Genomic DNA, 56,956 nt, shown 5'->3' on the forward strand with positions numbered 1-56,956 from the left:
GAAAAGGCCGGGGTGCACGTGGTCTACGGCCTCGTCGGGTTGAAGACTCACTGCAAGACCTGCCTGGTCGTCCGCCGAGAAGGATCGGTCATCCGCCGGTACTGCCATATCGGCACGGGCAACTACAACCCGAAGACGGCGCGTATCTACGAGGACGTCGGGTTGCTCACGTCGTCGCCCGAAATCGGTGCGGACCTCACCGACCTGTTCAACTCGCTCACCGGATACTCGCGAAAGTCCAAGTACCGCAATCTCCTCGTGGCCCCGTACGGCGTGCGACGCGGCATCGTCGAGCGCATCGAAGCGGAAGTCGAGCACCTCAAGGCGGGCCGCACAGCCGGAATTCGCCTCAAGGCCAACGCTCTTGTCGACGAGCAGGTGATCGACGCTCTGTACCGCGCATCGGTCGCCGGGGTCCCCGTCAAGGTGGTCGTACGCGGGATCTGCGCGCTCAAGCCGGGCGTACCGGGCCTGTCGGAGAACATCGAAGTTCGGTCCATTCTCGGCAGGTTCCTCGAACACTCACGGGTTCTGCATTTCCAGGGTGCCGACGAATTCTGGATCGGCAGCGCCGACATGATGCACCGGAACCTCGACCGGCGAGTGGAAGTGATGGCCCAGGTCAAGGATCCGAAGCTGACCAAGCAACTCGGTGACATCTTCGACTCGGCTCTCGACCCCACCACCCGCTGCTGGGAACTGGGGCCGGACGGTGGCTGGGTCGCGTCGCCTGCGCAAGGCGAAAGTGTCCGAGAACACCAGGTGGAATTGATGCGCAGCCGGAGGAATCAGGCGTCCTGATGGGCACTTCCGATGGCTCCCCCCGCGCCAACATCTTCGCGGCCGGATCGATTCTGTGGCGACGATCGCCGGAGAACGACTCGGTGGTGGAAGTAGCTCTGGTACACAGGCCGAAGTACGACGACTGGTCTTTTCCCAAGGGAAAGCTCGATCCCGGGGAGACAGCGGTCGACGCGGCTGTCCGAGAAGTCAAGGAGGAGACGGGTTTCGACTCGACTCTCGGACGGTCGCTGTCCTACGTCACCTACCCGATTCCCGGCCACCGTCGCATGAAGAAGGTGCTCTACTGGGCTGCCGAGGCAACCGGCGGAGAATTCGTCCCGAACGACGAAGTGGACGAACTCCGTTGGATCGCACCCGACAAGATCGGCGGCGAACTCTCGTATCCCATGGACCACAAGATTCTTCGACGATTCGTCGCCAAGCCGGCCGCTACGTCCACCGTGCTGCTGGTCCGGCACGGCAGTGCCGGCTCGCGGTCGCGATACAAGGGCAACGACGCCGATCGCCCCCTCGACAAGACCGGTAGACGTCAGGCCGAGGCACTGGTCTCACTGCTGGGCGCGTTCGGCGGCGACTCGGTGTATGCGGCCGACCGCGTCCGGTGCGAACAGACGGTCGCGCCGTTTGCCGAATCGCTGGGCGTACAGGTCGAACCGGAGCATCTGCTGTCCGAGGAGGGGTACGCCGAGGACCCCCGAAAGGGCCGCCACCGGGCTCGCGACATCGCCGAGACCATGAGCACACCGGTGATCTGCAGCCAAGGCAAGGTGATCCCCGACCTCATGCGATGGTGGGCCGACAAGGACGGCATCACGTTGCCTGCCAACAGAAATCGAAAAGGGAGCGTGTGGGTGCTCTCGCGCCACGAGGGTCGGCTCGTCGCGGCCGACCACATCGCCAGCCCACTACCGAACCTGGTCGCCGACGACTGAGTTGCATCCGAGGATCCTCGGATCACGAACACAGCAGAAGGCCCCGACCGAAATTTCGGTCGGGGCCTTCTGTGGAGTGCGAGAACGCCCCGGTCCTGGATGACCGGTGCCGGTCGAGCGCTACTTCTTTGCAGCGCGCTTCGCGGGTGCCTTCTTGGCCGGAGCTTTCTTGGCGGGGGCCTTCTTGGCGACGGTCTTCTTGGCCGCTGTCTTGGCCGGAGCCTTCTTGGCAGGGGCCGTAGTGGTTGCGGCCTTGCGTGCGGTCGTCTTGGCCGGAGCCTTCTTGGCAGCAGCCGTCGTGGTCTTGCGTGCGGTTGTCTTTGCGGGAGCTGCCTTCTTGGCGGCGGTCTTTGCGGGAGCTGCCTTCTTGGCGGCAGTCTTCGCCGGAGCCGCCTTCTTGGCTGCCGCGGTGGTGGCCTTGCGGGCGGTCGTCTTCACCGCTGCCTTCTTGGCGGCGGTCTTCTTCGCTGCCGCAGTCTTCTTGGCCGGAGCTGCTGCCGAACCGCGCTTGACGGCAGGTCCGGTTGCGGGCAGCTTCTGTCCACCGGCGATGACGGCCTTGAACTGCGCGCCCGGACGGAATGCCGGTACGTTGGTCGGCTTGACGCGAACGGTCTCACCGGTGCGGGGGTTACGGGCGACACGCGCCGCGCGACGACGCTGCTCGAACACGCCGAAGCCCGTGATCGTGACACTTTCGCCGCGGTGGACCGCGCGCACGATGGTGTCGACGATGTTCTCGACAGCCTCTGTGGCGCTCCGCCTGTCAGACCCCAACTTCTCGGTCAGGGCGTCAATCAGCTCTGCCTTGTTCATGGATTTCCTCCGCTATATTGTGGCCCATCGTCGGACCGACTACTACAACGGTAAACCCCAAGTCGTCAAGAGTCTATGCGCCACGCCAATTTTCATTTCGGTGTCGCGGAATGCTTCACGGCCGCAAAGCGTGTCGGACCCCCCGTCCGTCAGCTTTTCGAAGGCTCCTCGATCCTTGCCGGAAGGGTGAGGGGTTTGTATGAAGGCCTTGACTTTTCGTACTCCGTAATGGCCTCTACCTGGCGTAATGTCAGTCCGATGTCGTCCAGACCCTCCAGCAGACGCCACCGCGTGTAGTCGTCAATCGCGAAGCGCACCACCAAGGTTCCAGCCGCGACCGTCTTGTCGACGAGGTCCACGACGAGCTCCAGACCGGGCTGTTCTTCTAAGGCTTTCCACAGCAATTCGACGTCCGATTGCTCCACCTCGGCCGCCACCAAGCCGGCCTTGCCCATGTTTCCGCGGAAGATATCGGCGAATCTGGATGCGATGACGACCCTGAAACCGAAGTCCGACAGCGCCCAGACAGCGTGCTCGCGTGACGATCCCGTGCCGAAGTCCGGCCCCGCCACGAGAACCGATCCGCGGTCGTAGGGCGCGAGGTTCAAGATGAAGTTCGGATCGGATCGCCAACCGGCGAACAATCCGTCCTCGAATCCGGTGCGGGTCACTCGCTTGAGATAGACCGCCGGAATGATCTGGTCGGTGTCGACATTGGACCGCCGGAGCGGAACGCCGATGCCTTTGTGTCGAGTGAAAGCTTCCATCGAAATTTCTCCTGTGAGTTCGATCGATCCGGTCGGAGGGCTCGCTGCTACGCGAGATCCGCCGGAGAGGACAGGGTTCCGCGAACTGCAGTGGCCGCCGCAACCAGAGGCGACACGAGGTGAGTGCGACCACCCTTGCCCTGACGCCCCTCGAAATTGCGGTTGGACGTGGATGCCGAACGCTCTCCCGAGGTGAGCTGATCGGGGTTCATTCCCAGGCACATCGAGCAGCCGGCCTGCCGCCACTCGGCCCCTGCTGCGGTGAAGATCTCACCGAGCCCTTCCTCTTCGGCCTGCGCGCGCACCCGCATCGACCCGGGTACCACCAGCATTCGCACGCCGTCTGCGACGCGGCGGCCCTCGAGGACGGACGCCACCGCACGCAGATCCTCGATGCGGCCGTTCGTGCACGAGCCGACGAACACGGTGTCGACGGAGATCTCGCGGATCGGTGTACCGGCTTCGAGACCCATGTACTGCAAGGCCTTCTGGGCCGATACGCGCTCGCCCTCGTCGAGCATTGCCTCGGGATCGGGCACGGCATCTCCCAACGGAGCACCTTGACCCGGGTTCGTTCCCCAGGTGACGAACGGCGTCAGAGTGCTCGCATCGATGTGTACCTCGTTGTCGAACACTGCATCCGGGTCGGTTGCCAGTTCGTTCCAGGCGGCCACCGCCGCATCCCACTCCGCCCCCTGGGGCGCATGGGGCCGTCCCTTCAGGTATTCGTACGTGATCTCGTCGGGTGCGATCATGCCCGCGCGCGCCCCGGCCTCGATCGACATGTTGCAGATGGTCATTCGGGCTTCCATCGACAACTTGCGGATGGCCTCACCGCGATATTCGAGCACGTATCCCTGACCGCCGCCGGTACCGATCTTGGCGATCACCGCGAGAATCAGATCCTTGCTCGTCACACCGGGAGCCAGTTCTCCGTCGACGGTGATGGCCATGGTCTTGAACGGTCGCAGAGACAGAGTCTGGGTGGCCATCACATGCTCGACCTCGCTGGTGCCGATTCCCATTGCGATCGAACCGAATGCACCGTGCGTCGAGGTGTGGCTGTCTCCGCACACGATGGTCATACCCGGCTGGGTCAGACCGAGCTGCGGGCCGATGATGTGGACGATGCCCTGATCGAGATCTCCCATCGGGTACAACCGAACTCCGAATTCCTCGCAGTTGCGGCGCAGAGTATCGACCTGGGTGCGTGAGACGAGATCTGCGATCGGCGCGAAGATGTCGGCCGTCGGGACGTTGTGGTCCTCCGTTGCGATCGTCAGGTCCGGGCGACGAAGCTCGCGGCCGGCCAAACGCAGACCGTCGAATGCCTGGGGGCTGGTGACCTCGTGTACGAGGTGCAGATCGATGTAGATCAGATCCGGCTCACGTGCACCGCCTTCTCCCCCACCGGGGACGACCACATGTTGGTCCCACACCTTCTCCGCCAGCGTCTTCGGCGCTTGTGCTACGGACGCATCGGATTTCGTCGTTTCGGACATCGCTGTCGCAGACCTCGTCTTCCCTGTCGTCGCGCCGGCGGACGGGCTGGTCCACCTCGCGTGATCGTCTCGACATCGTCCCCCGCGGCACGCTGGACTTCTCGCGGTTGTGCAATCTCAGCATTCGGGAGGCTAATATCGTTCTATGAGACAGCATAGCCTGAGCGGCGCCGTCGACAAATCGAGCGGTATCGGTGTCCTCGACAAGGCCATGGCCGTGTTGCATGCAGTGGCCGAGACACCCTGCACTCTCAACGACCTGTGTGCCCGCACAGCGCTCCCCCGCGCCACTGCGCATCGGCTCGCGGTCGGACTCGAAACCCACCGCCTCCTCGTGCGCGATTCCGACGGATTGTGGCGCACCGGTCCGGGGCTGGGGGAATTGGCGGCGAGCGCGTCGGATGCTCTGCTCGACGCCGCAGCATCGGTACTGCCTCGGCTTCGCGAAATCACCGGAGAGAGCGTGCAGATCTACCGCCGCGAGGGGACCGTTCGCGTCTGTGTCGCATCCATGGAGCCCCCGACCGGTCTCCGAGATACCGTGCTCGTCGGGGCCCGGCTACCCATGACAGCCGGCTCCGGGGCGAAAGTTCTTCTGGCGTGGGCAGATTCGCAGACTCAACGCACAGTGCTGCCGGACGCCGAATTCGGCGAACGGGTGCTGCTGGAGATCCGCAGGCGAGGGTGGGCGCAGAGCGCAGGTGAACGTGAGCCGGGGGTCGCGAGCGTCTCGGCTCCCGTTCGCGACAGCAACGACACTGTCGTGGCGGCGATCTCGGTGTCCGGCCCGATCGACCGCATCGGACGCAAGCCGGGCGCGCGCTGGGCGGCAGACCTGCTCGCCGCCGCCGACGCGCTGCACAAGCGCCTCTGAGCGCCGAACCGAGGCCGATCGAGCGCACCGCGAAAAACCGGCTGAAGTGGCCGCAGAAGTGGAGTACGTTCGTCTCGAACGGCCCACCCGGCCGGTCGCCGACTGCAAGGAGTGCCCCATGTCAGAATCCGGCAGCGAAGAGTTGAAGAAGAAGTTCCGCGAGGTTCTCGAACAGAAGAACAGCAAGTCGCACAATTCCGTCGACCACAAGGACGGTGGCCCCAAGGTGAACAATGTCCACGGTCCGGCCGATCACCAGAAGATGTTCCGCCGCAAGAGCGTCTGACGCGAAGCGACACCACCGCACGACAGCAACGACGGTCACACCGAAACGACAGCACCCCCTCGATCCGGAGATCGAGGGGGTGCTGTCTTCGTAGCCCCGACGGGATTCGAACCCGCGCTACCGCCTTGAGAGGGCGGCGTCCTAGGCCGCTAGACGACGGGGCCAGGAACTTCACCTGCATTGTTGACGCTGTATCGAACACGTGATGCTGAGGTAGCTTAACTGCCTCGGCATCGGCGGCAAAATCGCCGCTCACCTGCTCGCTGGGGTACCAGGACTCGAACCTAGAATGGCGGTACCAGAAACCGCTGTGTTGCCAATTACACCATACCCCAATGGACTTGAATCGAAGTACGCATCCGATCGATGTGCACTGCGTTTCGAGCCGGGATAGAGACTATCAAAGGTCACTACCCATTCTCCAAATCGGCTGCTCAGAGCCCTGATAACCGCCCTCGACCGCCCTCGAGGCCCGCTCGGACACCATCGCGTGACCGCAGAACCCGCGCATCGTCGGCCGCAGAGCATGCAGCAGACTCCTGTTTCGTGAGCGTTCTCGAACTTCGCAGACGCCGATGAAGGTGCTGCTCGTTCCCCAGGGCAACCGGGCCGTGCTGATCCGCCTCGACGAGGACGGTTCCCCGTCCGGCGGCAGTTCCCCTGCCGAGGAGGTCACCGACGATCTGGTGGGCTCCGTGGCCGCTGTCGAGCGAGAGCACGCTCCCCGTTGGGTGTGGGAGGACACGAGCCGCATCTACCCGCGACTGCTCGACGGAGGGGTGCGGGTCCGGCGCTGCCACGATCTCGCCCTTGTCGGTGCCATTCTGGCGATGCGAACGGGGCGCACCACGACACCGTCCACACCCGCAGACCTTCGACCCGGATTGTTCGACGCCGACCCGCATGCGGATCCGGTGGCAGTGCTCGCCGACTACCGCCGTCAGAGCGAGGAGATCGGTGACGATCGGGCGCTGCAGCTGTTGGCGGCCGCCGAGTCGGCCGGAGGTCTGGCCGCGGCGGAGATGACCTTCGACGGATTGCCGTTCTCGGCCGCTGCGCATCGGCGGCACCTCGACGCGGCGCTCGGTGCGAGGCCGGTCGACGGATCGACTCCTCCTGCGTTGGTGAAGCTCGAGAACGAGATCTCGTCGGCGTTCGGGCGCCGCGTGAACCCCGGTTCACCCGCGGAGGTGGTCGCCGCGTTCGCGCGCGCCGGTATCGAGCTCACATCCACTCGAGCACACGTGATCCGAGACATCGACCATCCTGCGGTGCCGCTGTTGCTTCGCCACCGAGATCTGTCGAAACTGCACAGCACCAACGGGTGGACGTGGCTGGACGCGTGGGTTCGCGGAGATCGTTTCCGGCCGGTCTACGTGCCAGGGGCCGTCGTCTCCGGCCGCTGGGCGAGCCGGGGCGGTGGGGGTCTGCAGATCCCGAAACCGCTGCGCGCCAGCGTGATCGCCGACTCGGGGTACACCTTCGTCGCCGCCGACGCCGGCCAGCTCGAGCCCCGCATTCTTGCCGCGATGTCGGGTGACCCACGCATGGTCGCCGCTGCGGGAACAGCGGATCTCTACGCCCCCGTCGCGGCCGAGTCGTTCGACGGTGATCGTGCGCACGCCAAGGTCGCTGTTCTCGGAGTGCTGTACGGCGCGACGTCGGGTGAGGCTCGTGCGTTGCTGACCCGCCTACGCGCCAGATTCCCCGACGCGGTGGCGGTCGTGGAAGAGGCGGCGCGGGCCGGTGAGCGGGGCGAGGTGGTCCGGTCGTGGCTGGGCCGAGCGTGCCCTCCCCCTACGCCGCAATGGTGGTCCACCGGTGACGCCCATGCGCGTGGCCGGTTCACCCGCAACTTCGTGGTGCAGGCGACCGCAGCCGAGTGGGCCTTGTGCCTGTTGGCGGATCTGCGCGGGCGATTGCGGTCGAGCAGAAGTGAGTTGGTGTTCTTTCAGCACGACGAAGTAGTCGTGCATTGTCCACTCGGAGACGCACCGTGGGTGTCCGAGGCCGTTGCGGCGGCGGCAGACTCGGCTACGCGTCTGATGTTCGGCGACACGGCGTTGCTCTTCCCGATGGAGACCAGGATCGACCGCTTCTACGGTGCCCCGGTTGCCGAGCCGGAGTTCGGGCCGGAGTCCGACTGAGCGCTCGGTGGGTCCTCGAACGTCACGTCTATTTCCTCGAACGCGGTACTGCGCTGTGCTTCTGCCTGTCCGGTGTAGGTGAGTTTGTCCCCTTCGGTCAGGTCGACGTCGTCGGTGAACGGGGCCAGAAGGGCCCGCGGAAACAGCCTGTCGACACGAACCACGTTGATCTCGATGCAGATCACGATCGATACCGAGGTCACGTACAGAAAGGCCAACAGCCCGAGCACGACCGCAAAGACACCGTTCGTCACCGTCGCACTCGCGGCGACGTACTTCACGTACACACCGCCGAAGGTCTGCAGCAGCTGCCACGTCAGACCGGCCGCTATGGCTCCCGGGAGTACCTGTCCGATCGACACCGCTCGCACTGTGGCGAGCCGAAACGCAACGACGAACACCCCGACGTACAGCAGCGTTCCGATCACGAACACGACGAGACCGGATTCCGGGCCGAAATATCCTGCAGCACTGAGCACATTGAGTGCGGTGATCGCCAGTACCGCCAGACCCACGGTGCTCAGCAAACCCAATCCCCGCACTCGGGCTCGAATGGGATCGGGCCGAAGATTCTTCGGTACGGCCCATGCGGTGTTCATCGCGTTCTGCAACGCAACGGACACGCCGAGTCCGCCGTAGAGCGACCCGAGGATACCCACCGTCAGACCGACCGTGCCGCCACCTATCCGTTCGGGACGCCCCAGTTCTTCCCCGATCGCCGGGATCTGACCGAGTGCCGAGTTCAGGATCTGTTGTTGCAGCTCCGGGTTGCCCATCAACACGATGCCCAGAATCACGGAGAAGAGCAGCAGCGCAGGAAAGAGCGAGACGAATGCGTAGTACGTGATCAGCGCGGCCAGGTAACCACCCTGATCGTCGACGAACTTGTAGACCACCGCAATCGGAAATCCGAGAACCGGACGCCTGCGCTGCAGTCGATCCAGTCGGTCGGCGACGCTCATGTGCGAAAGTCTCCGACCGACCTCGACGGCCGACGTCGCACCGCCGTCACGCGATAAGGGTACGTGCGGCGGTCAAACGAGCGAGGGTCCTCTCGCGGCCGAGGAGTTCCATGGACTCGTACAGCGGCGGGCTGATGTGGGAGCCGGTGACTCCCACCCGAACCGGCGCGAAGGCCTTGCGGGGCTTGAGTTCCATCTTCTCGATGAGCGCGTCCTTGAGGGCGACTTCCAGCTCGGCCGTCGACCAATCCGTCACTGCGGTCAGTGCTTCGATGGCGGCGTCGAGTACCGGTGCCGCGTCTGCGCCGAGATTCTTGGCCGCCGCTGCAGGATCGATCTCGAACTCCGCGTCGTCGACGAAGAGGAACTTCAGCAGGCCCCACGCATCCGACAGCACGACGATGCGCGTCTGCACCAGATCCGCCGCGACAGCGAACATCTTCTCGTCGACCGGCTCGGTGAGATGCCCTCGAGCAACGAGGAATTCGCGTAACCGTGCCGCGAAGTCGTCTGCAGCCAACATCCTGATGTGCTCGGCGTTGATCGCGTCGGCCTTCTTCTGGTCGAAGCGCGCAGGGTTGGAATTGACCGACGAGATCTCGAACGCCGCCACCATCTCGTCGAGCGAGAACACGTCGTGATCGTCGGAGATGCCCCACCCGAGAAGCGCCAGGTAGTTCAGCAGCCCCTCCGGGACGAAGCCTCGGTCGCGGTGGATGAAGAGGTTCGATTCGGGGTCACGCTTGGACAGCTTCTTGTTGCCCTGGCCCATCACGAACGGCAGATGTCCGAACTCCGGGGTGCGGTCGGCCACACCGATTCGGATCAGGGCCTCGTACAGTGCGAGCTGTCGAGGCGTCGACGACAACAGGTCTTCGCCGCGCAGCACGTGCGTGATCTTCATCAGTGCGTCGTCGACCGGATTGACCAACGTGTACAGCGGAACTCCGTTGCCGCGAGTCAAGGCGAAGTCCGGTACGGTCCCCGCCTTGAACGTGGTCTCGCCGCGTACGAGGTCGTTCCACGTCAGATCGTGATCGGGCATGCGCAGCCGCACGACGGCCCCGCGTCCCTCGTCGAGGAATCCCTGCCGCTGCTCCGGCGTCAGGTCGCGGTCGAAGTTGTCGTAGCCGAGCTTGGGGTCACGCCCGGCGGCCTTGTGCCTCGCTTCGACTTCCTCGGGCGTCGAGAACGACTCGTAGGCTTCGCCGGCATCGAGCAGTTGCTGTACGACAGCCACATGCTGGTCGCGTCGCTGCGACTGGCGGTAGGGCTCGTAGGGACCGCCCACCTCGGGGCCCTCGTCCCAATCCAGACCGAGCCATCGCAGCGCGTCGAGCAACGCTGCGTAGGACTCCTCGGAATCGCGAGCGGCGTCGGTGTCCTCGATCCGAAAGACGAAGGTGCCGCCGTGATGTCGCGCGAACGCCCAGTTGAACAGGGCGGTGCGGACCAGACCGACGTGCGGTGTGCCGGTGGGCGACGGGCAGAACCGAACGCGGACATCTGCTGCTGTGGTCATCGTTGTCCTACTTCTTCGCTGCGACTGGGTTGGTCAAGGTTCCGATTCCCTCGACGGTGATCGACACACTGTCTCCGTCGGTGATGGGGCCGACACCCTCGGGCGTTCCGGTCAGAATGACGTCTCCGGGCAGCAGGGTCATCACTGCGGACACCCACTCGATGATCTTCGGAATATCGTGCAGTAGAAGCGAAGTACGACTCTGCTGCTTGACGACGCCGTCGACCTCGGTCTTGATCTCCAGGTCGGAAGGATCGAGGGATGTCTCGATCCACGGCCCGAGGGGGCAGAACGTGTCGTGCCCCTTCGCCCGGGTCCATTGCCCGTCGTGCTTCTGATGGTCGCGTGCCGAGACGTCGTTGGCGACGGTGTATCCGAGCACCACGTCGTACGCCTTGGAGGCGGGCACGTCCTTGCACGGACGACCGATCACGATGGCGAGTTCGCCTTCGTAGTGCACCTCGTTCGACGACGGAGGCAGCACGATGGCCGCACCCGGACCGACGATGGAGGTGTTCGGCTTGATGAAAATGACGGGAGTCTCCGGTGCTTCACCACCCATCTCGGCGGCGTGCGCGGCGTAGTTCTTACCGATGGCGATCACCTTACTGGCGAGGATCGGTGCGAGCAGTCGCACGTCGGCCAGTGGCCACGATCGACCCGTGAACGTCGGTGTGCCGAAAGGATGTTCGGCAATTTCCTTCGCCGTCCGGGCATCCCCCTCACCTTCGATACTCACGAATGCCACACCATCAGGACTTGCAATTCGACCGAGACGCATGTCGAAAGTCTATCGACCGCCATTCTCCGCACGCCGATGCCGTCCGGTCCGTCGATCTTTCGCCGGTGTAATGTTTCGATCTGTATCCAGATAGCAAGATTGTGTGTTCACATAGTGAGACGAGAGGCCGGAATGAGCGCCACGAAGCAGCTGTCCAGTATCGGCGAGACGCGACGGTGGTTCATGCTCGTGCTCGGGATGCTCGCGCAGACTGCCGGTGCCGTCTTCATCAACGGTGCTGCATTTCTCATTCCCGCCCTGCACGACGACCGGGGACTCGGACTTGCGACCGCAGGATTCGTGGTTGCGATGCCGACCGTGGGCATCATGCTGACCCTCATCGCATGGGGCGTGCTCGTCGACCGCATCGGCGAACGTCTCGTTCTCGTGATCGGGCTCGGGCTCACCGCTGCCGCGAGCCTGGCTGCGGTGGTCAGCACGTCCATTCCGGCGCTCGCCGCCCTGCTGTTGATCGGCGGTATGTCTGCGGCCAGCGCGAACAGCGCGAGCGGACGCGTCGTGGTGGGCTGGTTTCCGCCGCACCGTCGTGGGCTGGCCATGGGCATCAGACAGATGTCGGTTCCCCTCGGCGTGGCCGTCGCGGCACTGACCATCCCGCCTGTCGCACGTGACCACGGCGTCGGCGCGGCCCTGCTCGTGCCCGCTGCCGTCTGCGCTGCGAGCGCTCTGCTGTGCCTGGCCGTGGTCGACCCTCCCCGTCCGAACCGCACCGATGCGGCGGCGCAGGGTCTGCTCGACAATCCGTACCGCAACAGCAGCCAACTGTGGCGCATTCACGCCACGTCCATCCTGTTGGTGGTGCCGCAGTACGTGGTGTGGACGTATGCGCTCGTGTGGCTGATGACCGACCGAGGGTGGACGGCCGCGGCCGCGGGTGTCCTCGTCACGCTGACCCAGATTCTCGGCGCACTGGGTCGGATGAGCGTGGGCGCGCTGTCCGATCGTGTCGGTAGCCGCATGCGGCCTTTGCGGTGGGTGGCCGTGACGGCCGCTGCCAGCATGCTCGGGCTCGGCATCGCCGACTGGTTCGACTCCCCCGCCGCCATCGTCCTGCTCGTCGTCGCGTCCGTCGCCACCGTTGCCCCGAACGGCCTCGCGTTCACTGCTGTCGCGGAAATCTCGGGACCGTATTGGAGCGGACGAGCTCTCGGGGTACAGAACACGAGTCAGTACGTGTTCGCCTCGGCTGTGCCGCCGGTGTTCGGGGCGATCGCGGCCATCAGCTTCCCCGTGGCGTTCCTGGTGTCGGCGGTCTTTCCCGCGCTCTCCGTACCGATCGTGCCCGACGATCCGGCACCCGAGCCCACGGACGAGACGTCCGACGCCGGTGCAGACCGCGCCGGCTGACGTGCCCAAGGGGTGACCTGCCCGTGATACACGACATGCCACGGTGGGCTGTCGGCCCACCGTGGCATGTCGTGGCGTGAGAGTTACAGGCGAGCGGCGATCCGAGCGCCGATCTCTTTCGTCGACGCGGTCGTGGTTCCCCGCTCGGCGAGATCCGCTGCGACAGCGGCTTCTACTCGCGCGGCCCCCGCCGCGTCGCCGAGATGATCGAGTAGCAAGGACACCGACAGGATGGCAGCGGTCGGATCGGCCTTCTGCTGTCCCGCGATGTCGGGCGCACTACCGTGCACCGGCTCGAACATGCTGGGGTTGGTACCGGTGGCGTCGATGTTTCCACTTGCGGCCAAACCGATTCCGCCGGTGACGGCAGCCGAGAGGTCGGTCACGATGTCGCCGAACAGATTGTCGGTCACGATCACGTCGAACCGGCCGGGATCGGTGACGAGGTGAATCATCGCGGCATCGATGTGCTGATACGCGACCTCGACGTCCGGGAAGTCCGCCGAGACTGCCTCGACCGTGCGGGCCCACAGGCTACCGGCGAACGTGAGCACGTTGGTCTTGTGCAACAGCGTCAGGTGCTTCTTGCGAGTCAGCGCCCGCTCGAAACCGTTGCGCACCACGCGCTCCACGCCGTAACGAGTGTTGACGCTGACCTCGGTGGCCACCTCGTGCGGTGTACCGACACGCAGTGCACCGCCGTTTCCGGTGTACGGACCCTCGGTACCCTCCCGAACGACGACGACGTCGATCTGCTTGTCCCCGGCCAGCGGACCGACCACGCCCGGGTACAACTTGGCCGGCCGCAGATTGATGTGGTGATCGAGCTCGAATCGCGCCCGCAGCAACAGCCCACGCTCGAGCACACCACTGGGCACCGACGGATCGCCGATGGCTCCCAACAGAATTGCGTCGTGCTCACGCAGTTCTGCCAACACCGAATCCGGCAGCAACTCTCCGGTGGCGTTGTAGCGCCGCGCCCCGAGGTCGTACTCGGTCTTCTCGGCTCCGGGTGCGACCACGTCGAGAACGGCAAGCGCTTCGGCGACGACCTCCGGTCCGATTCCGTCCCCGGCGATGACGGCCAGCTTCATTTCACTCCTCGTTGTTCGTGTCGGTCCGATCGGCTGCGAGCGATCAGGACAGGTCGACCAGCTCGATGGTGGAGGCACCCACAGCGGTGGCGATGCTCGCACTGAGCTCTGCCGGAACGTCCTTGTCGACGCGCAGCAGAATCGTTGCGCCGTCGCCCTCGGAGTCCTGGCTCAGTGCTGCGGCCTGGATGTCGATTCCGGCGTCGCCGAGCAGAGTGCCGATTCGACCCAAGCTGCCGGGCTGATCCGCGTAGTTGACGATGAGGTTCTTGCCCTCGGCGCGGAGGTCGAAGTTGCGGCCGTTGATGTTGACGATCTTCTCGACCTGCGAGGTGCCCGTCAGAGTGCCGGCAACGTTGAGGACCGATCCGTCACCGTAGACGGCGCGAATGTCGACGACACTGCGGTGATTCTCGCTCTCGGGAGCGGTGGTCACTTCTGCTGTGACACCGCGCTCCTCGGCGAGCGACGGAGCGTTGACGAACGTGACCGAATCCTCGATGACGGCCGAGAACAGTCCGCGCAGCGCGGACAGTTTCAGGATCTGCACGTCCTCGCTGGCGAGTTCGCCGCGAACGTCCACCGACAACGAGGTGGGAAGTTCGTCGGACAGGGCTCCGAGCAGCACACCCTGCTTACGTACTATTTCGAGCCACGGCGATACCTCTTCGCCGACGGCCCCGCCCTTGACGTTGACCGCGTCGGGCACGAATTCGCCTGCGAGAGCCAGCAATACGGACTTGGCCACATCGGTGCCCGCTCGGTCCTGCGCTTCGGTGGTCGATGCCCCGAGGTGGGGAGTGACGACGACCTGCGGCAGCTCGAACAACGGGCTGTCGGTGCACGGCTCGGAGGCGTAGACGTCGATGCCCGCGGCGAACACGTGACCGGAGGTGATGGCGTCGGCCAGTGCCTGCTCGTCGACCAGTCCACCGCGTGCGGCGTTGACGACGATGACCCCGGGCTTGGTCTTGGCGAGGGCTTCCTTGCCGATGATGCCCTTGGTCTCCGGCGTCTTCGGCAGGTGCACCGAGAACATGTCGGCCCGCTCGAGCAGCTCGTCCAGGCTCACCAGTTCGATTCCGAGCTGCGCCGCGCGCGCTGCCGAGACGTAGGGGTCGTACGCGATGATGTGGGTCTCGAACGCGGCAAGACGCTGCGCGAACAGCTGGCCGATTCGGCCGAGTCCGACGACGCCGACGGTCTTGCCGAAGATCTCGACACCGTTGAACTTGCTGCGCTTCCACTCGTGCTGACGCAGGGTGGCGTCGGCAGCGGGGATCTGGCGCGCGGCCGCGAGAAGCAACGTCACCGCATGCTCGGCGGCCGTGTGGATGTTGGAGGTCGGTGCGTTGACGACGAGGACGCCGCGCTCGGTGGCAGCGGGTACGTCGACGTTGTCCAGGCCGACACCGGCGCGGGCGACGATCTTCAGGTTGGTCCCGGCAGCGAGCACCTCGGCGTCGACCGTGGTCGCGGACCGCACGAGAATGGCGTCGGCCTCGGGAACTGCAGCGAGCAACGCGGGGCGATCCGGACCGTCGACCCAGCGAACCTCGACGCCGTCGCCCAGTGCCTCGACGGTGGACGGCGCAAGTTTGTCGGCGATCAGAACGACAGGACGGCCTGGCTGGCTCACGTGAAAAACTCCCTATATCGGTTCGAGACGTGGTCGGAAAAATTCGGCGGGCTGTGCAGCACGAACAGTTTAGAGGCCCGAGACGTCACACGGTGACGCCACCGGACTCACGCACCGAAGGGCACCCCCGGCAATCCAGGGGTGCCCTTCGATCAGATTGCGTGACAACGCGATTCGATGAGAATCAGGCCGTCTCGGTGATCGGGCGGTCGACCCAGCTCATGAGGTCGCGCAGCTTCTTGCCGGTGACCTCGATGGGGTGCTCGGCGTTGGCCTTGCGCAGGCCTTCGAGCTCGGTGTTGCCGTTCTCGACGTTGGCGACGAGGCGACGGGTGAATTCGCCCGACTGGATGTCGGCCAGGATGGCCTTCATGCGCTCCTTGGTGCCTGCGTCGATGACGCGCGGTCCGGAGAGGTACCCACCGAACTCCGCGGTGTCGGACACCGAGTAGTTCATGCGGGCGATGCCGCCCTCGTACATGAGGTCGACGATGAGCTTGAGCTCGTGCAGCACCTCGAAGTACGCCATCTCGGGTGCGTAGCCGGCCTCGACCATGACCTCGAAGCCCGTCTTGACGAGTTCTTCGGTGCCGCCGCACAGCACGGCCTGCTCACCGAACAGGTCGGTCTCGGTCTCTTCCTTGAACGTGGTCTTGATGACGCCTGCGCGGGTGCCGCCGATGCCCTTGGCCCACGACAGCGCGAGGGCCTGACCCTCACCCTTCGGGTCCTGATCGATGGCGATGAGCGCGGGAACACCCTTACCGTCGACGAACTGACGACGCACGAGGTGGCCGGGGCCCTTGGGGGCAACCATGCCGACGGTCACGAACTCCGGAGCCTTGATCAGGTCGAAGTGAATGTTGAGGCCGTGGCCGAAGAACAGCGCGTCGCCGTCCTTCAGGTTGGGCTCGATCTCCTCGGAGAAGATCTTGGCCTGAGCGGTATCGGGTGCGAGCACCATGATCACGTCGGCCCACTCGGACACCTCTGCGGGAGTTCCGACCTTCAGGCCCTGCTCCTCCGCCTTGGCACGGGACTTCGAGCCTGCCGCCAGGCCGATGCGAACATCGACGCCGGAGTCGCGCAGGCTGAGCGAGTGCGCGTGGCCCTGGCTTCCGTAGCCGATCACAGCGACCTTGCGGCCCTGGATGATCGACAGATCAGCATCGTCGTCGTAGAACATCTCGACTGCCACTGGTTGTTACCTTTCCTCTTGGGTTTTACGCATGTTCGTCACCGGGGCCGCTAACGCGACGCAGTGATCGATTTCGGTCCACGTCCGACGGCAACGACTCCCGACTGAACTATTTCTCGAATTCCATAGGGGTCCAACATCTTCAGCAACGCGTCGAGCTTGGAGCGGGTGCCCGTCGCCTCGACCGTCACCGCCTCGGGAGAGACGTCGATGACCTTGGCGCGGAACAGATTCACCGTTTCGATGACCTCGCTCCGAACGCTGGCATCGGCGCGGACCTTGATCAGGACCAACTCGCGCGCCACCGAGGAATCGTCGTCCTGCTCGACGATCTTGATGACATTGATCAGCTTGTTGAGCTGCTTGGTCACCTGCTCGAGCGGGAACTCGTCGACCGTCACCACGATCGTCATGCGCGAGATATCGGGAATCTCGGTGCCGCCGACCGCGAGTGAGGAGATGTTGAAGCCGCGGCGCGAGAACAACGCGGCCACGCGCGCCAACACACCTGGCTTGTCCTCGACGAGAACGCTGAGGGTATGGCTCGTGCTCACAGGTCCGTGCCTTTCGCGTCGTTGTTCATCGGGTGCGGCGCCTGCTCGCGCTCCATCGCGTCGTCGAGTCCTGGCTCACTGCCCACGGTCTCGTCCTCGTCGAACAGCGGACGGATGCCGCGGGCGGCCATGATCTCGTCGTTACCCGTTCCGGCGGCCACCATCGGCCACACCTGGGCGTCGGCACCGACGATGAAGTCGATGACGACCGGACGATCGTTGATGGCGCGTGCCTGAGCGATCACCGCATCCACGTCCTCTTCCCGCTCGCATCGCAAACCGACGCAGCCCAAAGCCTCGGCCAGCTTGACGAAATCGGGGATGCGCACGGCACCGTGAGTTCCGAGATTGGTGTTGGAGTAGCGCTCCTCGTAGAACAGGGTCTGCCACTGCCGAACCATGCCGAGGTTGCCGTTGTTGATGAGCGCGACCTTGATCGGGATTCCCTCGACCGCGCAGGTAGCAAGCTCCTGGTTGGTCATCTGGAAGCAGCCGTCGCCGTCGATCGCCCACACCTCGGCGTCGGGCAGGCCCATCTTGGCTCCCATGGCGGCCGGAACCGCGTACCCCATCGTGCCCAGACCACCGGAGTTGAGCCACGTGCGCGGCTTCTCGTAGTTGATGAACTGCGCGGCCCACATCTGGTGCTGGCCGACGCCGGCGCAGTAGATCGCGTCGGGACCGGCGAACTTGCCGACCGAGGAAATGACGAACTCGGGAGACATGGAACCGTCGGACGGACGGTCGTAGCTCAACGGGTACGTCTTGCGGATGCCGTCGAGGTAAACCCACCACTGCTCGAGGTCGAGAGTCGTTCCGGTGGCGCGATCGGCCCGCAGGGCCTCGATCAGCTCGGTGATGACCTCGCCGCAGTCGCCCACGATCGGCACGTCCGCGTATCGGTTCTTGCCGATCTCGGCCGGGTCGATGTCGGCGTGGATGACCTTGGCATCGGGAGCGAAGGACGAGAGCTGACCGGTGACGCGGTCGTCGAACCGGGCACCGAGCGTGATCAGCAGGTCGCTGCGCTGCAGAGCGGCGACCGCCGCGACGGTGCCGTGCATACCGGGCATGCCCAGGTTCAGCTGGTGGGTGTCGGGAAATGCCCCGCGCGCCATCAGCGTCGTGACGACCGGGATGCCGGTCAGTTCTGCGAGCTCGAGCAGTTCTGCCGAGGCGTTGGCCTTGATGACGCCGCCACCGACGTACAGCACCGGCTGCTTGGCATCGGCGATGTAGCGTGCCGCTTCGCGAACCTGCTTGCCGTGCGGCTTGGTGACCGGGCGGTAGCCGGGCAGACGCATTTCCGGCGGCCACGAGAACGTGGTCTGCGCCTGCAGCACATCCTTCGGGATGTCGACGAGGACGGCACCGGGACGACCCGACGCGGCGATGTAGAACGCCTCGGCCATGATGCGCGGGATGTCCGCACCGTCGGTGATCAGGAAGTTGTGCTTGGTGATGGGCATCGTGATACCCGAGATGTCGGCTTCCTGGAACCCATCGGTACCGATGAGGCTGCGGGCGACCTGACCGGTGATCGCGACGATGGGAACCGAGTCCATCTGCGCGTCGGCCAACGGGGTGACGAGGTTGGTCGCGCCCGGGCCGGACGTCGCCATGCAGACGCCGACCTTGCCGGTCGCCTGGGCGTAGCCGGTGGCGGCATGACCCGCACCCTGCTCGTGGCGAACGAGCACGTGGCGCACCTTGACGGAGTCGAAGAGCGGGTCGTAGACCGGGAGAACCGCGCCACCGGGAATGCCGAATACGGTGTCGACGTCGAGTTCTTCGAGAGCTCGTACGACCGACTGTGCGCCGCTGACCTTCTCGGGTGCGACGTGGCGTCGCGATCCGTTGGTCGCCGCGTCTGCGGACGGGTTGCTGGTCGACGGGCTCGTGGCTGTCCCCGACTTACGTGTCGTGGGCCCTGGGCGTGCGGTTGGTGCGCTCACTGATTGCTTCCTCAGGAATGTGAAATTGCTGGGCGATCTCTGGGCAAGAAAAAACCCCCGTCAGCGTGAGCTGTACGAGGGTGGCGCGTCGATGCGAGTTTGAACAACCGGCTCAGGCGTTGACGCGCCGGCCGATTACGAGTATCCAATTCCGCTTCACGCACTGAACGGTAGGCGCGCGCACAGGGAAGAGTCAAACTCGTCACGACGCAATCCCATTATGTGAGATCGCGTAGATGCAATGCGAAGATGAATGGGTGTCGTCTTCGCAGCAGTCCGAACCACCTCGGCCATCATCCCACACCGGTTCCGAGCAACCGAACAGTGCCGACGGGCCACCGCCGTCGAGCAGGCAGGTCATCCGCCTCCCGCGTCTGGCCCTGATCGGCGTCGGGTTGCTCCTGTTCAGTACCTCTCTGCCTGCAGCGAGCTGGCCCGCCGCACTGGGCTGGCTGCTGATTCTGCCGATCGTCGCGTGCATCTGGGTGCTGCGTGTGCGCACCGTCATCACTCCCGAGGCGATCACGGCCCGCCGTTTCATCGGCTCCGACGTCATCGAGTGGGAGTCCGTGGTCGGACTGCACTTCCCCGATCGCCGCTGGGCACGCGTGGTGCTCACCGACAAGACGGAGAAGTCACTTCCGCTCGTGCGGTTCGATCGGCTCCCCCAACTCGCGGCCGCCAGCGGCGGTCGCATCACCGACCCCTATGCCGCGGCAGCTGCGGCGGAGGATCAGGCACGCGCAGAGGCCGAGAATGCCGAGCACGACGACGAACAGGCACCGAAGGATCGCTGACGAGGGGCCGAGTAACCTCCTCGTTGCGATCACCGCTGCAACGAACGAGGAACTGCACTATGCCGCCGCTACGCTCACGGGTCACCACTGTCGGACGCAATGCTGCGGGCGCGCGCTCGCTGTGGCGCGCCACCGGAATGACCGATTCGGATTTCGGTAAACCGATCGTCGCCATCGCGAACTCGTACACCCAGTTCGTACCCGGCCACGTTCACCTGAAGAACGTCGGCGAGATCGTCGCCGACGCCGTCCGCGCGGCAGGCGGAGTCCCTCGCGAGTTCCACACCATCGCCGTCGACGACGGAATCGCCATGGGGCACGGGGGCATGCTGTACTCGCTGCCCAGCCGCGAGATCATCGCCGACTCGGTCGAGTACATGGCCAACGCCCACACTGCGGACGCACTCGTGTGCATCTCCAACTGCGACAAGATCACCCCCGGCATGCTCAACGCGGCCATGCGATTGAACATCCCGGCGGTGTTCGTCTCCGGTGGGCCGATGGAGGCCGGTAAAGCGGTGGTCGTCGGAGGGGTCGCGCAGGCACCCACCGACCTGATCACCGCAATCTCCGCCAGCGCGAACGACGCCGTGTCCGAAGAGGGCCTGGACGAGGTCGAGCGCAGCGCGTGTCCCACGTGCGGGTCCTGCTCGGGCATGTTCACCGCCAACTCGATGAACTGCCTCACCGAAGCGCTCGGCCTGGCATTGCCCGGCAACGGCTCCACGCTGGCCACCCACGAGGCCCGCCGCGCCCTGTTCACCCGGGCCGGCACGACCATCGTCGAGGCGGCGATCAAGTACTACCGGGACGAGGACGAGTCGGTGCTGCCCCGCAACATCGCCACCCCGGCGGCATTCCGCAACGCGATGGCACTGGACGTGGCGATGGGTGGCTCGACCAACACCGTGCTGCACACTCTCGCGGCGGCGCAGGAGGGCGAGGTCGATTTCGATCTCGACACCATCGACGCCATCAGCCGCAAGGTGCCGTGCCTGGCCAAGGTGTCGCCCAACTCGGACTACCACATGGAAGACGTGCACCGGGCGGGTGGAATTCCCGCTCTCCTCGGCGAACTGCGGCGTGGGAATCTGCTCGAGACCGACGTCTCGACCGTCCACACGAAGAGCTTCGACGAGTGGCTCGACACGTGGGACATCCGCTCCGGTGCCGCATCCGACGAGGCGATCGAGCTGTTCCATGCCGCTCCCGGCGGCGTCCGAACCGTCGAACCGTTCTCCACGAGCAATCGCTGGTCCTCCCTCGACACCGACGCCGCGGGTGGTTGCATCCGCGATCTCGAACACGCCTACACGGTCGAGGGTGGCCTGGTGGTGCTGCGCGGCAACATTGCCGTCGACGGCGCGATTCTGAAGACTGCGGGCATCGACGAGGACCTCTTCTCGTTCCAGGGACCTGCGCTGGTCGTCGAGTCTCAGGAAGAAGCCGTCTCGGCCATCCTGCAGAAGAAGATCCAACCCGGTGACGTGCTCGTCGTGCGGTACGAGGGACCCAAGGGTGGACCGGGAATGCAGGAGATGCTGCACCCGACGGCGTTCCTCAAGGGTGCCGGTCTGGGCAAGGTCTGTGCCCTGATCACCGACGGACGGTTCTCCGGTGGTACGTCGGGCCTGTCCATCGGACACATTTCCCCCGAGGCTGCGGCCGGCGGCGTGATCGGCCTCGTCGAGAACGGCGACCAGGTCCGCATCGACGTTGCCACGCGCACGCTCGAGATCCTCGTCGACGAGGAAACTCTGGAGACTCGACGCGCGAAGATGCTCGCGTCCGAGCGGCCGTGGCAGCCGGTCGACCGACAGCGCACGGTCACGACGGCGCTGCGCGCCTACGCCGCACTGGCGACATCCGCGGACAAGGGTGCTGTGCGCTACGTGCCCTGAGCAGAAAAAGCATGTGAGTGGAGCCTGCGGAACGAATCCAAAAAACATGTGAGTGGTTCCTCGTAGCAGGCTACGAGGAACCACTCACATGGTTGGTTGTCGACCGGATCAGCGGACGACCGGGTTCGCTCCGTTGAGGAAGATCCAGATGCACACGCCCGCAGCGATTCCCACCGCGAGTGCGAGGAACGATCCGATGCGCGGGCGGGTCGCCCAGCCACGGCGGCCGTCGAACGCGATCTTTCCGGGTCCGGTGAGAATGATGGCCGCGGCCGCGAAGCCGAGAACGGTTTCGTACTCCACGCCGGTGGCACCGGAGAACTGCAGCCCCGGCTCCGCCACCTGCTTGAAGCACCAGGCGTTGATGATGGTCGCCAACACAGCTGCACCGGCCAGCGGCGTCGCCAGCCCCAGGATCAGCAGTGCGCCGCCGAGGGTTTCGCCGGCCGCGGCCGCGATGGCGAGGATCTCCGGGTATCGGAACCCGGACTCCTCCAGGAGATTCTGAAATCCGTCCAGCCCGGGACCGTTCCACAATCCGACGAGCTTCTGCAGTCCGTGCCCGAGGAACACTGCTCCGATGGCGACGCGTAGGACGAACAGGCCCAGATCGGTGGTGCCGCGTCGGGCCGGAACTTCCACGGTCTCGGTGCGCACCGGGGCTGCCGGGGCGGCGACTGCCGAATCGGAGGACTCACCGAGATACTCCGTCGGACGATCCGAGTACGCGTTCGAGGTGGCACCGGCCGCCGTAGCCGTCGTCTGGGTCGGCGAGTCGGCGAAGGCCGACGGGCGGTACGTCGGGATCTTCTCTGTCGGTGCCGCATCGGTGCTCCGCTTGTCGGATGCGGAGGAATTCGGGAAGTCCAACTCGTCGTCGGTTCGGGGCAGACGATCCGAACGCTGCGCACCGAACGCTGTGGTCGATGCACCGGACGCGTCGGAACCCGAACGCGTGGGCGAAATCTTCTCGGTGGGGTTGTCGTACGGGCTCTCGGCCGGTTCGTACGAGGGATCCTGCTGGTTGGGGTCACGCGGTGTATCGGTCACCTCCCCACACTAAGGCCGACAACCCCGCGCCACCGACGTTGACGCTCACGGCCGCGTGGCGCGTCGGACTCGACGTTCCGTAACGTTCGAACCATGAAGCCGCTCGGAGCATCGTCACGAACTGCCCGCGCGGCTGTGGTCGCCCTGTCGACGACGGTTGTTCTGCTCGCCGGGTGCGCCCGATTCGACGATTCCAACTCGTCCCCGTTCACCCCCGCGCCGGATGTCGGAGCTGCCGAACTCAAGCCCACCACACCCAGCGAGACCTCGCCCCCGGCGGGTCCGAACGCCCCGCAGCCCGTCTCGGGACCGTGCGTGGATCCCGACCCAGCAGTGATCGCCACCTGCCTCGACACCACGGGCGGACTCGTAGCTCTTCCCGACGGCCAGAGCAGCCTCGTGGCAGAACGCAGGACCGGCCGCATCATGGAGGTCACCGCAGGCCGGACGCCACAGCAGGTGGCCACGATCCCCGTCGACGGCACCGGCGACGGGGGCCTGCTCGACATTGCTCTCTCGCCCACGTACGCCGAGGACAAATTGCTCTACGCGCTGATCACGACGGCGTCGGATACGCGGGTCGTTCGGCTCGCGCAGGGGGACGTACCCAAGGACATCTTGACCGGGATCCCCCGCGGGGCCGCGGGAGTTCGAGGTTCCCTCGAGTTCTACACGCCGAACGAACTTCTGGTGTTGACCGGCGACAACGGCGATCCCGTCGCCGCCGCCAACCCGAACTCGTTGTCCGGCAAGCTGTTACGCGTGACATCACTGTCGCCCACTCCCACTCCCCCGCGTCCGGGTATCGCGCTCAGTGGCATCGGCACAGCGGGCGACGTGTGCACCGACGGCAGCGGGAACATCTACGTCACCGACCGCACCGCCACCGAGGATCGCCTGCAGCGCATCGACAAGCTGGGAGCAGTGTTCTCCCCGGTGTGGACCTGGCCCGACCGTCCGGGTGTGGCCGGGTGCGCCGCCGGGCAGAGCGGCGTCGCGGTTGCCCTCACCACAGCGAAAGCTGTTGCAGCACTGGCCACGGACCCGAACACCGGAGCGGTCTCGGCCGAGCCGACCCTGTTGATCCAGGACAAGTACGGGCAGTTGAACGGGGCTACCAGCACGAGCGACGGTCAGATTCTGGTGGGAACGGTGAACAAGAACGGCACTGCCGTCGGCCCCACCGACGACCGCGTCGTCAAGGTGCCGTTCCCTGCCGGCGGTGGTGGCGGCTTCGACTGATCCGACAGCTCCTTCGAACGACAAGGGCGGCCGGGCAGCAATCGCTGCCCGGCCGCCCTGCTCATGCGTCGATCAGGACTGACCGCACGCCGCCAGCACGAGTTCCTTGACTCGGGCGGCATCGGCTTGTCCCCGCGTCGCCTTCATCACCGCGCCGACGATGGCACCGGCGGCCTGGACCTTGCCACTGCGAATCTTGTCCACCACACCGGGGTTCGCGGCAAGTGCTTCGTCGACGGCGGCTTGAAGCTTGGTGTCGTCTTTCTCCAACACCAGATTCCGCGCCGACATCACCTCTGCGGGCTCGCCCTCACCGGCCAAGACGCCGTCCACGATCTGACGAGCACCGTTGTTGTTGACCTTGCCGTCGGCCACCAAGGCTGCCACCTCGGCCACCTGAGCCGGAGTGATCGCCAGATCCCCCAATTCGACGCCGGCGATGTTGGCCTGCTGCGCCAGGTACGACACCCACCACGACCGCGCAGCCTGCGCCGACGCGCCGGCGTCGACGGTCGCCGCCACGAGTTCGAGAGCACCCGAGTTGACCAAGTCGCGCATTTCCTCGTCGGAGACGCCCCAGTCCTTCTGAATTCGCCCGCGGCGCAACCACGGCAGCTCGGGCAGAGTGGCTCGCAGCTCCTCGATCCACGCTGCATCCGGGGCCACGGGAGCGAGGTCGGGCTCCGGGAAGTAGCGGTAGTCCTCCGCGGTCTCTTTCTTCCGGCCCGCCGTGGTGGTGCCGTCGGACTCCTGGAAATGTCGGGTTTCCTGCGTCACCTCGCCGCCGGATTCGAGCACCGCAGCCTGACGGCGCATCTCGTAGCGCACGGCGACCTCGACGCTCTTGAGCGAGTTGACGTTCTTCGTCTCGGTGCGAGTACCGAACTCGGTGGCCGACTTCCGCATCAATGAGACGTTGGCATCGCAACGCAACGAACCCTGATCCATCCGCACATCGGAGACGTTCAGCGACTTCAACAGGTCACGCAATGCGGTCACGTACGCCCGCGCCACCTCCGGTGCCCGCGCCCCGGTACCGGTGATGGTCTTGGTCACGATCTCGACCAGGGGCACACCGGCGCGGTTGTAGTCGAGCAACGAATGCGATGCGCCCTCGATTCGTCCGGTTGCGCCACCGACGTGCGTCGACTTGCCGGTGTCTTCCTCCATGTGGGCGCGCTCGATCTCGACGCGGAACGTGCTGCCGTCGTCGAGCACGACGTCGAGGTAACCCTCCGTGGCGATCGGCTCGTCGTACTGCGAGATCTGGTAGTTCTTCGGCTGATCCGGGTAGAAGTAGTTCTTCCGCGCGAACCGTCCCCACGGGGTGATCGAGCAATTGAGCGCCAGCCCGATACGAATCGCCGACTCCACCGCAGCAGCGTTGACCACCGGCAGTGCGCCGGGAAGGCTCAGGCACACCGGGCACACCTGCGTATTGGGCTCCGCACCGAACGCGGTGGGGCAACCACAGAACATCTTGGTGGCCGTACCCAACTCGACGTGGACCTCCATGCCGAGCACGGGGTCGAACGTGGCGAGCACATCGTCGTAATCGATCAGATCGACGGTTGCAGCAGTCATGCTCCGTAGTTTATGCATTGCATTCGCCACCCGAGTAACCACGTGTCCTCGCGCACCGATCGCCTCGGGGTCAGCCGAAGAACGCTGCTGCGTCGTCGTACCGGGTCTGAGGGACCCGCTTGAGTTGCTTGGTGGCCTCGGCCAACGACACCAGGCCGATCTCGGCACCGCGCAGCGACACCATCTTTCCGAAGTCTCCGGAATGCGCGGCATCGGTGGCGTTGACACCGAATCGCGTTGCGAGCACACGGTCGTACGGAGTGGGAGTGCCGCCACGCTGCACGTGCCCGAGCACCGTGGTGCGTACCTCTTTGTTGATGCGACGTTCGATCTCGACGCCGAGCTGATGTGCGACTCCGGTGAATCGGACGTGCCCGAATTCGTCGATACCGCCGTCGAGCAATTGCATCGACCCTTCGACGGGCTTGGCCCCTTCGGCCACGACGCAGATGAAGTGGGAGTCGCCCCGCTGAAAACGCTTGCGCACCAACGTGCATACCTCTTCGACGTCGAAGGGCTGCTCCGGGATGAGAGTCATGTGCGAGCCCGAGGCCAATCCCGCGTGCAACGCGATCCAGCCTGCGTGTCGCCCCATCACCTCCACCAGCATCACTCGCTGGTGCGATTCGGCGGTGCTGTGCAGTCGGTCGATCGCATCGGTGGCGATGGTGAGCGCCGTGTCGAAGCCGAATGTGACGTCGGTGCAATCGATGTCGTTGTCGATCGTCTTGGGGACACCGACCACCGGTACGCCCTCCTCCGACAGCCACGCAGCTGCCGTCAGAGTTCCTTCACCGCCGATCGGAATCAACACGTCGATGCCGTTGTCCTCGAGGGTCTGCTTGACTCGGTCTAGACCGGCCCGCAGCACGTCGGGGTTGGTTCGAGCCGTCCCGAGCATGGTGCCGCCCTTGGTGAGCAGCCGGTCGTTGCGGTCGTCGTTGCGCAGCTGGACTCGACGGTCTTCGAGAAGCCCGCGCCACCCGTCCTGGAATCCGACGACCGTGGAGCCGTATCGCGCGTCGGCGGTGCGAACGACAGCGCGGATCACCGCATTGAGCCCTGGGCAATCGCCGCCTCCGGTCAGAACTCCGATGCGCATCGATTTTGGCCTCTCTGCTCGCAGGCCCGCGGAGCGGACCGAAGTGACGAACATCAGCCTAATCGGGCGTGGGTCCCCGCGCGCGCCGGTACCGGTCGGCCTCACTTGGGCGTGACGACACCGGTTTCGTAGGCCAGCACGACCGCCTGCGCGCGGTCGCGTAGCCCGAGCTTGCTCAGGACCTTGCCCACATGGGTCTTGACCGTCTGTTCGGCCAAGAACAGCGCACCTGCAATTTCCGCATTGGACATGCCGGTCGCGATGAGTTCGAGAACCTCGCGCTCGCGCGGCGTCAGATCGGCCAGGCGGGAAGGAGTGTTCCTCCGCGCTCCGCGACGGGTCGTGACGTCGGAGATAAGGCGTCGGGTCACCGACGGTGCCAGCAGCGCATCGCCTGCCGCGACGACTCGTACGCCTCTGATCAGTTCCTCGGCCGCCGCGTCCTTGAGGAGGAATCCGCTGGCCCCGAGAGCCAGGGCCTCGTAGACGTAATCGTCGATGTCGAAGGTCGTCAGCATCAGGACACGGACCGGCGACGCGTGCGACGCGGACAGGATCGCGCGGGCCGCGTCGAGCCCGTTCATCTCGGGCATGCGCACGTCCATCAGCACTACGTCCGGCAACAGCCGCGCTACCTCGCTGACCGCGGTGCGACCGTTGTCGGCGTCGCCGACGACCGAGATGTCGTCCTGAGCGCCGAGCAGTGCACCGAACCCCTGCCGCACCATCGCTTGATCGTCGGCGATGAACACCGTTGTAACCACGCGTGACAGCCTAAACCGCGTCGCCGGCGTCAGCCGTTGCCGGCGGAGTCGACATTCCGGTCGGCACACGAACCGAAACCTCGAACCCACCGCCGGGCAGAGGGGCGGCATGCAGCCGGCCGTGTGCGGCCTGCGCTCGCTCGCGCATTCCCGCGATTCCGTGCCCGCCGCAATCGCTTCCGGGAGTGCGGGAGATGCTCGGGTTCGGAGCCGGTGCGTTGACCACCGTCATGTCCACGACGGCAGGGCCGATCGCGATATCCACCTCCACCTCGGCTTCGGGCGCATGGCGCGCGGCATTGGACAGCGATTCCTGCAGAATACGGAACAGGGCCAGTCCTGTTGTCTCCGAGACCGATTCGACGGTACCGGCGATGGCCCACCGCACATTCATGCCCGCTCTGCGACTTGCCTGCAATGTGCGTTCGAGATCCAGTGCACTCGGCGCGGGCGCGTCCTGCATCTGCGCTCCATCGCTACGCAGTACCCCGAGCATCCCCCGGATCTCGTTGAGCGCCTCGCGTGCACTCGCGCCGATCGACTCGAATTCTCGAGCCGCGGCCGGTGACACGTCGTCCAGTCGGTACGGCGCACTCTGGGCCTGAACGACGACCATCGACATGTGGTGTGCCACGACGTCGTGCAGATCGCGGGCGATCTTCGCCCTCTCCTCGAGAATCGTGCGGCGAGTGCGTTCGAGTTCGCTGACCTCCTCCTGCTGCGCGAGCTGCCTGCGCGAAAGAACGAGCCACCGGATCAGCAGCCCGAACACGACCACGGCAGTCAGGCCCACCGACCACCCGATTCCGTCGGAGCCCGGCATGTACGCGAAGAACACCAGCATGCTGGCCAACCACGCCACCAACAGCACCTGCGCCGGAGAACGCAGCGCGACCGCGAACAGCAACGCCAACAGGACGAGGATGTGCACCACTTGCCACGGGTAGTCGTAATCCGGAACGCGGTCGAACGCCGCCGGAATCACCAACGCGGACAGCGCCGATACCGCCCACCCCATCGCGGGATTGAGTCTGATCAGAGCGAACGGAAACGCTGCCAACGCTGCGACGAACGGTAGCAACGGAACCGAAACCTGATGCGTGACCGTCAGTGTCGGCCACGCGATCGAGTACAGAATTGCCGTCACCGCGATGATCAGCACGTCGACCGAACGGACGCCGCCGATCTGCTCGGGCACCCGGCGCCGAGCACGTACCCCGAGTTCGAGACTCGTCGACCTTTTCTTTCGCACGTCTCGAGCCTAGGCAGCATCGACCGCCGGCGTCCTCGTACCGGGGTATCGGTTCGGCATGGCTCGGAGGTATCAGGACCGCGTCGAACCGGTCCCGGGGGCACTCACCACAGCCGAACCTCGGAGCGATGCTTGCCTCGGCCGGCCGAACTTAGCGTCGATCCTCATGAGCCGGAACATATCTCGCACCCTGATGTGCGTGGCAGCTGCCATCGTCGTCGTGACCGCCACGACGGGAGCAGCAACGTCGTCACCCACCGAGGACCGTCGCTCCCCCGTGGCACAGACCGTTCGTGCACTGGTCACCGAACCCGCCGAGGACGCTGCGTCGACCATCCCGAGCGACTTCGCAGACGTCATGGGCTACCGGCCCGCGGTGCAGGACGGGATGGCGAGCAATCCCGGCGGGGATTGCTCGTCCCCGATCCCACTGCCACCCGAGTTCGAGGCTGCGTGCCGAGCCCACGACCTGGGCTACGACCTCCTCCGTTACGCGAACGCGACGGGCACGACCGTCGACCCACAGTGGCGCAGGGCGATCGACGCCCAACTCGACAGTCGCATGCACGACGCCTGTCACCATCGCACCGACGACGGGTCCCGGCAGATCTGCGACGCAGCTGCGGTCGTGGCGGCAACGGCAGTCGACCTCAATTCCTGGCGACAATCGTTCGGTGCACCGGTCGCCGAACCCGCCATGCCCCTGACACTGTTCGGAGCCGTGCTGGCGCTGACGCTGCTGATCGCGTCCGTTGTCGCGCGGTACCGACGTGTGTCGATGACCCCGACCCGCACGGACCGACGCTGATGTCCACCACGGCCATCCCGGACCGCGAGGTCGAGACCCCAGTCGCATCGGATGTCGAGTCGCCCAACCGTCTTCGCTTGCCGAGACTCGGCACGTCGGTGTCCGTTGCAGCGGCTGTGGCGATCTCCTCGGCTCCGTCACTTCTGCCCCGCTCCGCCGTCACTGCGGCCCTGTTCACCGGATTCATGGTGGCACTCGCTCTGACGGTCGCATGTGCGGGCCGACGGGTGTTCGGGCCACGACGGCCCGCGTCGCTACGGCTACGAGCGTGGACCGTCGTCACTGCTGCATTGATCTCGGGCGACGCGTTGGCCTCGAACATGCACTGGCAGAATCGATTACGAGCCGCGATGGACGTCGAGCCGGTGAGCTGGAGCTACGCCGTCGACGTTACCGGGGGTGCCCTGTGCGTTGCGCTCGTACTGTGCGGAGCCGGTAGCGCGCTCCGGCGAATCTTCTCCGCTCTGGGCCGGAACCGTTGCGTGGCACTGCTCGTCACGGTCGCTGCATTGTCGTACACCCTGGCCGTTCCGTTCGTGCGGTCCACTCTGTCGGCCTCGTACTCGGCCTCGAACTCGGCGATGGACGACGCAGTGGCCGCCCCGACATCGGAGACGAGATCCGGCGGTCCCGGATCCTCGGCACCGTGGCGCACGCTGGGACGCGAGGGCCGCGCGTTCGCGTCGGGAGGGCAGGATCTCGACACCGTACGCACGTACGTGGGACTCGAGTCGGCCGCGACACCGGACGAGCGTGTGGCACTGGCCGTCTCCGAGATGGAACGGGCTGGAGCCTTCGAACGCAGCGTCGTCGTGGTCGCGATTCCCACCGGGTCCGGCTGGGTGGACGAGAATGCGATCACCGGGGCCGAAAGAACGTTCGGCGGTGACGTCGCGACGGTGGCGGTGCAGTACTCCGACAAGCCAAGTTGGGCGACCTTCCTGTTCGCCGAGGACGACGCCCGCCGGTCCGCGAACGCCGTGGTTCGAGCGGTCGCCACCCGAGCGGCGGCGGAGCCGACCACACCGAAAGTCGTCGTGTACGGCCAGAGCCTGGGTTCGGTTGCAGGAAGTGATGCGTACCTTGCCGTGCAACAGAACATTTCGTCACTCTGCGGGGCTGTCTGGGCCGGCCCGCCCGCGGGATCGGTCGACACCGACGGTGCCGCCGTCCTGGCCAACTCCTCGGACCCCGTCGCGCGATGGTCTCTCGATCTGTTGTGGTCGCCGCCGGATACGACGACGTTCACGATCGACGCCCCACGGCCGCCGTGGTTGCCTGTCGTCGGCTTCCTGCAGACGTCCGTCGACCTGCTCGCCGCATTGGATGTCACGTCGGGCCACGGCCATCGATACGGGACCGACCAGGGCGAGGCCATGGCTCGCTGCCGCTAACGAGAGGGGCCGCCGGAAAAGGGAGTGCTGGTCCGTCAGCCGAGCAGACCGAGCCGATTGCCGAGCCAGTCCATCTCCTGATCGAGCGCAGGCGCCCAGACCTGCATCGAGTGTCCTCCCGGCAGCTCGCTGTAGTGCACATCCATGCCCGCGGCGGCGGCTGCCCGGTAGGCCCGCTCGGTCTGCGGCCTGAACTCCTCGTCGTCGGCTCCGACGACGAAGGCACCGGCAGAGTCGGGAAAGCTGTTGCGGGAGAGCACGTTCAGCGGCGTAGAACGATCGAACCGATCCTCGTCGGCCGGTGTGTCCGCCCCGTACGCAGCAAGGACCGACTCCGCTCTGGTGCCACGACGTTGTTCGTCCTCACCGGAGATGTCGAGAAATGTGGGGTACGCCGACGGGTCCGTCGTCGCGAGCTGAAGGGCGCAGGTTCCGCCGTAGGAGTACCCGCCGACCGCCCAGGATCGCGGGTCCGAGGACACGTGGAGGTTCGACCGAACCCACTGCGGGACATCGACTGTCAGATACGTCGCAGCATTACCGAGGTCCGAATCCATGCACATCGGGTTGGCTTCGGTGTCCCCCAGCCCGTCGGCAACGACGACAACCGGGGCGACGCCGCCGTGACGTGCCGCGAATGCGTCCATCGTCTGCGGTAGTCGGCCACCTTCGATCCAGTCGACCACATGGCCGGGCTGTCCCGTGAGCAACACCAGTACCGGGAGGTCGTCCGCCCCGTCGTCGTACGCGGCCGGGAGATAGACCGTCGCCGGACGAGCACGGAACTGCGACACCGTGCCGGGCACCTCCACGTCGAACAACCGGCCGTGTCCTTCGACGTGCACGACCGGCGCACGCCCGAGTGCCGACGCGGCCGTGGGGTACCGCGTCACCGTCAGGTTGGTCAGTACGGCGGTCGCCACCAGGAGCGCCGCTGCCAGGCCCAGTGCGCTCAGCCCACCGACGGGCGAGCCGAGCGGACGGCCACGGCGGATGCGAACCACGATCGCACCGGCGGCCACGATCGCCAGCACCGTGGCCGCCGCCAATCCGATGACCGGGACCGCTCCACCGAGCAAGGGCAGATGCGCCAACCGGGCGGCCCACCGATGCAGCACCTCGAACTACCGCAGATCGCCGCGGGCAGCCTCGTACGCAGCGCCGACGCGGTAGAGCCGCTCGTCTGCGAACGCGGGAGCCATGATCTGCAGACCCACCGGCAGACCGTCCTCGGACGCCAGTCCGGACGGCACCGACATCGCGCAGTGGCCGGCGAGGTTGGTGGGCAGGGTGCACAGATCGTTGAGATACATCGCCATCGGGTCGTCGACTTTGTCGCCCAACGGGAATGCCGTCGTCGGGGTCGTCGGCGATACGAGCACATCCACCTTCTCGTATGCCGCGTCGAAGTCCTGCGCGATCAAGGTGCGGACCTTCAGGGCCGAGCCGTAGTACGCGTCGTAGTAACCGGCCGACAGCGCGTAGGTGCCGATCATGATGCGGCGCTTGACCTCCGGCCCGAACCCCTGAGCGCGGGTGGTGGCCATGACCGATTCGGCGCTGTGGTGGCCGTCGTCGCCCGCACGCAGGCCGTACCGCATTCCGTCGAACCGAGCCAGGTTGGACGACACCTCGGACGGGAGAATCAGGTAGTACGCAGCCAATGCGTGGACGAAGTTGGGGCACGACACCTCGACCACCTCGGCGCCGAGCGAAGTCAATGCGGCCACTGCGGCGTCGAAGGACGAGATGACACCGGACTGATAGTTGTCCGAGTGCAACTCCTTGACCACACCCACCTTCACTCCGGTCAGGTCGCCGCGAGCGCCCTCTCGGGCCGCCTCGACGACGGGACGAACCGGGGTGTCGACCGACGTGGAATCCCGCGGGTCGTAACCCGCGATGACCTCGTGCAGCAACGCGGTGTCGAGCACCGTACGACCACAGGGTCCACCCTGATCCAGCGAGGAGGCGCAGGCGATGAGTCCGTACCGCGAGACGCTGCCGTACGTCGGCTTGGTTCCCACGGTGCCGGTCAGTGCCGCGGGCTGCCGGATGGATCCACCGGTGTCGGTGCCGATGGCCAACGGTGCCTGGAACGAGGCGAGCGCAGCCGCGCTTCCGCCTCCCGAGCCGCCCGGGATCCGGGTGGTGTCCCAGGGGTTCTTGGTCGGTCCGTACGCGGAGTTCTCGGTCGAGGAGCCCATCGCGAACTCGTCCATGTTGGTCTTGCCGAGAACCGGAATGCCCGCCGCTCGCAGCTTCGAGGTCAGCGTCGCGTCGTACGGCGACACCCACCCGTCGAGAATCTTCGAGCCGGCGGTGGTCGGCATGTCGGTGGTGGTGAACACGTCCTTGAGCGCCAACGGCACCCCGGCGAGCGGTGAGGCCGGTGCCGAGCCCGCGGCCAGCCCGGCGTCGACGTCGTTCGCCGCGGCCAGCGCCTGCGCGCTTGCCACATGCAGAAAAGCGTGAAGGTCGCCGTCGACCTCGGCAATCCGATCCAGATGTGCCCGGGTCACCTCCACCGCACTGACGTCCCGCGAGTGGATACGGTCGGCGAGCTCGGACGCGTCGAGCTTGGTCAGGTCGGTCATTCGCTCTCTCCCAGAATCTGCGGCACCGCGAAACGGCCCTCCTCGGCATTCGGTGCACCGGACAGCGACTGCTCCGGCGTCAGACCGGGAACAATCACGTCGGGACGCGTCACATTGACGATGTCGCTGGGGTTGGCTGTCGGCGCAACGTCGTCCGTCGCCACCTCGGCGACGGTCTTGACGTGATGGAGGATCGAATCCAACTGGCCGGCGAACTCGTCGAGTTCGGCGTCGCTGAGAGCCAAGCGCGACAGCCGGGCGAGGTGAGCGACCTCGTCGCGGGAGATATCGGGCACCGCGTAGACCCCTTTCACACAGTAGGAGTGGGGCCTGCAGGAACCGGCCCCGTATTTGCGCAGAGCGAACCGCACAGGTCCGCGAACGCGGTCCAGCCTAGTGCGCACCGTTTCGCCGACCTCACTCCCGGTCAGCGGTCTCGATCGGCCGCCGATCTCGCCCGCACGAGTGTCAGAATTGTCACGTCCCGCGTTGCGTGTCGAGCCGGCCAGGTCGAAGATGCAAAGATTGCTCGCGCCGGGGGTGCACAGTGTTCCCTGAACTACGCCAGACGTCGAAAGGGAGCGTGCCATGTCCTACCTGCTCCGCGTGCAGCTGCCCGACCGGCCGGGCAGCCTCGGATCGCTGGCCGTGGCCCTCGGCTCGGTCGGAGCGGACATCCTCTCGCTCGACGTCATCGAACGCGGCGACGGCTACGCGGTCGACGACCTGGTGGTCGACGTTGCGCCCGGTTCGCTTCCCGACACACTGATCACTGCAGCCGAGAACCTCACCGACGTCCGCGTCGACTCGATCCGCCCGTACACCGGCGTTCTCGACACCCATCGCGAACTGGAACTGATCGACCGGGTCGCAGCGGCATCCGACGACCGTCTGCAAGTTCTGGTCGACGGCGCTCCCCGCGTTCTGCGCGTGGGCTGGAGCACCGTGGTGGCCACCAACGCGCACGGTCCGTTCCGCCTGGTCGGTAGCCCGGGCGCACCCGAAACACACGCCGCCGAACTGCCCTGGTTCCCGTTGACCTCTCCCGCTGCACTCGACTCCGACGCAGACTGGGTACCTCAGGTGTGGCGGGACATGGACACCAAGATCGCTGCCGCTCCCCTCGGCACCACCGGCACCGTGCTGATGCTCGGCCGGCCGGGAGGGCCCGAGTTCAGGCCGTCGGAGGTAGCCCGGCTCGGTTACCTCGCCGGGATCGTCGCAACCGTCCTTACCTGATCACCGGAACTCGCCCGGTCTCCCCTACTGCTACGCGTCGGTGTCCGTCGTCGGCTCCGACACTGCGTCCGGGCCCTCGGTCAACAGACGCGTGAACCCTGCCTCGTCCAGGACCGGTACGCCGAGCTCGACGGCCTTGTCGTGCTTCGAACCGGGCGATTCACCGACGACGACGAACGCCGTCTTCTTCGAAACCGAACCTGCGGCCTTTCCACCCCGCAGCAAGATCGCTTCTTTGGCCTCGTCGCGCGAGTAGGAGTCGAGCGAACCGGTGACGACGATCGACAGGCCTTCCAGATTTCGCTCGATGGAGGCGTCTCGCTCGTCCTCCATCCGCACACCGGCATTCCGCCATTTCTCCACGATGGCCCTGTGCCAGTCGACCTCGAACCATTCGGACACAGCAGCCGCGATGGTGCCGCCCACCCCGTCCACCGCCGACAACTCCTCGACGGACGCTGCTTCGATGCGCTCGAGGCTGCCGAATTCTCCGGCGAGGGCTCGTGCAGCGGAGGGGCCGACGTGGCGAATGGACAGGCTCACCAGCACTCGCCACAGAGGCTGATTCTTGGCGGAGGACAGATTGTCGAGCAGTTTGCGCCCGGTGGCCGACAATGCGCCCGATTTCGTGCGGAAGATCGCAGTCTTCATCAGGTCTTCTTCGGTGAGCGAGAACAAATCGCCCTCGTCCTCGATCGCACCGGTGGCCAGAAGATCCGTCGCCGCTTCGTATCCGAGACCCTCGATGTCGAAACGCTGCCGTTCGGCCACGAAGAACACACGCTCACGGCGTTGCGCCGGGCAGAACTGCGAATTGGGGCAGCGCAGGTCCGCGTCGCCGTCCTTCGCCGGTGCCAACGGCGTCGAGCATTCCGGGCATTCGGTGGGCATGACGAATTCGGTCTCGTCGCCGGTCCTGGCGTCGACGACCGGGCCGAGCACCTCCGGAATGACCTCTCCCGCTTTGCGAATCGTGACGGTGTCACCGATCAGAACACCCTTGCGCTTGACCTCCGACGCGTTGTGCAGGGTCGCGAGAGACACCGTGGACCCCGCGACGAGCACCGGCGTCATGTACGCGAACGGAGTCACTCGACCGGTTCGGCCGACGCTGACGCGAATGTCCAGCAGGGTGGTGGTGACTTCCTCAGGTGGGTATTTGTACGCGATGGCCCACCGCGGTGCTCGCGACGTCGTTCCGAGCCGACGGTGCAACGACATCTCGTCGATCTTGACCACCAGGCCGTCGATCTCGTGCTCGACGTCGTGGCGGTGCTTGTCCCAGTACTCGACCTTCTCGACGACGGCATCGATGCCCTGCACGCGCGTCGTGTGGGTCGAGATCGGCAGACCCCACGCCTGCAGAGCCTCGTAGGCGTGCCACTGCGAATCGGGGGTGAAGCCGACCATCCGTCCGAATCCGTGACAGATCATGCCGAGACGCCGCTTCGAGGTCACGGCCGGGTTCTTTTGGCGCAGCGAGCCCGCCGCCGAGTTCCGTGGATTGGCGAACGGGGGTTTGCCCTCTTCGACGAGCGCCGCGTTGAGCGCCTGAAAGTCCTCGAGCCGGAAGAACACCTCACCGCGCACCTCGAGCAGCTCCGGAATCGGATATTCGGCGCTGCCGGTCAAGGTATCGGGGATGTCGTCGATCGTCCGAGCATTGAGCGTGACGTCCTCGCCGGTCCGCCCGTCACCTCGGGTCGCACCGCGCACGAGAGTGCCGTTCTCGTACACCAGGTTCAACGCCACACCGTCGATCTTGACTTCGCACAGGTAGTGCAGATCCGGACCGGCCTCGGTCTCGACCCGCTTGGCCCACGCACGGAGCTCGTCGTGATCGAACACGTTGTCCAAGCTCAGCATTCGTTCCAGATGGTCGACGGCGGTGAACACCGTCGCGAAACCACCGCCCACGAGTTGGGTCGGTGAGTCGGCCGTACGCAGGTCCGGGTGGGCTTGTTCGAGATCGTTCAGTTCGCGCAGCAGGGCATCGAATTCACCGTCCGAGACGATGGGCGAATCACGTACGTAGTAGCGGAATTGATGTCCACGTACTTCCTCGGCCAGTGTCTGCCACCGCTCGCGGTCGGCAGGGGTGGCAGGATCGAGTTCGACTCCGGCAGCCTCGGCGGCATCGTCGGTTCCTGCAGGCAGTTCGGTCGGCTCAGGCACGTGACGAAGATTATCCGACGGCACCGACATCGAAACGATCCTGCGTCCGGAAGGCTATCTGCCCATCAGGCCCAGCAGCAGGGTGGCGGCGATCAACGCCACCGCGCAGATTCCGGCAGTCAGCGCGAATCCGGTCAGGAAGTCGTCGGAGTAGATACCGCCGAGGACGGAGGCCATCACCGAGAGCAGGACACCGGCGGGCAGACCGCGCCGCTGGGCGTCCGAGAGTCGATACATGTCTCGATCATCGCAGATCCCCGTGTCAGATCTCGTCGACGACCACACTGTTCCCGCCGGACTGCTTGGACCGGTACATCGCCGCGTCCGCCGTGCGAGCCGCTCGTCCCACGACGGAGGTGCCCACGTCCCACAGCGCGGAGTCCTCACGCAGCAGTGCCATACCGACGCTCGCCGTGACCGGAATGTCGTCCCGGTGGTCGCACAGCACGCGCACCACATCGACGCCGAGGTCGACGGTGCTCTGCGCATGTCCGACGACGGCCAGCAGAAATTCTTCGCCACCGGTTCGCGCGAGCACTCCGCCGTGGTGGCGGGCGAGTCTGCGCAGCCGATCCGCGACCCGGACGATGACCTCGTCGCCCCGGCTGTGGCCGTAGCGGTCGTTGACGGCCTTGAACTTGTCGATGTCGACCACCAGGAACGCCATCGACAGTCCGCGTTTGTTCGCGAGCTGCCACAGGTCGAGCAGTTCACTGTCGATACCGCGGCGGTTGTACACCCCGGTCAGAGGATCGAGTACCGACCGCTTGGCGTCGTTGGACAACGTCGTCCACGCCACCTGCGCGAACACCGGTACCGCCACCGTTGCCAGCAACAGCACCACCGTCGCCGTCGCGACCGCCGGTCCGTCGACGGCAACCACCTCGCCGTCCATCACAGCGAGGAACGTGCGAATACCGAAGCCGATGATGAACGTCGCCGTCCACACCAGGTGGGCTACGAGCAATCGAGGACTGAGGAAATACGTACAGAACGCTCCGGTGACGGCGAACAGCACCGTTCCGATCAAGGACGCGACCGGCGCGTACAACACCAGCACCGAGGTCGTCAGAATGTCGCCGAACGCCAGGAACCCGACGAAGAACTTCTTCCCGGGGATCGGGCCGAACACGCACCGTGCGGCAACGAGTACCTGCGTGAACAGGACGAAGAAGACCCACCCGATTGCCAGCGAGCCGGTGGGGCCGAGATCGCTGAACAACATGAGAATCGACGTGAGGGCATACATCAGGACGGCGGTGCCGAAGACGACCCGGATGATTCCCGTCAGTGGACGAGTGGACCGGTGGTTGAGGATCCATTCGAAGTCGTGCGGAGCCCGGTACCAATCCGACGTGGCGGCGGCGAGTTTGGCCAGAACTCCGCGTCGATGCCGGCCGGAACGTCGGAGGGAGGCGACTTCATCGAAGCCGCGACCACCTGATGCCATGTACGAACTCCCACCGATTCAAAGCAGACCCCCGACGGCCGTGTGAATGATGTCACACCTGTTGTACGTCCCGAACGACCCGGGACGGAGCCGCAGGACGCTCCAGGCATTCCGACTCGGCACACTGTGTTTCGTCACAATGTCCCGGTCCGTGGTCACAACGATTCGGGTGCGTCCCGATAAGCCGCGACAACCTCGTGGGTGAGAGCCGTTGCTCGACGAGCCCACTCGGGCGTGCTTCCGGCCAAGCCGCAGGACGGCGTCACCGACACCTGCGAAGCGAGTATCGAACGATCGAAGCCGAGGCTGTCGACCAACTTCACACCGGGCTCGGCGCACTCGCGCCACAAGTGTGGTCGGTCCGGGGTTGCCGACGGCACCGATCCCAGTACGAGGGTCTTGCCGGCCTGTAGCAGCTCTCCCAGCGCATCGAGGTCGGTTCGGCGCAGCTCGTGTGCATCCACGGCCACCGCGACGGCTCGGGTTCGGCGCAGCAGATCGACGGGAGCTCCCCCGTCACAGCAGTGCACAGCGACCGGTAACGCGATGGTGTCGATCAGTGAGTCGAGCAGGTCCAGAACCTCCGGTTCCGGGATCGCGCGCACCGAGTCGATACCGGTGATCCCGGTCAGACTGCCCGCGAGAACGGCGGCGAGACTGGGTTCGTCGAGTTGGACCACCACGTTCGCCGAGAGTCTGCGTGCCACTTCTGCGCAGTGCAGGCGCAGCCCTTCGCCGAGGGATTCCGCGAAGTGCCGTAGAGCGCCGCGGTCGGTCAGCGCGCGGTGTCCGTGCCGCAATTCGACCTGCGCGGCCATGGTGAACGGTCCTGCAGCCTGCACCTTGATGGTCCGGCCGGCACCGCGTAGTCCCGCGACCTCCCACAGTTCCTCGAGCACGTCCAGATCCTCGGTGAGAAAGTCGGTCGCACGGCGACCGGCCAGCATCGGACGCGGTACGACGCGGTAGCCCGACGTCCGGACGTCGAGTTCGACGTCGACCATGATGGCTCCGGTGCGGCCGATCATGTCGGCACCGAGCCCGCGCCCTGGCAGTTCGACCACGTGTGGCAGTTCACCCAGCTCGCCGAGGACGATGGCGACGGCCTCACGAACGTCGGTGCCGGGCCACGAACCTATGCCGGTCGCCAGCCCTCCGAACGTGCTCGGGGTCACTCGCGCTCGGATCGGGTGCCCGAGATGGTCGAGCTGCCGATCACGATGTCACCGTGAATGTCCTTGCGGTACAACACCGCTGCCTGCCCTTTGGCGACACCGGTCAAGGGTGCCCGGAGCTGGATCTCCATCCCGTCGCCGACGGCCTCGGCAACCGCGTCGGTCAGCCCGCCGTGCGCCCGAACCTGTACGACGCATTCGATGGGCCCGGTGGGCGCGGTGCCCTCGGTCCACACTGCGCGGTCTCCGGTGATGGACCAGACGTCCAGCTTCTGCGCCGAACCGACCATGACGGTGCCGGTGTCCGGTTCGATCGAGGTGACGTAGCGCGGACGGCCGTCCACGGCCGGTCCTTCCACCCCGAGACCCTTACGCTGGCCGATGGTGAAGCCGTGCACACCGTCGTGGTCCGCCAACTCGGCTCCGGTCTCGGAGTCGACGACCTTGCCGGGACGAACGCCGATGTGTGCGCCGAGGAAGGCCCGGGTGTCGCCCGAGGGAATGAAGCAGATGTCGTGACTGTCCGGCTTGTCGGCGACGGCGAGACCCCGCTCGGCTGCTTCCTCGCGGATCTCGGACTTGGGGGTGTCGCCGATGGGGAACATCGCACGCGAGAGCTGCCCGCGGTTCAGGACGGCCAGCACGTAGGACTGATCCTTGTCGGCGTCCACCGCACGCCGCAGAACTCCGTCGTGCAGTTGCGCGTAGTGCCCGGTCGCGACGGCGTCGAAGCCCAGTGCCAACGCGCGGTCCGCGAGCGCGGAGAACTTGATCTTCTCGTTGCACCGCAGGCACGGGTTGGGAGTCTCCCCCGCGGCGTACGAGGCGACGAAGTCGTCGATGACGTCTTCTTTGAACCGATCCGCGAAGTCCCAGACGTAGAACGGTATTCCGAGGACGTCGGCAGCTCGGCGTGCATCCCCGGCGTCTTCTTTCGAGCAGCACCCGCGAGAGCCGGTCCGCAGCGCCCCGGGAGCGGTGGACAGCGCCAGATGAACGCCCACAACGTCGTGCCCCTCGTCGACGGCTCGAGCCGCGGCGACTGCGGAGTCGACTCCCCCGCTCATGGCAGCAAGAACACGCATCAGCGATTTCCTCCTCGAGCTCCGACGCCGGCGAGTCCGGCGGCACGAGCACGTTCGACGACCTGCGGCAGGGCCGCAAGCACAGTGGTGATGTCCGAATCGGACGAGCCGGTTCCCAAAGAGAACCGAAGGGATCCGCGGGCCACGCCCGGATCGCACCCGAGCGCGATCAGAACATGGCTCGCGCTCGCCACACCCGCCGTGCAGGCGGATCCCGTCGAGCATTCTATGCCCGCGGCGTCGAGAAGCATCAACAGCGAATCCCCCTCGCACCCGGGGAAGGTGAAGTGCACGTTTCCGGCGAGCCGCCCGTCGCCCTCCGGGCCGTTGAGGATGGCGTCGGGCACCACCTCGCGAACCCCGGTGATGAGTCGATCACGCAACGCGCGAGTTCGTTCCCCGTGCAGCGACAGATTCTGCACCGTCGAGCGCAGTGCGGCCGCCATCGCGACGACGCCGGCCGTGTCGGGCGTGCCGGACCGGACGTCACGTTCGTGACCACCACCGTGGAACAGCGGCACGCACGGGACCTGACGGCCCAGCAACAGGGCTCCGACGCCCTGCGGGCCCCCGAACTTGTGCGCGGCGATACTCAGGGCGGACAGACCGCTGTCGGCGAATCCCACTGGTAGGTGCGGTACGGCCTGCACGGCGTCGCTGTGCATCGGAACGCCGTACTCCGCGGCCACCGCTGCGAGTTCGACGATCGGCATGACGGTGCCGATCTCGTTGTTGGCCCACATGACCGTCACCAGCGCGGTCTCGTCTGCGTGCAGAGCCAGCTCGGCGCGCAGCACATCGGGGGTGACCCGGCCCTCGTCGTCGACCGGGAGCCAGGTGACAGTCGCCCCTTCGTGCGCGACGAGCCACTCCACCGCGTCGAGCACGGCGTGATGCTCCACCGAGCTGGCGATGATCCTGGTCAGTGCGGCGTTCGAGTCTCGACGGGCCGAGAAGATGCCCTTGACGGCGAGATTGTCGCTTTCGGTACCACCGGAGGTGAAGATCACCTCGGACGGGCGCGCACCGAGGTCCGCGGCGATCGACTCGCGAGATTCTTCGACTCGGCGACGGGCGGACCGGCCCGAGGTGTGCAGCGACGACGCGTTCCCGACGGTGCCGAACACCGAGTTCATCGCCTCGATCGCACACGGCAACATGGGAGTGGTCGCGGCGTGATCGAGGTACACCGATGGCTGCGGCGGGGCGGGGGCAGGCGTACTGCGCACAGAAGGCATAACGCGCTCGACGATACCCGGTCGAGCGACCGCAGACCTACCTGCGCGAGGTGGGTCCACGGTCGCCCGGTTCAGCTGTGGATCAGGCGGCTGCAACCGTCGGCGCGCTGGGGCTTCGCTCGGCTTCGGCCATCACCTCGTGCACCGTCGGGTCGTAGACGTCCTTCCGGGGTCGTTCCGCAGGCTCTACTCCGTCGTCGCGTCGAATCGCCACCTCGCAGCGCCGCGCGAGGTCGTGTCGATTGCCGCCGGGCGCTTCCGGGGCGGTGAACTCGACCTCGGCGCGCAGTCCGGCGAGCCGGAAGATGCGGCCGATCGACGCTCCGATCGTCTCGTCTCCGACGAAGCACGTCGCGGTGGTCGGTTCGCCGTGTCGATCGAGATAGCGCAGCCGGATGGGCTGCACCCACGTCTCGGAATCGATGGCAGCCTGCAACAGGGCCGGGCGAAGCGATCCGTAGGCCAACCCACACCAGGTGGTGGCCTCGGGGAACACGACGACCGAAGCGCCCGCGCGGATTCGGTCGGCAACCTGGTCGACAACGGCCGGGAGCTCACGCAGTCGTGCGCGATCGATGGGAAGCACCTTCATGGCCCGGGCCAGTCGCCCGAGTAGCGGCCAGTCCACCAGATCGGCTCGCGCAACGAACGTCGACGGGCGCACTGCCGTGAGGACGACGACGTCGGTCCACGAAATGTGTCCGGAGACGTGCAGGGCACCACCTGCCGTACGCGACCGCTCTCGCTCCGAGCGTGTATCGAGCACGGTGAGATCGATGCCGATGGCCGATAGCAGCATCCGAGCGCCCAGCCGCGTCAATGCATGCCGAACCCGGGGAAAGGGCACCCCCAGGACGACCAACAGCGGCAACAGCGCGAAGGCCGCGATTGCCGCAACGATGCGCAGAACGAGGACGATTCGACGCACCGTGGGCGGATTCTTCGGCAGACACCCGTCACTGCACGGCGAGGACGGCATCCAGGCGTGTGCGCGAACCAGGGGTTGCGTCATCGGGCACCCGACTCGAATGTCGTTGCTGCAGAACGAAGACGGTCCAGATACCTGGTGTTGGCCTCGTGCAGGCCGAGGAGCGCGACGAAATCCGCCACTCCGAATTCCGGGTCGTGGGCGGGCTCACCGCAGATGGAGGCACCGAGCCGGAGGTACCCGTTCATCAACGGCGGCATGGACGTTCGCTTGACCGCCGGAATGTCGAGGAGATCGACGCCGTCGACGACCACGGGGTTGTAGGGCACGACCCGCTTGTCGACCGCTGTCGCGTGTCGATCCAACAGCCGGTCGCGAACACCACGCACGTTGGCCCCGACCGCTTCCCCGGGAGCCGATTGCATCGGAACCGACACGCAACCCATCACCCACTCGTATCCCGTCACGTCGAGGTAGTGCAGGATTCCCGCCCACATCAGGCCGAGGACCGACCCCGAACGGTGGTCGGGATGCACAGCAGCCCTTCCCATTTCGACGATGTTCATCCCGACGGGATCGAGCGCGGAGATGTCGAATTCGGTTGCGGTGTAATAGCCGCCTGCCGACACCGCGGCCTGCGGCGGCAACATGCGATAGCAACCGACGAACGTGTCGGTCCACTGGTCGCGAACGAGAAGGTGGTCGCAGAAATCGTCGAACCGGTCGGCGTCCAGACCGTCCGTGTCGGTGGGTATGGCAAAGCCGGGCTCGGAGGCGAACACGTCGTAGCGCAGGCGCTGCGCCGCGAGTCGGTGTTCGGGGTCGGTGGACAACACGAGCGAATAGCGGTCGGTGGCCGGGACGATCGATGCAGTCGAGCTCATGACGGAAGTGGTCATGAGGTGTGTCTAACGAGCGGGGAAGACTACCGGGCATCGCCGAGGAGAAGTGTCGGAAGAGTTTGCATGAACACGATTGCGCCCGTCGAAACGCGACGGGCCCCCACCGCAATCGCGATGAGGGCCCGTCGAGCAGAGATTTTCGCCGAGAGGCTATCCCTTGTGCTTCTTGACGGCCTCGGTCAGCTGAGGCGCGACGTTGAACAGGTCACCGACGATGCCGTAGTCGGCGATCTCGAAGATGGGTGCTTCCTCATCCTTGTTCACCGCGACGATGGTCTTCGAGGTCTGCATGCCGGCACGGTGCTGGATGGCTCCGGAAATGCCGAGTGCAACGTACAGCTGCGGGGAGACGGTCTTGCCCGTCTGGCCCACCTGGAACTGGCCCGGGTAGTAACCGGAGTCCACGGCGGCACGCGAGGCACCCACTGCGGCACCCAGCGAATCTGCCAGATCCTCGACGACGGTGAACTTGTCGGCGCTGCCGACGCCACGTCCACCGGAGACGACGACCGTTGCTTCGGTCAGTTCCGGACGGTCGCCGCCGACGATCGGGTCACGCGAGGTGACCTTGACGGTGCCCTCTTCCTGCGCCGGGACCTCGACGGTCTCGCGGGTTCCCGCTCCGGCCTTCGGCTCTGCCTCGACTGCGCCGGGGCGCAGCGAGAGGACGGGGACGTCGCCGTTGGCCTTGGCCTCGACGGTGAACGCACCACCGAAGATGGAGTAGACGGCACTGCCGTCGCCGTTGATCGCGACGACGTCGTTGTGGTAGCCCGAGCCCAGACGGGCGGCGAGGCGGCCGGCAACTTCCTTGCCCTCGATCGTCGCTGCGGTGATGATCGCCGCAGGCGAGACCGACTCGGCGAGGGACGACAGGACGTCGACCTTCGGCGTGACGAGAAAACCGTCGACGTCGTCGGACTCGGCGACGTAGATCTTCTCGGCACCGGCCTCGGTCAACGCGTCGGCGACCTTGTCGGCGGTACCGACCGGGCCGGTGACGACCGCGGACGGCTCACCCAGTGCGCGGGCCGCGGTGATCAGCTCGGAGCTGACCTTCTTCAGTGTTCCTTCGACGTGCTCCACGAGCACGAGTACTTCTGCCATGACTTTGCTCCTCGTTGGTCTTCGATTGCTCGGTGGGGCGGGATCAGATGATCTTCTGGCCTACGAGGTAGGTGGCGATCTTGTCGCCGCCGTCGCCCTCGTCGGTGAGCCGCTCGCCGGCAGTCTTGGGAGGCTTGGGGGTGGACGAGGTGACCGTCGTTCCGGCGTTGTCGACGCCGACGATGCCGTCCTCGACACCGATGTCGGCCAGCGTGATGGTCTGCACCGTCTTCTTCTTGGCGGCCATGATTCCCTTGAACGACGGGAACCGCGGCTCGTTGATCTTCTCGGTGACGCTCACGATGGCGGGCAGCGTGGCTTCGAGTCCGAAGATGCCCTCGTCGGTCTCGCGCTCGCCGGTGACCTTGCCGTCTGCGACGGACAGCTTGCGCAGCTGCGTCAGGGCCGGGATCTGCAGGTATTCGGCGATGATCGCCGGAACTGCGCCGGTGCGGCCGTCGGTGGCCTCGTTACCCGCGATGATGAGATCGGCAGGCTCGTCGTTCTCGAACGCGACGTTGCCCAGTGCCGCAGCCAGGGCGTACCCGGTCTGGATGGCGTCGGAGCCGTGCAGGCTCGGGTCGTTGAGGTGTACCGCGCTGTCCGCGCCCATCGACAGAGCCTTGCGGATCGCGTCGGTGGCGCGATCGGGGCCTGCGGACAGAACCTTGACCTCACCGCCCTGAGCTTCCTTGATGAGCAGGGCTTCTTCGACGGCCCGCTCGTTGATCTCGTCGAGAACGGCGTCTGCAGCCTCGCGATCGAGGGTGTAGTCACCGTCGCTGAGCTTGCGCTCGGACCATGTGTCTGGAACCTGCTTGATCAAAACAACGATGTTCGTCATGGGTCTGCGTCGACCTCCTGGTCATGTTCTGCTGATCGTGAGTGTTCTAACGGTTGCTGCAAGTCGAACGGTTGGTGCAGTTCTACGTTCCGCTACGAGGTTACCCCACCGTAGTTACTGGTGGGTAACTTACCTCCCTGCCCGATCGACCATACATCCGCACCCCGACTGTTATGGAGACCACGTTGGCTTACCTCATCGCCGGAGGCACTAACCTTCCGTCGGTGAACGATTCATCGGCTCGGACACCGGCACCGGAACCACTCCCCCTCACCGGCGAGCGAACTGTGCCCGGCATCGCCGAGGAGAACTACTGGTTCCGCCGTCACGAGGTGGTCTACCGCGCCCTCGCAGAGCGGTGCCGCGACCGCACGGTGCTCGAAGCCGGATCGGGAGAAGGCTACGGAGCCAACATGATTGCCGAGGTTGCGGCCTGCGTCGTCGGCCTCGACTACGACGTCTCGGCCGCGACGCACGTCCACGCGCGCTACCCCGCGGTGACGATGGTGCGCGGCAATCTCGACCGCCTTCCGTTCGCGGATTCCTCGGTCGGTGTCGTCGTCAACTTCCAGGTCATCGAACACCTCTGGGATCAAGGAGCGTTCCTGGCCGAAGTGCACCGCGTCCTCGAGCCCGGCGGCACGCTGCTGATCAGCACACCGAACCGCATCACCTTCTCGCCCGGACGCGACACTCCCCTCAACCCCTTCCACACCCGCGAACTCGACGCGGCAGAACTGACCGAGTTGCTCGTCGCCGCCCGCCTCGAGGTCACCGAGCTCACCGGAGTCCGGCACGGCAGCACGCTGGCCGCCCTCGACGCCAAACACGGCGGATCCTTCATCGACGCGCAGATCGAACGAGCACTCGCCGGTGAACCCTGGCCTGCCGAACTCGCCGAGGACGTCGCCGCGATCACCATCGCCGACTTCGACATCGCGGCCGATCGAATCGACGACAGCCTCGACCTGGTCGCCGTCGCCCGAAAGAGCTCGGCTGCGGTGATCGGGTGACATCCGGTGCCACCGTGCCGGGCATGTTCTCCCTCGTCCTGCACTCCCACCTGCCCTGGTTGGCCAATCACGGCAGGTGGCCCGTCGGCGAGGAATGGCTGTACCAGTCCTGGGCCGACTGCTACCTCCCGCTGACCGCGGCACTGGAACGGCTGGCCGACGACGGTTACACCGACGTCCTCTCGCTCGGCGTCACCCCGGTACTCGCGGCCCAGCTCGACGATCCGCATTGCCTGGCCGGCATGCACCATTGGCTCGGAAACTGGCAGCTACGCGCGCACGAGGCAACCGACCCCGCGCTCTCGATACGTGAACACCGGGCATCCGCCGCGGCTCTGGACCGCTTCGAGACGCGATGGCGACACGGCGGCTCGGCAGTACTTCGTCCGCTGATCGACACGGGCATCGTCGAACTGCTGGGTGGGCCGCTCGCGCACCCGTTCCAACCGTTGCTCGACGAAAGACTGCGGCGGTTCTCCCTGAGCGAGGGCCTACGCGACGCCGCCGCCCGATGGGGCACCACGCCCCGCGGTATCTGGGCACCGGAATGCGGATTCACCCCCGGCATGGAAACCGAATACGCGGCCGCAGGTGTCTCGCACTTCATGGTCGACGGCCCCGCCATGCGGGGCGACACCTCCCTCGGCCGGCCCGTGTGGGATTCGGACGTCGTCGCGTTCGGGCGCGATCTCCCGGTCAGCTACCGCGTCTGGTCACCGAAGTCCGGCTACCCAGGCCACGGTGCCTACCGGGATTTCCACACCTACGACCACGCGACCGGACTCAAACCGGCCCGGGTCACCGGCCGCACCGTCGACTCGAACGACAAGGCTCCCTACGAACCCGAGCGTGCCGCGGCAGCAGTGGACCGTCACGTCGCCGACTTCGTCGACGTGGTGCGTCGGCGCTTGATCTCCGAATCCGAGCGGATCGGCCGCGATGCCGTGGTGGTGGCCGCGTTCGACACCGAACTGTTCGGACACTGGTGGCACGAGGGGCCACAGTGGCTCGAGAAGTTGATGCGCGCACTGCCCGCCGCGGGAGTCACCGTCGGAACGCTGAACGATGCCCGGGAACGGGGATACGTCGGAGCCCCACTCGAACTGCAGGATTCTTCCTGGGGATCGGGCAAGGACTGGCGCGTGTGGGCGGGCGACGACGTCGCCGACCTGGTGAAGCTCAACGCCGAGGTGTCCCGGACCGCGCTCGATGCCGTCGACGCCTCCAGTGCCGTCCGAAGCCGGGCGGGTGGCCCCGAACTGCGCAATCGAGTCGACGATCAGATTCTGCGTGAGACACTCATGGCCGTGGCCAGCGACTGGGCGTTCATGGTCAGCAAGGACTCCGCGGCCGGATACGCCCGAGAGCGAGCTCACGTCCACGCACATGCGCTACGTGAAATCGCTGCCGCGCAGCAGCACCCGGCCCGAGCCGAAGAATTGGCACGGCAATGGAATCACGCAGACGGACTGTTCGCGGCGCTGGACGCACGCAGACTGCCCGGTGCACGCCGAGAAGGCCCAGGGGGGCGTAGATGAGAGTTCTGATGGTGTCGTGGGAGTACCCACCCGTCGTGGTCGGCGGGCTGGGTCGCCACGTTCATCACCTGGCGACCGAGCTGGTGCGCTGCGGGCACGAGGTCGTCGTTCTCTCTCGCCGACCCACCGGCACCGACGCGTCCACCCATCCCACCTCCCACCACATCGAGGACGGCGTACTGGTGGTCGCCGTCGCCGAGGATCCGGCGCACTTCGTGTTCGGAGAGGACATGCTCGCGTGGACTCTGGCGATGGGGCACGCCATGGTGCGGGCAGGGGTCGCCCTCGGTAAACCCGGCCTCGGCGACGGCTGGCAGCCCGATGTCGTCCACGCCCACGACTGGCTGGTCGCGCACCCGGCCATCGCTCTGGCGGAGTTCTACGACGTGCCGCTGGTCTCGACCATCCATGCCACCGAGGCCGGACGCCACAGCGGCTGGATCTCGGGCACCGTCAACCGCCAGGTCCATTCGATCGAATGGTGGCTCGCGAACGATTCCGACGCGATCATCGCGTGCTCGGCGTCGATGAAGGACGAGGTCACAGCCCTGTTCGACGTCGCCGAGTCGACGGTCTCGGTCATTCACAACGGCATCGACGGATCCGCGTGGAGTTTCCGACGCCGACAGCCCCGCTCCGAGCCCGCGAAATTGCTGTTCGTCGGTCGTCTGGAATACGAGAAGGGCATCCAGGACGCCATAGCCGCTCTGCCACGCGTCAGACGAAGTCACCCCGGCACCACGCTGCACATCGCCGGCGAAGGCACTCAGTTCGGGTGGCTGGCAGGTCTGGCACGCACCCACCGCGTCGCCAGGTCGGTGTCGTTCCTCGGCAACCTGAACCACTCCGATCTGCTCGGATGGCTGCACGGCGCCGACGCCATCGTCCTTCCCAGCCGGTACGAACCCTTCGGCATCATCGCCCTCGAGGCCGCGGCAGCAGGGATTCCGTTGGTGGCATCGACGGCCGGCGGACTCGGTGAGGCGATCGTCGACGGCGTCACCGGGCTGTCCTTTCCGCCGGGTGATGTGGCCGCGCTGACGGCGGCGGTGCGGCGGGTGTTGGACAACGCCGATGCGGCGCAGGAAAGAGCCGTCGCCGCTCGGGAACGTCTCACCGTCGACTTCGACTGGAAGCACGTCGCGGAGTCGACGGCTCGGGTGTACCTCGAAGCCAAGCGCAAGGTTCGCCATCCGCTGGGTCGCCCGCACATCGTCGAACGCGCCCTGCCCGATCGCAGCTGACCCCATGTGAGTGGAACCTCGTAGTCCACTACGAGGTTCCACTCACATGGGTCTCAGCTCTCCCGCGCCGCCTCGGCCTGACCGAGAGCTTTCTTGCGCGCGATGTCTTCGAGTGCCGCGATGTACTTAGCTCGCTCGGCTGCGCCGGCTTCCCAGGCCGTCTTGCGATTGCGGACGACTTTGGCCGGGGCACCGACGGCGATGCTGTAGTCCGGAATCTCACCCTTGACGACGGCATGGGCACCAAGGACGCAGCCTCGCCCGATTCTGGTCTCCCGCAGGATCGTCACCTTGGCGGCGATCCAGGTGTCGGGTCCGATTCGTACCGGGCCCTTGACGATTCCCTGGTCCTTGATGGGCATGTTCACGTCGTCCATCCGGTGGTCGAAATCGCAGATGTAGCACCAGTCGGCGACGAGCGTCGACGCGCCGATCTCGATGTCGAGGTAGGTGTTGACGACGTTGTCCTTGCCGAATACCACTTTGTCTCCGATGCGGAGCGAACCCTCGTGGCACCGGATGGCATTACCGTCGCCGATGTGGACCCACCGACCGATCTCGAGGCGAGACAGTTCAGGGGTGGAGTGAATCTCGACGTTCTTGCCGAGGAAGACCATGCCCCGCAGGATCACGTGCGGGTTCGCGAGCTTGAACTTGGCCAGACGGTAGTACCGAACCAGGTACCAGGGCGTGTAGGCCTTGTTGGCGAGCACCCAGTCGAGGGACGCCCGCGTGAGAAACCGCGCCTGCTCGCTGTCGCGTCGTCTCGACCCGCGCCAGCGTGTTCGCAGCGGCGCGTTCCACATACTCGTCATGGACGTTCACCCTAGTTTCTCGCTCGCCCGCTCTCTGCCGGCACCCGTCAGCGGGCTAGTGTTGTCTCTCGACCGATGCCCGGGCATCGGCGCAGCAGGCCGAGCGACCGCCGATCGAAAGGGCACAACGGACATCATGGGGAGTGCTCGAATGCGTGTCGGGTTCGGTGCAGGTTCGACGTCCGGAGCAGGCAAGGGTCTGACTGCAGTGGCTGCGACGGTCCTGTTGACCCTTGCCGGGTGCAGCACGGAACCTGCTGCCATCGCACCGCTCTCGCCCGACTCCTGGCCCGCGGCGCACGCGAACCTCCGCAACAGTGGCTCGACGGACGTATCGGTCGGTGCTCCACTGACGCTGGACTGGACTCGCCCCACCGGCGGCACCGTGACGTCACCGGTATCGATCGGCTCGAACGGTCAGATGTTCGTCACTGCCGCAACCGAATCGGGTTGCAATCTGTTCTCGTTCGAGATCGAGTCCGCCCGCAAACGCTGGTGCAACCGGATCGGCCCTTCCGTGGTGACCGCCACCCCCACCGTCGATTCTGCGATCAACGTCTACATCGGCGACGAAGGCGGGCTGAACTCGTACAACGATCACGGGCAATTACGTTGGCGTACACCGGTATACGGTGTTCCGAAATCCGCCCAGTTCTTGGGCGACGGCAGCGTGCTGTCGATCACCCAGATGGGTCAGGTCAGTGTCCTCGATTCCCAGAACGGCCAACTGCGAGTACCCATTCTCGATCTCGTTCCGGCCCCGGACTTCTTGACCGACCCCGATGCGGACTTCGAGCCGATGGACACCGGACTCGCCCAGTGCAGTTCGGGTGAATCCGAATGCGCTGTGCCTGCCGCGCCCGCGGTGGACCGCGACAGCGACGCCATCTACCTGACCCTGTGGCGACCGGGTTCGATTGCGCCGCAACTGGTCTCACTGCAGTACTCCCGCGACGGCGCACCTGGACTCGTCGAACGGTGGTCCTCGGGCCTCCTCCCTGCCGGCGTCGCATCGAGCCCGGTGCTCTCCGAGGACGGATCGACGGTCTACATCGCCGACGTCGACGGGCGACTGACCGCATTCGACACCTCGGACGGGAAACAGAAGTGGACCGAGGGCACGGGACTCGGAATCGGAGGCAGTCCATCGATCGCCTCGGACGGCACCATCGTCCCGGCCGGCGGCGACGGCACCCTGATGGGACTTCGAGACAACGGCGACTCGGCCGAGCGCGTGTGGGTTCGCGACGACGTCGAACAGGCCGGGGCAGCAGCACAATCCGCGGACGGGCGCGGCCACACCGTCGTTCGCGACGGCGACGGACTGGCTCTGCTCACGTTCGACGCGGCGACGGGCGACAGCATCGATTCGCAGCCCCTACCCGATGTCGTCGGCACCACCGTGGGCACGTCCGTCGGTCCCGACGGGCAGGTCGTCACGGCGAGCTACCTGGGCGAGATCTTCACCTACACCGGCTGACGGACCGCGCCCGGCTCGCAGACGAACGCCACGGCCGAGCGCTCGATGCGAGTGATGACGACCGACAGCGAGACCCGGCCCCGCAGCTTGAGTTTGGGCCTGAGCAACGCGGGATCCACGTCGACTCCGCGCACCAGGATCTCCACCGCGCCACACCCCAGTCGATTCAGTTGCTGCCGAAGCACTTTCTCCGAGAACTTCGACTGCTCGAGGATTCTGAAACCACGCACGCCGACCGGTACGGCGTCGCCCGTCAGGTACGCGATCCTCGGATCCAATTGCCAGAGGCCGAATTTGGCACCGTAGTGCCGCACCAGTCCGGCCCGCACGACCGCACCGTCCGGATCCACGATGTATTCACCGGGCGGCCGAACGGGAATCTCGTCCGACTCGGCGTCGGTGATCTCGAGCGCACTTCCGTTGGATCGCAGGACCGCGGCACGACGCCGAATTCCGCTGTCGCCGAGACCTTCCGACCACAGGCACGCCTCGCGTACTCCCCCGTCGAGGGAGACCACCTCGATCTCACCGGGCCAATCGATTGCATCGAAATCCAGCCCGGGAGCGCATTTGACGACCAGATCTCGCCCCCGATACGCGTCGAGGAGATCCGGCAACGGAGGCTCGAGCGCCGCGGGATCGTGCCGTCGACGACCACCGACGCGTCGTCCGGGATCGGCCACGATCACGGTGCCCCGTGTCGTCGGGGTCAGTGCGTCGGCGCGCAGCACCGTCGCGGAGGGCACGTTGTGGGCAGCCATGCGCACCCGAATCGGGTCCAGGTCACTTCCCACCGCAAGTTCGGTCGTGTCGACCAACGCCGCCAGCTCGCTGCCGATGGAACAGGTGACATCGTGCACCCGCCGTCCGGCCAGGCGGTCCGCGCGCCTGCGAGCGACGGTCGTCGGCGTCGCCTGCTGCACCGCGTCGTCGGTGACGAGCCAGCCGTCGGACCCCAGCAGCTTCGCCCGTGCTTTCCGCCGCACCGTCACCGTCTCGACGAGGGCCGCAACGTGCTCGGGGTAGCGGGCGCGTACCGAGGCGATATCGCGCAGAGAAGTTCGCGCGTCGAGCTCGAGTCGGTCGACTGCACCGAGTGCCTCGGCACCGGCCTCGCTTCGCAGGAAGTCGAGGTCGGTGCCGGTGAAGTCATAGCCCACGGTTGGGACCGATCGATGCAGCGTCGGCCGTACGGCCGACGGTGGTGGAACGAATCAAGCGCGGGGCGCGGGCTTGGTTCCGGTGATCATCACGTTGTAGAACATGCCTCGCGGTACCACGTGCTGCAAGACCTTCTCGTCGACCCAGCTCAGTGTCTTCCACCCGTTGAACGCGAACTTGGCCCAGTTCCAGCCGAGCTTGCCTGCCGGAACGGCAGCCTCGAACGTGCGCACCGGCCACCCGAGCAGAGCGGCAGCGAATTCTTCGGTGTTCGCCTGAACGGCCTCGGCACCTGCCGACAACGCGATGTTCTCGAGGTCGGTCGGATCGAACGTGTGCAGGTCCACGACGGCCTCGAGTGCTGCAGCTCGCGAGGACTCGTCGAGTTCTTCCTGTGGTTTGCGCCAGTCCGCCAGGAACGGCAGCTTGGTGGCACGAGTGGTCGCTTCCCAGGTGATACGGCCCAGCCAGCGAGCGTAGAAGTTGCCCACCGTGGTCGGCTCGCCTGCGAAGACGAAGCGTCCACCCGGCTTGAGAACGCGCAGAACTTCTCGAAGAGACTGCTCGACGTCCGGGATGTGGTGAAGCACGGCGTGACCGACCACCAGATCGAAGGTGTCGTCGTCGTACGGAATCGTTTCTGCGTCGGCCACCCGGCCGTCCACATCGAGTCCGAGGTGCTCGGCGTTGCGCAGCGCGACCTTGACCATTCCGGGTGAGAGGTCGGTGACCGAGCCCTTGTCGGCAATCCCGGCCTGCATCAGGTTGAGCAAGAAGAAACCTGTGCCACAACCCAATTCGAGCGCACGACCGTACGGCAGAGCCGCTCGGGCCGATGCGTCACCGGACACCGCCTGATCGAACCTGCCTCGGGCGTAATCGATGCAGCGCTCGTCGTAGGAGATCGACCACTTGTCGTCGTAGGTCTCGGCTTCCCAGTCGTGGTAGAGCACCTGCGCCAGTTTGGTGTCCGACCGCGCTGCCTCGACCTGCTCGGCCGTGGCGTGCGGATTCGGTGCCGGATCGACCTCGCGGTCTCGCGCCTCGGCCGAGACGAGAGGCGTCACAGAAGCAGTCGGTCGATTCGCACCGTCGTGGGGGCTTGCAGTCATGAGGCGAGCCTACTATCCGGTAGCCATGGAACAAGTTCGTCCACCGACCTCGATGCTCAACGCCCGGTGAAAGCGGCCTTACCCGGTCCGTTCGCGATGAAGGATTCCATCCCGACGGTGCGGTCCTCGGTGGCGAACAGGGCCGCGAACTGCTGTGCCTCGACGCGCAGTCCGTTGGTCAGGTCGACGTCCAACCCCTGATCTATGGACGCCTTGGCCGCAGCCAGAGCGCGTGACGCTCCGGTCGTGAACTGCCCCGCCCATGCGCGTGCCGCGTTGTACACCTCGTCCGGCGCAACCACCTCGTCCACCAAACCGATGCGCAGGGCCTCCTCGGCTCCGACGAAACGGCCGGTGAAGACCATGTCCTTGGCGCGACTGGGCCCGATCAGACGGGCCAGGCGCTGCGTGCCGCCGCCCCCGGGAATGACTCCGAGCAGCACCTCGGGAACGCCGAGCTTGGCATTGTCTCCGGCGATGCGTCGGTCTGCGCCGAGCGCGACCTCGAGTCCACCGCCCAGTGCGTATCCGGTCACTGCGGCCACGACCGGTTTGGGAATCGTGCTGAGCGAGCCGAGGGCGGACTGCAGTTCCGCCGCGATATCGGTCATCTCGACGACGGACATTGCCGCCATTTCCTTGATGTCGGCACCGGCCGCGAACACCTTTTCGCCGCCGTAGACGATGACCGCTCTGACGTCGGAGTTCACGGTGGCTTCGCGTGCCGCAGCCCGGATCTCCTCCTGCACCTGACGATTGAGCGCGTTCATCGGTGGGCGATCCAAGCGAATGGTGCCGATACCGTCGGATACTTCGAGAGTCACGAACTCAGCCATGGCCGAAGGCTACCGCGCCCGAGTTCAGCGATCCGACCAGGGATGGACCGTGCCCGCGTAGTACGCGTCCTCGCCGTCGAACTCCACTCGGACGGTGCCGTTCTCCCGGGTCAGGACGGGCAGGACCGTCGCGATCGTCTGCTCGTGATCGAGAACGTCGGCCACCGTGTCGAATCGGCCGAGCGCATCGAGCTGGCTCCACGTCGGTGGCAGCAGGACGGTGGTCCCCGAACGCCAGTCCGTCAACGCGTCCTCGGCCGAACGCCAGCTCACCGACGCCGCCTCGCTGGTCTCCCCGTCGGCATTCTGCCCCTCGGGGAGCACGGCAACGAAGAACCTCGTGTCGTACCGTCGGGCTTCACCGATCGGGGTGATCCAGTGCGACCACGGCCGCAGCAGATCTGCTCGCAGAACCAGATCGTGGTCGGCGAGAAACTGGGCGAACGACAGCTCCCGGCGTTCCAGTCGACCGCGTTCCGCAGAGAACGGGGCGGTGTCGGCGACCACCGAATCCGCCGTCGGACCGGCCAACAACACGCCACACTCCTCGAACGTCTCGCGTGCCGCTGCGCACACCAGCGCCTGCGCCTTCCCCTCGTCGGTACCGAACCGGTCGGCCCACCACGACGGCGGCGGACCTGCCCACTCGATGTCCGCGGCCGCATCCGACGGATCCACACCGCCACCGGGAAATACCGTCATGCCGCCCGCGAACGCCATCCCGCCGACGCGTTCGAGAAGGAACACCTCGATGCCGGGTTGTGATCGGCCGTCACGGATCAGGATGACGGTCGACGCATCACGTGCTGGAACGGGATCGGCGGCGGTGCTCGAGCTCATCTCCGCAACGTACCGCTGAGCCGGTGCGCCCGAGCACGGGGTCCGCTCTAGCGGCGGTGCGCCCCGGCAGCGCGCGTGCGCCGCGCGAAGTAGCGACCGTCGACGCGATCGAGGGTGATCGACTGGCTGAATGCCTCGGTCAGGTTCTCCGCCGTGATGACGTCGTCGACCAGGCCTTGCGCAACCACACCGCCCTCCTTGAGGAGTAGTGCGTGGCTGAAGCCGGGCGGGATTTCTTCCACGTGGTGGGTGATCAGCACGGTCGCGGGAGCGTCGGGGTCGGCGGCCAGATCGGCCAACCGGGCTACCAGTTCCTCGCGGCCGCCGAGATCGAGGCCGGCAGCGGGCTCGTCCAGCAACAGCAGTTCGGGGTCGGTCATCAGGGCACGGGCGATCAGTACACGCTTGCGCTCACCCTCCGACAGGGTGCCGTAGGTCCGGGTCGCCAGATGTTCGGCCCCGAGGCTCTCGAGCATCTCGACGGCCCGTTCGGTGTCGATCGCGTCGTACTTCTCCCGCCAGCGCCCCAGCACGGAATATCCGGCGGATACGACCAGATCGGAGACGAGTTCGTCGGCAGGGATTCGGTGCGCCAACGAGGACGACGACAAGCCGATTCGAGGACGCAGTTCCGAGACATCGGTTCTGCCCATCACCTCACCGAGGACGTGAGCGACACCGGACGTGGGATGGATCTCGGCGGCAGCGATACGGAGCAGCGACGTCTTACCTGCACCGTTGGGCCCGAGTACGACCCACCGTTCGTCCAGTTCCACCTTCCAGGTGACGGGACCCACCAACGTCACGCCACCTCGGCGAACTACGACATCGGTGAAATCTACGAGCAGGTCGGGATCCGGTTCAGACACGGCTCCTATCCTCCCGCACACTCCCCGCGCAGACACGGCAGGATGTGCACGCGTGTCGCCCATTGACGATGTACCTCGCACCTCCCGCCGTCCCGTCGACGGGGTCACTCGCGTGAACCCGCCCGGGCAGCCGTTCCCCCTGGGTGCCACTGCGCATCCCACTGGTACGCAATTCGCAGTCCACGCTCCCGGTGCGGATGGCGTCGAGGTATG

The 56,956-nt window shown here is 66.0% G+C and carries 52 protein-coding genes and 2 tRNA genes (2 of these 54 only partly in view); 17 read left to right on the plus strand and 37 right to left on the minus strand.

Features of this window, described 5'->3' with window-relative positions; genetic code table 11:
- Positions 1–801 carry the final stretch of an RNA degradosome polyphosphate kinase gene (locus tag RFA01S_RS14365; protein ID WP_238325090.1) on the plus strand. 1,320 nt of this gene lie to the left of the window's left edge, so 801 of the gene's 2,121 nt are visible here — the last part of the coding sequence; its start codon lies off the left edge, out of view; it ends in the stop codon at positions 799–801.
- Complete coding sequence (locus RFA01S_RS14370; RefSeq protein WP_032407046.1) at positions 801–1,736, plus strand: NUDIX hydrolase; 936 nt, start codon at positions 801–803, stop codon at positions 1,734–1,736. The genes RFA01S_RS14365 and RFA01S_RS14370 overlap by 1 nt, the downstream gene beginning before the upstream one ends.
- 120 nt (positions 1,737–1,856) lie before the next feature.
- Here RFA01S_RS14370 and RFA01S_RS14375 read toward each other — a convergent pair whose 3' ends face one another.
- The 3 genes from RFA01S_RS14375 to leuC form a co-directional block, all read right to left on the minus strand.
- A complete protein-coding gene (locus tag RFA01S_RS14375; protein WP_027496655.1) occupies positions 1,857–2,552 on the minus strand; it encodes an HU family DNA-binding protein in 696 nt (231 codons plus the stop codon).
- A gap of 149 nt (positions 2,553–2,701) precedes the next feature.
- Entirely contained in the window at positions 2,702–3,319 is a 618-nt protein-coding gene (gene leuD / locus RFA01S_RS14380) for a 3-isopropylmalate dehydratase small subunit (protein WP_032407045.1), read from the minus strand.
- Positions 3,320–3,366: 47 nt separating this feature from the next.
- Positions 3,367–4,821 (minus strand): 3-isopropylmalate dehydratase large subunit, encoded by a 1,455-nt coding sequence (leuC, locus tag RFA01S_RS14385; protein ID WP_032366379.1) that lies wholly within the window; start codon positions 4,819–4,821, stop codon positions 3,367–3,369.
- 145 nt (positions 4,822–4,966) lie between these two features.
- Here leuC and RFA01S_RS14390 point away from each other — a divergent pair, with 145 nt between their 5' ends.
- Complete coding sequence (locus RFA01S_RS14390; protein ID WP_032366378.1) at positions 4,967–5,695, plus strand: IclR family transcriptional regulator; 729 nt, start codon at positions 4,967–4,969, stop codon at positions 5,693–5,695.
- A 118-nt stretch (positions 5,696–5,813) separates the two neighbouring features.
- Positions 5,814–5,981 (plus strand): DUF5302 domain-containing protein, encoded by a 168-nt coding sequence (locus tag RFA01S_RS27765; protein WP_157889886.1) that lies wholly within the window; start codon positions 5,814–5,816, stop codon positions 5,979–5,981.
- A 91-nt stretch (positions 5,982–6,072) separates the two neighbouring features.
- Here the strand turns inward: RFA01S_RS27765 and RFA01S_RS14400 are convergent.
- Positions 6,073–6,145 (minus strand) — tRNA-Glu (locus RFA01S_RS14400).
- 99 nt (positions 6,146–6,244) lie between these two features.
- Positions 6,245–6,316 (minus strand) — tRNA-Gln (locus RFA01S_RS14405).
- Between the two features lie 240 nt (positions 6,317–6,556).
- Between RFA01S_RS14405 and RFA01S_RS14410 the strand changes: the two genes are divergently transcribed.
- A complete protein-coding gene (locus RFA01S_RS14410; RefSeq protein ID WP_032407043.1) occupies positions 6,557–8,128 on the plus strand; it encodes a bifunctional 3'-5' exonuclease/DNA polymerase in 1,572 nt (523 codons plus the stop codon).
- Here RFA01S_RS14410 and RFA01S_RS14415 read toward each other — a convergent pair.
- Genes RFA01S_RS14415 through RFA01S_RS14425 form a run of 3 tightly spaced genes read right to left on the minus strand, consistent with a single transcriptional unit; the run spans position 8,080 to position 11,393 of the window.
- Positions 8,080–9,090 (minus strand): YihY/virulence factor BrkB family protein, encoded by a 1,011-nt coding sequence (locus RFA01S_RS14415; RefSeq protein ID WP_032407042.1) that lies wholly within the window; start codon positions 9,088–9,090, stop codon positions 8,080–8,082. The two genes, RFA01S_RS14410 and RFA01S_RS14415, sit on opposite strands and share 49 nt — an antisense overlap.
- Positions 9,091–9,136: 46 nt before the next feature.
- Positions 9,137–10,612, minus strand: coding sequence for a glutamate--tRNA ligase (gltX, locus tag RFA01S_RS14420; protein ID WP_032372644.1), 1,476 nt, complete (start codon positions 10,610–10,612; stop codon positions 9,137–9,139).
- Positions 10,613–10,619: 7 nt separating this feature from the next.
- Complete coding sequence (locus RFA01S_RS14425) at positions 10,620–11,393, minus strand: fumarylacetoacetate hydrolase family protein (RefSeq protein ID WP_027496648.1); 774 nt, start codon at positions 11,391–11,393, stop codon at positions 10,620–10,622.
- Between the two features lie 132 nt (positions 11,394–11,525).
- Between RFA01S_RS14425 and RFA01S_RS14430 the strand changes: the two genes are divergently transcribed.
- Complete coding sequence (locus RFA01S_RS14430) at positions 11,526–12,761, plus strand: MFS transporter (RefSeq protein ID WP_032390201.1); 1,236 nt, start codon at positions 11,526–11,528, stop codon at positions 12,759–12,761.
- A gap of 83 nt (positions 12,762–12,844) precedes the next feature.
- Here the strand turns inward: RFA01S_RS14430 and RFA01S_RS14435 are convergent, their stop codons facing one another.
- The 5 genes from RFA01S_RS14435 to RFA01S_RS14455 form a co-directional block, all read right to left on the minus strand.
- Complete coding sequence (locus tag RFA01S_RS14435) at positions 12,845–13,855, minus strand: 3-isopropylmalate dehydrogenase (protein ID WP_032387210.1); 1,011 nt, start codon at positions 13,853–13,855, stop codon at positions 12,845–12,847.
- 43 nt (positions 13,856–13,898) lie between these two features.
- Positions 13,899–15,494, minus strand: a complete 1,596-nt coding sequence (serA, locus tag RFA01S_RS14440) for a phosphoglycerate dehydrogenase (RefSeq protein WP_027496645.1) — start codon at positions 15,492–15,494, stop codon at positions 13,899–13,901.
- A gap of 184 nt (positions 15,495–15,678) precedes the next feature.
- The gene (gene ilvC, locus RFA01S_RS14445) at positions 15,679–16,680 is read right to left on the minus strand and encodes a ketol-acid reductoisomerase (protein WP_170944858.1); all 1,002 of its coding nucleotides are present in this window, start codon (positions 16,678–16,680) and stop codon (positions 15,679–15,681) included.
- A gap of 62 nt (positions 16,681–16,742) precedes the next feature.
- On the minus strand, positions 16,743–17,246 hold the full coding sequence (gene ilvN / locus RFA01S_RS14450) for an acetolactate synthase small subunit (protein ID WP_008717436.1): 504 nt from the start codon (positions 17,244–17,246) through the stop codon (positions 16,743–16,745).
- Positions 17,243–19,201 (minus strand): acetolactate synthase large subunit, encoded by a 1,959-nt coding sequence (locus RFA01S_RS14455; RefSeq protein WP_032366369.1) that lies wholly within the window; start codon positions 19,199–19,201, stop codon positions 17,243–17,245. Before RFA01S_RS14455 ends, ilvN begins: the two co-directional genes overlap by 4 nt.
- Positions 19,202–19,458: 257 nt before the next feature.
- Here RFA01S_RS14455 and RFA01S_RS14460 point away from each other — a divergent pair, with 257 nt between their 5' ends.
- Positions 19,459–19,998, plus strand: a complete 540-nt coding sequence (locus RFA01S_RS14460) for a PH domain-containing protein (RefSeq protein WP_179274019.1) — start codon at positions 19,459–19,461, stop codon at positions 19,996–19,998.
- 59 nt (positions 19,999–20,057) lie between these two features.
- Positions 20,058–21,899, plus strand: a complete 1,842-nt coding sequence (gene ilvD, locus RFA01S_RS14465; RefSeq protein ID WP_032407041.1) for a dihydroxy-acid dehydratase — start codon at positions 20,058–20,060, stop codon at positions 21,897–21,899.
- A gap of 108 nt (positions 21,900–22,007) precedes the next feature.
- Here ilvD and RFA01S_RS14470 read toward each other — a convergent pair whose 3' ends face one another.
- Positions 22,008–22,949 (minus strand): DoxX family protein, encoded by a 942-nt coding sequence (locus tag RFA01S_RS14470; RefSeq protein WP_032407040.1) that lies wholly within the window; start codon positions 22,947–22,949, stop codon positions 22,008–22,010.
- Positions 22,950–23,042: 93 nt separating this feature from the next.
- Between RFA01S_RS14470 and RFA01S_RS14475 the strand changes: the two genes are divergently transcribed.
- Positions 23,043–24,191, plus strand: a complete 1,149-nt coding sequence (locus tag RFA01S_RS14475; protein WP_032407039.1) for a PQQ-dependent sugar dehydrogenase — start codon at positions 23,043–23,045, stop codon at positions 24,189–24,191.
- A 72-nt stretch (positions 24,192–24,263) separates the two neighbouring features.
- Here RFA01S_RS14475 and gatB read toward each other — a convergent pair whose 3' ends face one another.
- The 4 genes from gatB to RFA01S_RS14495 form a co-directional block, all read right to left on the minus strand.
- A complete protein-coding gene (gene gatB / locus RFA01S_RS14480; RefSeq protein WP_027496639.1) occupies positions 24,264–25,775 on the minus strand; it encodes an Asp-tRNA(Asn)/Glu-tRNA(Gln) amidotransferase subunit GatB in 1,512 nt (503 codons plus the stop codon).
- A 70-nt stretch (positions 25,776–25,845) separates the two neighbouring features.
- On the minus strand, positions 25,846–26,877 hold the full coding sequence (locus tag RFA01S_RS14485) for an ATP-dependent 6-phosphofructokinase (protein WP_032366581.1): 1,032 nt from the start codon (positions 26,875–26,877) through the stop codon (positions 25,846–25,848).
- Between the two features lie 101 nt (positions 26,878–26,978).
- Positions 26,979–27,641 (minus strand): response regulator, encoded by a 663-nt coding sequence (locus RFA01S_RS14490; RefSeq protein ID WP_032391549.1) that lies wholly within the window; start codon positions 27,639–27,641, stop codon positions 26,979–26,981.
- A gap of 10 nt (positions 27,642–27,651) precedes the next feature.
- Positions 27,652–28,839, minus strand: a complete 1,188-nt coding sequence (locus tag RFA01S_RS14495; RefSeq protein ID WP_032407038.1) for a sensor histidine kinase — start codon at positions 28,837–28,839, stop codon at positions 27,652–27,654.
- A gap of 220 nt (positions 28,840–29,059) precedes the next feature.
- Here RFA01S_RS14495 and RFA01S_RS14500 point away from each other — a divergent pair, with 220 nt between their 5' ends.
- Both RFA01S_RS14500 and RFA01S_RS14505 read left to right on the plus strand, forming a co-directional pair.
- On the plus strand, positions 29,060–29,701 hold the full coding sequence (locus RFA01S_RS14500; protein WP_032407037.1) for a hypothetical protein: 642 nt from the start codon (positions 29,060–29,062) through the stop codon (positions 29,699–29,701).
- A complete protein-coding gene (locus RFA01S_RS14505) occupies positions 29,701–31,095 on the plus strand; it encodes an alpha/beta-hydrolase family protein (protein ID WP_052060639.1) in 1,395 nt (464 codons plus the stop codon). Before RFA01S_RS14500 ends, RFA01S_RS14505 begins: the two co-directional genes overlap by 1 nt.
- 35 nt (positions 31,096–31,130) lie before the next feature.
- Here the strand turns inward: RFA01S_RS14505 and RFA01S_RS14510 are convergent, their stop codons facing one another.
- From RFA01S_RS14510 to gatC, 3 genes are read right to left on the minus strand one after another with little or no spacing between them, the layout of a single operon-like run.
- Positions 31,131–32,213 carry an alpha/beta hydrolase gene (locus RFA01S_RS14510; RefSeq protein WP_052053330.1) on the minus strand — a complete coding sequence of 361 codons (1,083 nt, stop codon included), beginning with the start codon at positions 32,211–32,213 and terminating at the stop codon, positions 31,131–31,133.
- Positions 32,214–32,219: 6 nt separating this feature from the next.
- Positions 32,220–33,692, minus strand: a complete 1,473-nt coding sequence (gatA, locus tag RFA01S_RS14515; RefSeq protein ID WP_032366363.1) for an Asp-tRNA(Asn)/Glu-tRNA(Gln) amidotransferase subunit GatA — start codon at positions 33,690–33,692, stop codon at positions 32,220–32,222.
- Positions 33,689–33,988, minus strand: a complete 300-nt coding sequence (gene gatC, locus RFA01S_RS14520) for an Asp-tRNA(Asn)/Glu-tRNA(Gln) amidotransferase subunit GatC (RefSeq protein WP_027496634.1) — start codon at positions 33,986–33,988, stop codon at positions 33,689–33,691. The genes gatA and gatC overlap by 4 nt, the downstream gene beginning before the upstream one ends.
- 292 nt (positions 33,989–34,280) lie before the next feature.
- Between gatC and RFA01S_RS14525 the strand changes: the two genes are divergently transcribed.
- Positions 34,281–34,931 carry an ACT domain-containing protein gene (locus RFA01S_RS14525; protein ID WP_027496633.1) on the plus strand — a complete coding sequence of 217 codons (651 nt, stop codon included), beginning with the start codon at positions 34,281–34,283 and terminating at the stop codon, positions 34,929–34,931.
- 30 nt (positions 34,932–34,961) lie between these two features.
- Here RFA01S_RS14525 and ligA read toward each other — a convergent pair whose 3' ends face one another.
- From ligA to RFA01S_RS14575, 10 genes are all read right to left on the minus strand, one after another.
- On the minus strand, positions 34,962–37,106 hold the full coding sequence (gene ligA / locus RFA01S_RS14530; protein WP_371829103.1) for an NAD-dependent DNA ligase LigA: 2,145 nt from the start codon (positions 37,104–37,106) through the stop codon (positions 34,962–34,964).
- A gap of 54 nt (positions 37,107–37,160) precedes the next feature.
- On the minus strand, positions 37,161–37,343 hold the full coding sequence (locus RFA01S_RS14535) for a hypothetical protein (protein ID WP_027496631.1): 183 nt from the start codon (positions 37,341–37,343) through the stop codon (positions 37,161–37,163).
- Between the two features lie 25 nt (positions 37,344–37,368).
- Positions 37,369–38,556, minus strand: a complete 1,188-nt coding sequence (locus tag RFA01S_RS14540) for a GGDEF domain-containing protein (RefSeq protein ID WP_052057239.1) — start codon at positions 38,554–38,556, stop codon at positions 37,369–37,371.
- Positions 38,557–38,711: 155 nt separating this feature from the next.
- Positions 38,712–39,731 carry a methionine synthase gene (locus RFA01S_RS14545; RefSeq protein ID WP_032407036.1) on the minus strand — a complete coding sequence of 340 codons (1,020 nt, stop codon included), beginning with the start codon at positions 39,729–39,731 and terminating at the stop codon, positions 38,712–38,714.
- Entirely contained in the window at positions 39,728–40,816 is a 1,089-nt protein-coding gene (mnmA, locus tag RFA01S_RS14550; protein ID WP_027496628.1) for a tRNA 2-thiouridine(34) synthase MnmA, read from the minus strand. The genes RFA01S_RS14545 and mnmA overlap by 4 nt, the downstream gene beginning before the upstream one ends.
- Positions 40,816–42,054 carry a cysteine desulfurase family protein gene (locus RFA01S_RS14555; protein WP_072692098.1) on the minus strand — a complete coding sequence of 413 codons (1,239 nt, stop codon included), beginning with the start codon at positions 42,052–42,054 and terminating at the stop codon, positions 40,816–40,818. The genes mnmA and RFA01S_RS14555 overlap by 1 nt, the downstream gene beginning before the upstream one ends.
- Positions 42,055–42,136: 82 nt before the next feature.
- On the minus strand, positions 42,137–43,066 hold the full coding sequence (locus tag RFA01S_RS14560; RefSeq protein WP_081371338.1) for a lysophospholipid acyltransferase family protein: 930 nt from the start codon (positions 43,064–43,066) through the stop codon (positions 42,137–42,139).
- Positions 43,063–43,881: a GNAT family N-acetyltransferase gene (locus RFA01S_RS14565; protein WP_032407035.1), complete on the minus strand. Its 819-nt coding sequence runs from the start codon at positions 43,879–43,881 to the stop codon at positions 43,063–43,065. Before RFA01S_RS14565 ends, RFA01S_RS14560 begins: the two co-directional genes overlap by 4 nt.
- 153 nt (positions 43,882–44,034) lie before the next feature.
- Complete coding sequence (locus RFA01S_RS14570; RefSeq protein WP_027496625.1) at positions 44,035–44,991, minus strand: electron transfer flavoprotein subunit alpha/FixB family protein; 957 nt, start codon at positions 44,989–44,991, stop codon at positions 44,035–44,037.
- A gap of 43 nt (positions 44,992–45,034) precedes the next feature.
- Entirely contained in the window at positions 45,035–45,835 is an 801-nt protein-coding gene (locus tag RFA01S_RS14575; RefSeq protein WP_027496624.1) for an electron transfer flavoprotein subunit beta/FixA family protein, read from the minus strand.
- A gap of 173 nt (positions 45,836–46,008) precedes the next feature.
- Here RFA01S_RS14575 and RFA01S_RS14580 point away from each other — a divergent pair, with 173 nt between their 5' ends.
- From RFA01S_RS14580 to RFA01S_RS14590, 3 genes are read left to right on the plus strand one after another with little or no spacing between them, the layout of a single operon-like run.
- On the plus strand, positions 46,009–46,848 hold the full coding sequence (locus RFA01S_RS14580) for a class I SAM-dependent methyltransferase (RefSeq protein ID WP_032366359.1): 840 nt from the start codon (positions 46,009–46,011) through the stop codon (positions 46,846–46,848).
- A 23-nt stretch (positions 46,849–46,871) separates the two neighbouring features.
- A complete protein-coding gene (locus RFA01S_RS14585) occupies positions 46,872–48,386 on the plus strand; it encodes a 1,4-alpha-glucan branching protein domain-containing protein (RefSeq protein ID WP_052060655.1) in 1,515 nt (504 codons plus the stop codon).
- Positions 48,383–49,630: a glycosyltransferase family 4 protein gene (locus tag RFA01S_RS14590; protein ID WP_032372654.1), complete on the plus strand. Its 1,248-nt coding sequence runs from the start codon at positions 48,383–48,385 to the stop codon at positions 49,628–49,630. The genes RFA01S_RS14585 and RFA01S_RS14590 overlap by 4 nt, the downstream gene beginning before the upstream one ends.
- A gap of 53 nt (positions 49,631–49,683) precedes the next feature.
- Here the strand turns inward: RFA01S_RS14590 and RFA01S_RS14595 are convergent, their stop codons facing one another.
- Positions 49,684–50,445, minus strand: a complete 762-nt coding sequence (locus tag RFA01S_RS14595) for an acyltransferase (RefSeq protein ID WP_027496620.1) — start codon at positions 50,443–50,445, stop codon at positions 49,684–49,686.
- Between RFA01S_RS14595 and RFA01S_RS14600 the strand changes: the two genes are divergently transcribed.
- Positions 50,444–51,925, plus strand: coding sequence for an outer membrane protein assembly factor BamB family protein (locus tag RFA01S_RS14600; RefSeq protein WP_255283975.1), 1,482 nt, complete (start codon positions 50,444–50,446; stop codon positions 51,923–51,925). The two genes, RFA01S_RS14595 and RFA01S_RS14600, sit on opposite strands and share 2 nt — an antisense overlap.
- Here the strand turns inward: RFA01S_RS14600 and RFA01S_RS14605 are convergent.
- The 5 genes from RFA01S_RS14605 to RFA01S_RS14625 are packed head-to-tail and all read right to left on the minus strand — an operon-like array spanning position 51,913 to position 56,743.
- Positions 51,913–53,085 (minus strand): THUMP-like domain-containing protein, encoded by a 1,173-nt coding sequence (locus RFA01S_RS14605; protein WP_032407033.1) that lies wholly within the window; start codon positions 53,083–53,085, stop codon positions 51,913–51,915. The genes RFA01S_RS14600 and RFA01S_RS14605 overlap by 13 nt on opposite strands.
- Before the next feature lie 54 nt (positions 53,086–53,139).
- Positions 53,140–54,198, minus strand: a complete 1,059-nt coding sequence (locus RFA01S_RS14610; RefSeq protein ID WP_032370757.1) for a class I SAM-dependent methyltransferase — start codon at positions 54,196–54,198, stop codon at positions 53,140–53,142.
- Between the two features lie 56 nt (positions 54,199–54,254).
- On the minus strand, positions 54,255–55,034 hold the full coding sequence (locus RFA01S_RS14615) for an enoyl-CoA hydratase/isomerase family protein (protein WP_032366354.1): 780 nt from the start codon (positions 55,032–55,034) through the stop codon (positions 54,255–54,257).
- Between the two features lie 24 nt (positions 55,035–55,058).
- Positions 55,059–55,874, minus strand: coding sequence for an NUDIX hydrolase (locus RFA01S_RS14620; protein ID WP_032390078.1), 816 nt, complete (start codon positions 55,872–55,874; stop codon positions 55,059–55,061).
- 47 nt (positions 55,875–55,921) lie between these two features.
- Positions 55,922–56,743, minus strand: a complete 822-nt coding sequence (locus RFA01S_RS14625; RefSeq protein WP_027496614.1) for an ABC transporter ATP-binding protein — start codon at positions 56,741–56,743, stop codon at positions 55,922–55,924.
- Between the two features lie 61 nt (positions 56,744–56,804).
- On the opposite strand from RFA01S_RS14625, the gene glgX reads away from it, so the two are divergent.
- On the plus strand, positions 56,805–56,956 hold the 5' portion of the coding sequence (gene glgX / locus RFA01S_RS14630) for a glycogen debranching protein GlgX (RefSeq protein WP_052060654.1). 2,005 nt of this gene lie beyond the right edge of the window; only the first 152 of its 2,157 coding nucleotides appear in the window; the start codon lies at positions 56,805–56,807; the stop codon falls past the right edge of the window.

It is taken from the genome of Rhodococcoides fascians NBRC 12155 = LMG 3623, assembly GCF_001894785.1.
GTDB classification, from domain to species: domain Bacteria; phylum Actinomycetota; class Actinomycetes; order Mycobacteriales; family Mycobacteriaceae; genus Rhodococcoides; species Rhodococcoides fascians.

What these genes read in the sequence shown, in the direction of transcription:
- RFA01S_RS14370 (WP_032407046.1), top strand. Translation starts at nt 801, where the DNA reads ATGGGCACTTCCGATGGCTCCCCCCGCGCCAACATCTTCGCGGCCGGA.
- RFA01S_RS14390 (WP_032366378.1), top strand. Translation starts at nt 4,967, where the DNA reads ATGAGACAGCATAGCCTGAGCGGCGCCGTCGACAAATCGAGCGGTATC.
- RFA01S_RS14525 (WP_027496633.1), top strand. Translation starts at nt 34,281, where the DNA reads ATGTCCTACCTGCTCCGCGTGCAGCTGCCCGACCGGCCGGGCAGCCTC.
- RFA01S_RS14540 (WP_052057239.1), bottom strand. Translation starts at nt 38,556, where the DNA reads ATGGCATCAGGTGGTCGCGGCTTCGATGAAGTCGCCTCCCTCCGACGT.
- RFA01S_RS14585 (WP_052060655.1), top strand. Translation starts at nt 46,872, where the DNA reads ATGTTCTCCCTCGTCCTGCACTCCCACCTGCCCTGGTTGGCCAATCAC.
- RFA01S_RS14505 (WP_052060639.1), top strand. Translation starts at nt 29,701, where the DNA reads ATGTCCACCACGGCCATCCCGGACCGCGAGGTCGAGACCCCAGTCGCA.
- RFA01S_RS14580 (WP_032366359.1), top strand. Translation starts at nt 46,009, where the DNA reads ATGGAGACCACGTTGGCTTACCTCATCGCCGGAGGCACTAACCTTCCG.
- leuD (WP_032407045.1), bottom strand. Translation starts at nt 3,319, where the DNA reads ATGGAAGCTTTCACTCGACACAAAGGCATCGGCGTTCCGCTCCGGCGG.
- RFA01S_RS14615 (WP_032366354.1), bottom strand. Translation starts at nt 55,034, where the DNA reads ATGGCTGAGTTCGTGACTCTCGAAGTATCCGACGGTATCGGCACCATT.
- RFA01S_RS14595 (WP_027496620.1), bottom strand. Translation starts at nt 50,445, where the DNA reads ATGACGAGTATGTGGAACGCGCCGCTGCGAACACGCTGGCGCGGGTCG.
- RFA01S_RS14600 (WP_255283975.1), top strand. Translation starts at nt 50,444, where the DNA reads ATGGACGTTCACCCTAGTTTCTCGCTCGCCCGCTCTCTGCCGGCACCC.
- RFA01S_RS27765 (WP_157889886.1), top strand. Translation starts at nt 5,814, where the DNA reads ATGTCAGAATCCGGCAGCGAAGAGTTGAAGAAGAAGTTCCGCGAGGTT.
- RFA01S_RS14560 (WP_081371338.1), bottom strand. Translation starts at nt 43,066, where the DNA reads ATGACGCAACCCCTGGTTCGCGCACACGCCTGGATGCCGTCCTCGCCG.
- gatA (WP_032366363.1), bottom strand. Translation starts at nt 33,692, where the DNA reads ATGACCGACCTGACCAAGCTCGACGCGTCCGAGCTCGCCGACCGTATC.
- ilvD (WP_032407041.1), top strand. Translation starts at nt 20,058, where the DNA reads ATGCCGCCGCTACGCTCACGGGTCACCACTGTCGGACGCAATGCTGCG.
- gltX (WP_032372644.1), bottom strand. Translation starts at nt 10,612, where the DNA reads ATGACCACAGCAGCAGATGTCCGCGTTCGGTTCTGCCCGTCGCCCACC.
- mnmA (WP_027496628.1), bottom strand. Translation starts at nt 40,816, where the DNA reads ATGCGTGTTCTTGCTGCCATGAGCGGGGGAGTCGACTCCGCAGTCGCC.
- RFA01S_RS14590 (WP_032372654.1), top strand. Translation starts at nt 48,383, where the DNA reads ATGAGAGTTCTGATGGTGTCGTGGGAGTACCCACCCGTCGTGGTCGGC.
- RFA01S_RS14620 (WP_032390078.1), bottom strand. Translation starts at nt 55,874, where the DNA reads ATGAGCTCGAGCACCGCCGCCGATCCCGTTCCAGCACGTGATGCGTCG.
- RFA01S_RS14435 (WP_032387210.1), bottom strand. Translation starts at nt 13,855, where the DNA reads ATGAAGCTGGCCGTCATCGCCGGGGACGGAATCGGACCGGAGGTCGTC.
- gatB (WP_027496639.1), bottom strand. Translation starts at nt 25,775, where the DNA reads ATGACTGCTGCAACCGTCGATCTGATCGATTACGACGATGTGCTCGCC.
- RFA01S_RS14415 (WP_032407042.1), bottom strand. Translation starts at nt 9,090, where the DNA reads ATGAGCGTCGCCGACCGACTGGATCGACTGCAGCGCAGGCGTCCGGTT.
- RFA01S_RS14425 (WP_027496648.1), bottom strand. Translation starts at nt 11,393, where the DNA reads ATGCGTCTCGGTCGAATTGCAAGTCCTGATGGTGTGGCATTCGTGAGT.
- RFA01S_RS14570 (WP_027496625.1), bottom strand. Translation starts at nt 44,991, where the DNA reads ATGGCAGAAGTACTCGTGCTCGTGGAGCACGTCGAAGGAACACTGAAG.
- RFA01S_RS14500 (WP_032407037.1), top strand. Translation starts at nt 29,060, where the DNA reads ATGAGCCGGAACATATCTCGCACCCTGATGTGCGTGGCAGCTGCCATC.
- RFA01S_RS14410 (WP_032407043.1), top strand. Translation starts at nt 6,557, where the DNA reads ATGAAGGTGCTGCTCGTTCCCCAGGGCAACCGGGCCGTGCTGATCCGC.
- RFA01S_RS14475 (WP_032407039.1), top strand. Translation starts at nt 23,043, where the DNA reads ATGAAGCCGCTCGGAGCATCGTCACGAACTGCCCGCGCGGCTGTGGTC.
- RFA01S_RS14555 (WP_072692098.1), bottom strand. Translation starts at nt 42,054, where the DNA reads ATGCCTTCTGTGCGCAGTACGCCTGCCCCCGCCCCGCCGCAGCCATCG.
- RFA01S_RS14535 (WP_027496631.1), bottom strand. Translation starts at nt 37,343, where the DNA reads ATGTATCGACTCTCGGACGCCCAGCGGCGCGGTCTGCCCGCCGGTGTC.
- RFA01S_RS14430 (WP_032390201.1), top strand. Translation starts at nt 11,526, where the DNA reads ATGAGCGCCACGAAGCAGCTGTCCAGTATCGGCGAGACGCGACGGTGG.
- RFA01S_RS14375 (WP_027496655.1), bottom strand. Translation starts at nt 2,552, where the DNA reads ATGAACAAGGCAGAGCTGATTGACGCCCTGACCGAGAAGTTGGGGTCT.
- RFA01S_RS14485 (WP_032366581.1), bottom strand. Translation starts at nt 26,877, where the DNA reads ATGCGCATCGGAGTTCTGACCGGAGGCGGCGATTGCCCAGGGCTCAAT.
- RFA01S_RS14610 (WP_032370757.1), bottom strand. Translation starts at nt 54,198, where the DNA reads ATGACTGCAAGCCCCCACGACGGTGCGAATCGACCGACTGCTTCTGTG.
- leuC (WP_032366379.1), bottom strand. Translation starts at nt 4,821, where the DNA reads ATGTCCGAAACGACGAAATCCGATGCGTCCGTAGCACAAGCGCCGAAG.
- RFA01S_RS14565 (WP_032407035.1), bottom strand. Translation starts at nt 43,881, where the DNA reads ATGACCACTTCCGTCATGAGCTCGACTGCATCGATCGTCCCGGCCACC.
- RFA01S_RS14575 (WP_027496624.1), bottom strand. Translation starts at nt 45,835, where the DNA reads ATGACGAACATCGTTGTTTTGATCAAGCAGGTTCCAGACACATGGTCC.
- ilvC (WP_170944858.1), bottom strand. Translation starts at nt 16,680, where the DNA reads ATGTTCTACGACGACGATGCTGATCTGTCGATCATCCAGGGCCGCAAG.